Source organism: Flaviaesturariibacter aridisoli (assembly GCF_004343705.1).
GTDB lineage: Bacteria > Bacteroidota > Bacteroidia > Chitinophagales > Chitinophagaceae > Flavisolibacter > Flavisolibacter aridisoli.
In genome coordinates this window covers 56,565-114,235 of sequence record NZ_SKFH01000010.1, presented here as the reverse complement: position 1 = coordinate 114,235, position 57,671 = coordinate 56,565, and the positions used below count along the sequence as shown (strand labels likewise).

The following is a 57,671-nucleotide window of genomic DNA, read 5'->3' as shown; positions in this document are numbered from 1 at the left end:
CCGCGCCGAATGGATCAAACTGAAACGCACCGGCCTCTTCTGGATGGGCCTCGGCTCGGCGCTGTTCATCCCCGCCATTCAAACCATCGCCCAATTCTTCATCCACCCGTCACAGGGCGGCAATGTGTGGAACAGCTTCCTGGAACACTGCCTGACGGGATTTACCGCCTTCTTTTACCCGCTGTTCCTGTGCATTACGATGCTGCGCCTTGTGTACCTCGAGCACAAGGCCGACACCTGGAAAGTGCTCGAAACGCAGCCGGTATCGCGCCTTGCACTGTTCGGGGTGAAATACGAAGTGGCCCTGCTGGTGGCTGCGCTGAGCCTGCTGGCGTTGGTGGCTTGCGCCATCGGCGGCGGTGCGCTGGTGCAGGTGCTGCGGCCGGAGATGAATTTTCAAAAATCGACCATTCACTGGAGCCTGCTCGGCGGGGCACTGCTGCGTTTCTGGATTGCCTCTTTCGGCATCCTGGCGTTGCAATACTATTTGTCGCTGCTGATCAAAAACTTCGGCTGGCCCATGACCATCTCCCTCGTGGCGGTCATCGCCGGCGGCGTACCTGCCGGCTTTGGCATCTGGCCCTGGTTTCCCTGGTCGGCCACCAACCTCACGGGCGCCGCTTACAAGGGCAACCCGCGCGGTGGCCTGCTGCTGCCGCACGAGTGGCTGTCCCTGCTTTGGGCTGCCCTATTCCTGGTGCTCGGCTACCAGTTGCTCACGCAGCGCCGCTTTGCGGCGGCGCACGTCCGCGGGCGCCGCGGCCTGGCCACCGGCCTCGGCATTGTCGTGTTTGCCGTGGCTGTGTGGGCAATCAACCAGCCGCGCATTGCCGACCGCTACGACAGCACGGTACTGTCCGGGACCTTCCAGACCAAAAAGCCGCTCCGCACCGTGGCGTTTGTGCGGCAACCGTTCAATGATACCCAGGCTGTGGCCTTCCTGAACGGCGGCGCCTTTCGGCTACGCCTGCCCGATACGCTGCCCGTGGGCTTCTACGAACTTCAGGCCGGCAGCCACGCCATACGGATCTTCTTCGGTGGCCGCGACAGCCTGCACGTAGCGGTTGAGGAAAAGGAGCAAAGCGCCGACCTCAGCTTCGGGGGCACCCGCGTAGCCGAGAACGAATTCCTGCAGCGCAACACGCAACCAGACTTCTCGTACATCACGCAGTTTTTTGGCAATGCCGGCCCGGCAGCCTTCGGCTCGCAGCTGGCCAACGCCGTGGAAAGCGAGGAGCGTGACCTGGCGCAATTTCACACAGTGGACAATGTGGGCGTGGCGCCTGACTTCGTAACCGCCTACAGCCGCATCATCCGACTGGCGGCGCTGCAACTCACGGAGATCGAGTATCCGAAGTCTTTTGCCCTGTATCACCCCAACGAAACGCTGAAATACCCGAAGCGGATCGAAGAGCTGCGCAACAGCCTTTCCAATAACGACCCGGCCCTGCTGCCGGTGCCCGGCTACCTGTCCTACCTGGGCGAACTGCTCCGCCTGCGCAGTGCCCGTAGCGCCAACCGCGACAGTGCCTTCCGCGCCGAAAGCGCGCGGCTACTGCAGCGCCCCGAGCTGCGCGAGGCGCTTGCGCTGCAAGTTGCGCGCGAACGGATGCGTCGTATTCCCGACACGGCGGCGCGCGCCGCCTTTGTGCAAGCCGCCCTTGCCGACGTACAGGAACCCCGTTACCGCCGCCTGCTGCAGCAAGACCTGATGCAGCTTAACAGCCTCATGCGCGGCCGCCGCGCGCCCGACTTCGCCTCGGAGGGCAGCAACAACAGCGTCTTCTCGCTGGAGCAATTCCACGGACGCTACGTGGTGCTCGACGTGTGGGCCACCTGGTGCGGGCCCTGCCGGAAAGAGTCACCCTACTTTGAGGATATGGCCGAGCGCTATACCGACGAAAAGCTGCTGTTCGTGGCCGTGTCGGTGGATGAAGAAAAAGCCGCCTGGCAGCGCGAAGCGCGCTTCCGCTCCTCACGGGTGCTGCAGCTGCACGTGCCTGATGCAATGGAGCAGTTTCTGAAGCCCTACAGCATCGAGACGATCCCGCGCTTCCTGCTGATCGGCCCCGATGGGCGCATCCTCAACGCCTTTATGCCGCCGCCGTCGGATCCCGGGTTTGCGAGTATCTTGCAGCGCGAGATCCCCTTCGTCTCGCATTACTGATGGATATAGCCGAAATCGCGCGTCAATTCCGGGAGGGCCTGCGGGCCACCGGGCCACTGGAGTTCATCGCCGTACTCGCCGGCATCGCGAGCGTGTGGTTTTCCCGCAAGGAAAACATCTGGGTGTACCCGGTCGGCCTTATCAACACGGGCATCTACTGGTATATCTGCATCTCCAACCACCTTTTCGGCGAGGCACTGGTGAACCTCTATTACACCTACATGAGCATCTGGGGCTGGATCCTCTGGGCGCGCCGCAACGAACGCCACGAGGCGGTGCTGCACATTACGTACAGCACCCGCCGCGAATGGGTGCGGGAGCTCCTGTTCTTCGGGTTTTTCTTCGTCGCCATCTGGCTCGGCTACCAGGGCATCGCCCATGCGCAACACCTCCCCGCGCCGCAGCTGGGCACGGCGCCCGGCGTGTGGGACAACCTCGAGGCCGGCTTTATCGGCTACGCCCGCAGCATCCCCGACGGCAACCTCTACCCCGCCGCCGATGCTTTCGCCGCCGCCACGGCCTTTACCGGCATGTGGCTCATGGCCCGCAAAAAGGTGGAAAGCTGGTACTGGTGGATCGCTACCAACGCGGCATCCATCCCGCTCTATTTTATCAAGGGACTCGTATTCACCAGCGTGCTGTTTTTCATCCTGCTGCTCATGGCGTTTTGGGGGTTGACCGAGTGGAAAGCGCGCGCCAGGCAAGTCCCAACCGAACCGTCATTGCGAGCCTAGCGAAGCAATCTGCCGGCGCCCGGGTCTGCGGCCTGATGCGACTTCGGAGTCAACTTGAATGAGATTGCTTCGTCAGCCAGCGTTGCCCGCTGTCGGCCTCGCAATGACGCTAAAAATGTATCATTGAAAAAGATCGTCATCATCGGCCCGGAATCGACCGGCAAAAGCACCCTGAGCAAGCACCTCGCGGAACACTACGGCACGGCCTGGTGCCCCGAGTATGCGCGCACCTACCTCGAAGTGAACGGGGCGGATTATACGCCCGATGACCTGCTGCGCATCGCGCAGGGCCAGCTGGCGCTCGAAGCCTGGATGGAGGAAGAAGCGTCGGGCGATTATTATTTCGTAGACACCGATATGTACGTGATGAAGGTGTGGTATGAAGTAGTGTTCGGCAGCTGCCCGCCCTGGATCCTGAAGCAGTGCGCCGCGCAGCACTGCGACCTCTACCTGCTGTGCAACACCGACCTGCCCTGGATTGCCGACGGCCTCCGCGAATACCCCGACCTGGAGATGCGCGAGCGGCTGTTCAAAATGTACCTCGACCTGCTGGTGAACGACGGGCGGCCATTCGCGATCATTTCCGGCACCGAAGAAGAGCGGCTGCAGGCAGCGGTAGGTGCCGTGGAAGAGCATTTCGGCGGGGACGGGAAATAAGCGTTTTGAATCTCCCAGGCGTTCAAACCGGGGTTTTACCCGTTGGTTACTTTCACCCGCTTCCTTGAACCTACATTTTGCCCCGTCGATGGCTTCACCCGGCCTTTGGGGCGACCTTCCCGTCCCGGTTAAGTCGTTGAAGATGCGTTGGTAGCGACAGCCTCATAGCGTACCCCCTTCTTTACTTTTTTTCTTTGCGGTTCCGACCCTTCTTTCCTTCGTTCTCTTTTACTCCCGTTTCGGCTTTTTCCGTGCCCAGGCCGATCACCCGTTGCACATCCGGGTCGCGCTGGAGGAAGGCCATATTGGCCACAATCGACGAGGCGCGGCGCTGCACATAGCCGCCATTGGCGGGCTGACAGCGTTTGGGAGCGGGCAAACAGGCTGCAATCAGGGCCGCCTCGCGGCGCGAGAGCCCCGCCGCCGGCTTGCCAAAATAGTGCTGCGCCGCGGCCTCAACGCCGTACACACCGCGGCCCATTTCAATCACGTTGAGGTATACCTCCAGGATGCGTTCCTTGCCCCAGATCCATTCGATCATCTTGGTAAAATAGACCTCCAAACCCTTGCGCAGCCAGCTGCGGCCCTGCCAGAGAAACACGTTTTTGGCCGTTTGCTGCGAGATGGTGGAGGCGCCGTGCACCCGGCCGGGCTTGCGTTTGTTGTACGCCTGCGCCTTTTCGATGCTTTTCCAGTCGAATCCGCCGTGGTCGGGAAAGAGCTGGTCTTCGGAAGCAATAACGGCGAGCTTCATGTTGACCGGCACCTCCGAAATGTAATCGCGCTTCAGACCGTCGCCGCCGATGACTGCGCCGAGCTGCGTCAGCGTCAGGGGCGGGTCGACCCACTTGAGCAGCACGATGTAGGCGAGCTGCGCAATAAACAGGACGAGGATCGTGCGCTTCACGATGCGCCACAAGCGCGAGCCTTTCTTGCCGTTTCTGGACATGCCGCGCTTAGTGTTTGAAGAAGAGGTAATAGACCTGCAGGCCCACGCCGAAGCAGATGAGCAGGAAGCCGTTGAGGCGGCTGATGAACTGGATGTTGTGCGGGGTGAGGCGCTGGCGGATGCGATTGGCGCCGAGCACTTTGAGGATGTCGGTGCCGAGCACGAAGAGCAGCGCGATGCCGAAAATGAGCAGCCGCTCGTTGATGGTATGATCGGCAAGGGTGCTCGCGGCGCCGAGCCAGAAGATCCAGATGCCTGGGTTCAGGATATTCATCAGGAAACCCATGAGGAAGATCTTGAAGAGGTCGCGCTTGCGGAAGCGCTCGGGTGCCGCGCCTTCCTCCACCGCCTTGATCTTTTTGAAAAAGAGGAAGAAGATCCCGACGCCCACCAGGAAGAGGCCGCCGATGATCACCACGATGTCTTTGCCGTTGATAATGCGGTTGAACAGCTCCGTGAAGAAGTTGACGGCCAGCGCGAGCAGGATGTCGCTCAGCGATACGCCCGCCACAAACGCAAAGCCACCGCGCTTGCCGTTGTAGATGCTTTGCTTGATGGTGGTGAACAGCAACGCACTCACCGAAATGGAGAGCAGCAAGCCCAGTGACAATCCTTTTAGCAACGCATCCAACATACCGTGCTCACGAAGATAAATGAATGTGCTGATGGGGTAATGTGCCGATGGGGTAATCTTTGACGGGCCAGCGGGGCGGCATTCGTTCCTTACCCCATCACCCAATTATCCCCACTACCCCATTAGCCATTATCCCATCTTTCCTTTCATTTTGTCAAGAAATTGATTCCAGTCTTCGAGCATCTTGCCCTTGAGCACACGCGGGAATTTGTGCTGGCTGCCCAGCTTTCCTTTTGACTCCATGAAGTCGAGGAAGGCACGCTCGGGAAGCTTTTCGAGAAAGATGGCCTTCAGCGCCGATCCGCGCTCCACGGCATAGTCGTCGTTGAGGCCGCAGAGGTAGCCGTCGATCTTTTCGGCGAGCAGGCCCTGGTCGATGGGGGCATCGCAGGCGATGTACCACTTGTGCGCAAAAAATCCTTCGTAGGGAAAGCCCACGACGCTGTATTCGGGGATGGAGATGTTGAGTTCCTCGCTCACGAGCTGTATGGCCCGGTTCATATTCTCCACGCTGAGGTGCTCGCCTACGAGCGACAGGAAATGCTTCGTGCGTCCCGTGATCACCACCTCTGCGCGTTCTTTATTGACAAAGCGCAGCGTGTCGCCGATGAGGTAGCGCCAGGCGCCGGCGTTGGTGCTCATGAGCAGGGCGTATTCCTTGCCTTCCTCCACCTCGTGGATCATCAGCGCCTCCGGCTTTTCCACCATCTTGCCATCGGCGTCGAAGTTGGTATCGTTGAAGGGCACGAACTCCATGAAGATGTTGTTGTTCAGGATCAGCTGCATGCCCAGGGCATCCTGCCGCGCTTTATAGCCGATGAAGCCTTCGCTGGACAGGTAGTTCTCGATGTAAACGATGGGCTTGCCGAGCAGCTTTTCAAAACCTTTCTTATAGGGCTCGAAGGCCACGCCGCCGTGCACGAAGAAGCCGAGGTTGGGCCAGATGTCGTGAATGGTCTTCACGCCGTAGTGCTCTACGATCATTTCCATACACATCTGGCACCAGGCAGGCACGCCTACGATGTAGCCGATGTCCCATTCGCGGGCATGCTCTACGATCTCGTGGAGCTTTTCGTTCCAGTCTTTGATTTTGGCAATGCGGCCGCCGGGCTTGTAAAAGTTCTGGAACCAAAAGGGTTTATTCTTGGCCAGGATCCCCGAGAGGTCGCCGGCATACCAGCCGGCGGCGCCCTTTTGCAGGTCGGTGGCGCCGCCGAGCATGAGGAAGCCCTTCGTCACCGCATTACGCGGGAGGCCTTCGTAGCTCATGAGCGAGATCCACTGCCGCAGGTAGTTGACGCGGTTGGAGCGGAGCATCTCGCGGGTAACGGGAATGTATTTCGATGCCGATTCGGAAGTGCCCGAGCTCAGCGCGTAGAATTTGATCTTACCCGGCCAGGCCACGTCGGGCACGCCGTCGAGGGTCTTTTTCCACCAATCCTCATAGATCTTGTTGTAGTCGTGCACCGGCACGATATCCTGAAATTTCTTGCCCGCATGCTTGCTCAGCAGGATCTCGTCGAAGCGGTAGCGCTGGCCGAATTCGGTAAAGCGGGCTTTGCGCAGAAGCTTCTTAAGAACCCGCAGCTGCTGACGCCGGGGATCGTTTTGGGGAATGCGCAGGGCTGCCGCCAGGGCCTTCGGTAATTTCAGTTCGATTATTCTCGCCATTCGTTCGCAATAAAGGTAAGGGCTACGGCTATGCATCTGTTCATAAACCAAGCCAACGGTAATTCCGCAGCACGATTTTGAGATCTTCCGTCACGTCGTAGTCGCGGGCGTACCAGTAGTCGGCCTGCCGCAGCGTCTCTTCGGGGAGGGCGGCGGGCCCGTTGCGGCGACCGCCGGCGCTGAGCACGCCGGGCCGCAGGGCGGGCAGCGGCGCTGCTGCCGGAAGGCGGTAGCCCACCCATGTTTTGCGGCCCAGCAGCACTGCCAGCACGTTGGCCACAAAGCCGCCGGGGCGGCGCACCGCCAGCAGGTGCAGGGGCAGCGTTGCCACAAAGACCAGCGCCAGCAACACATCGGCCAGCCGTTTGCTGCGGCGGTGTGCGGGCTCGGCCAGGCGCAGCGGCGTTTGGAGCGACAAGGCTTCGCCGCTGCTGTCTTTGGAGTCGGAGCCGACCATACTACCCGATCCGGCACGGTGATAGCGCAGGCGCAGGTGCCTTGCCAGGCGGCCCGTGTGGGCAACGGCATCGACGAAGCGGAGGGTGCCGATGCAGAAGATGAGCTCCTGCGCGCCGAGGGCGCGGGCTGCTTCGGGGGCGCCGTCGAGGTCGGTAACGGTGCCGGGCTCGCCGGGCTGCAGGCCCACGCGCCCGATGATGTGGGCGGCGCGCCCGTTGCGCGCCAGCAGTTGCTGCACGCCCGCGTATTCTTCGGCCGTGGCGGCCACGAGGATGTAGGGTTTTTCTGCCTGCTCGGCCGGCCGAAGCAGCAGGCCCGCGCCCAGCAACAGGCGCCGCACGATACCGATGGCGGCAAAGCCCAGCACCGCGCCGCCCACGAGAATGGCCCGCGAAAAACGCAGGTTCTCGGGAAGCAGCGCATAGCCCGCAAGTAGCACGAGTGCGGCGATGGCCGAGGCCCGCAGCAGGTTGGCGCGGCGGTAGATCTTATCGTAAAGGCCCGCATAGTAGGCGGTGCCGATATATACAAGGGCGTAGGCCGGAAGCGATACGCGGATGAGCGATCCCGGCAGCACGATGTCGGGGCGCACGAGGCCGGTCCACAGTTCTTTGGCGAGCCAGAAGGCGAGCAGGATCAGCACGCCGTCGATGACAGGCAGGCCCACCCAGCGCAGCGCCTTGGCGCCGGCGGCGAGGGCCGCGCGCAGCCAGATGGCCACCTGGATCGACACGCGGAACATCCGCGCCCGCGCACCGCCGTAGTGCTTGCGCACGAAAATGTTCATGGCGCTGTAAAAAAGCCGTACATAGTTGAGCGAGCCGCGCTTCGTGCTTTCGCCTTTGAAATGGATGATCGTGGTGTCGGCGAGGTAATAGTTTTTATAGCCCGCCTCCTGGATGCGGTAGCTGAGGTCCACGTCTTCGCCGTACATAAAAAACGCTTCGTCGAAGGAGCCCACCTCGTCGAGCACGGCCCGTGGGATGAACATGAAGGCGCCCGCGAGCACATCTACCTCGTGGTTGGCGTGCTCGCTGAGGTGGCCGAGGTGGTAGCGGCCGAAAACGCGGGAGTTCGGAAAGAGCAGCGACAGGCCGAAGAGCTTGTACAGCGCCGTAAGCGGCGAGGGGAAGGAGCGTTTGGATTCTTTCAGGAAGGAGCCGGTGCCGTCGATCATCCGTACACCCAGCGCGCCGGCCCTGGGATGGGATTCGAAGAAGGCCAGGCAGCGCTCGAGGCTGTCTTCGGCCAGCAGCGTATCGGGGTTTAGAAAAAGAATGTAATGGCCGCCGGCGCGGGCGAGGCCCTGGTTGCAGGCGCGGGAAAAGCCCGCGTTTTCGGTATTGGCGACATAGACGAGCCCGGGAAAGCGCTCCTGCAGGTATTCCGCGCTGCCGTCGGTGCTGTTGTTGTCCACCACGATTACCTCGGTGTTTACTTCCCGCGATGCGGCTTGCACCGAATGGAGGCACTGCTCCAGGAAGTAGCGCACATTATAATTGACTATGATGACCGAAACCGTCAAGGGCAAGTATATAAGTCGGAAGTCTGAAGTGCGAAGTAAGTTGTTACGTCCGACTTCCGATGACACACTTCCGACTGAATAACTTCTTTAGCTGTTTTTGTTCTGGATCTTCCGGCGCACCTCTTCGGCGCAGTGGCTGATGAATTCATCGGTGATCTGCTCCATCTGCCGGTAGTGGAGGGGCTTGGTGATGAAGCCGGCCTTGTATTTTTCAGCGAAAGAGCGGTCGGTGGGCAGCGACGAAGTAGTGAAGAGCACCACCGGCACGTCGGCATAGCGGTCCATCGTGCGCAGCTCGCGGAGCACCTGCTTGCCGTCGACGATGGGCATGTTGACGTCGAGGATGATGAGGCAGGGGAGCGGGTCGAGGTCGTTCAGCCCCTGCAGGAAATGAAGGGCCTGGCCGCCATCGCTGACGGTCACCACCTCTACCTCGGAGGTAAATTCGGAAAATGCGTCCTGCACCAGTTGCAGGTCATCGGTATCATCATCGGCATAAAGCACGATGTTCTTCGGCGTGCTGGTCTTCGTCATATTCAGTTACGCTGGTTTTACCCTTCCGGGCCGGGGCCTCATATTACCCAATGTTCCACATCGATCAGCTCCAGGTATGGATCCAGCAGGGCCGTCGAGCGGAAGCAGTGAAGCTTTTCCGGTATCCGCCGGTATTGACGGTACAATACTTCCACGTAAAAACTCTCGAGCTGGTACAATACACAGGTCTGTGCCGCCACCTTGCGTTTGCCAATGAACGAGCCCTGCTCATACAGCAGGTCGAGCTGCTCCATCGCCGGCAGCAATTTGAAATCAAACAGCGTCATAATCTCAATCCTCCTGTACAGGGCGCCACAAAGACCGTGCGGGCCTGACGGCGGTAGGGAAGAATAGAGAAAGGAACCTGCATTTCTGTCTGATTTCGGGTGGTCTGCCAAAGGTAGGGCTTTGAACAAAAGAAAAACCAATTGCTTGCGTGGCTCAGGCTTCGCGTTCCCGCACCGCCCGCTCCACCACTTCGGCAAAATGCCGGTGTTCGAGTTCGTGCACGCGTGCGGCGAGCGATTCGGGGGTGTCGCCCGGGAGCACGGGGCAGCGCGCCTGGAACAGCTGATCGCCGTGGTCGTAGTGTTCGTCTACTATATGTATCGTGATGCCCGACTCCGATTCGCCCGCTGCCAGCACCGCGGCGTGCACGTGCTGCCCCCACATGCCCTTGCCGCCGTAGGCGGGCAGGAGCGCGGGGTGGATGTTGACGATGCGGCCCGGGTAGGCCTCCAGGAGGGGCGCCGGTACTTTCCAGAGAAAGCCCGCCAGTACGAGAAAGGTGATCCCCGCGGCTTCCAGCTCGGGCCGGTAAGCGTCGCCGCGAAAAAAGCGCTCGCGCTCGATCAGCAAGGTGGGTACGCCGAAAGCATCGGCCCGTGCCAGCACGCCGGCCCCGGGCTTGTTGCAAACAACCAACGCTATTATAATAGTAGGGTGATCGCGGAAATGCTCCATCAGCCGTTGCGCATTGGAGCCGTTGCCCGACGCGAAAATGGCGAGGCGGTGTTTTTTGCCGCCGGAGTCAGTAGAGGAAAAAGGGTTCACCCGCACGAAAGTAGCACCAAACTGTTGAAGCAAAATACCTGAGCAAAGTCATGTTTTTTCACATTGTTCCTTCGTAAATGCGTTTTTGTTTCATCAAAAAAAGGCGCTATGTTACGCGACTTTCACAGATAGCCTAATCGGCTGAAATGCAGGCCTGTAGCGCGTTAAAAAAAATTTAAGGCTTATGGGCATTTGTAAGAATCCTGTCATATTTTTGCCCCCGATTCGGAAATTTTCCACATTTAGATCAGTTGAATCTATGATTTTCCATAAGCCACGTGTAACGAAAATTGCGTTCTTCATTTTCTCACTGTTTCTTTCTTTCGCTACATATGCTCAAGGTAAAGCCGCTGAAGGCAAGCAATTGTTTCAGCAGAATTGCCAAACCTGCCACGCCCTCGACAAGGCCCTGACCGGCCCCGCCCTCCGCGGCTTCAAGCAGCGTGGTCCCTGGGGCGATCAGAAAGAGGTGTACAAGTGGATCCATAACCCCGCTGCCTACATTCCCACCAACCCCTATACCAAGGGGCTGCAGGCGCAGTACGGCGCCATCATGCAGTCGTTCCCCGCCTTCACCGAGGCGCAGATCGACGCCATCACCGAATACATCAGCACGGCCCCCGAAGCGGGCGCCGGCAAGAAAGAAGGCGGCGCAGCCGGCACGAACGGAGGCACCACCGAGGAAAGCGGCAACGGCCAGCTGATTTTCGGCATCGTGTCGATCATCCTGGCGATCATCGCGCTGATCCTGATGCAGGTGAACAACAACCTGAAGAAACTCTCCGACGACCGCGAAGGCATCACCCGACCCGACCCGGTGCCCTTCTGGCGTAATAAAATTTACATCGCCCTCCTCGCCCTCGTGCTCTTCGTGATCGGCGGCTACTTCGTGGCCAAAGGCGCCATCGGCCTGGGCCGCCAGCAAGGCTACCAGCCCGACCAGCCGATCTACTATTCGCACAAGGTGCACGCCGGTGTAAACCAGATCAACTGCCTGTACTGCCACGGCTCCGCGTGGGAATCGAAGCACGCCGGCATTCCTTCGCTCAACGTTTGTATGAACTGCCACAAGGCGATCTCCACCTACGAGAAAGGTCCGAAGCTGTTCGACGAAAACGGCAGCGAGATCAACGGTACCAACGAGATCCAGAAGCTGTATAAGGCTGCAGGCTTCACGCCCGGTAAACCCTGGGATCCGAGCAAGGCCACCTCGCCGGAGTGGGTGAAGATCCACAACCTGCCCGACCACGTGTACTTCAACCACGCCCAGCACGTGAACGCCGGCAAAGTAGCCTGCCAGACCTGCCACGGCAACATCCAGGAAATGGACAAAGTGAAGCAGGTGGCCGAACTGAGCATGGGCTGGTGTATCAATTGCCACCGCGAAACGAAGGTGCAGTTCAACACCGACAGCAGCACTGGTAACAAGTTTTACAGCATCTACGAGAAATTCCACAACGACCTCAAGTCCGGCAAAATGGACAGCGTTCGCGTGCAGGACATCGGTGGTCTCGAGTGCCAGAAGTGCCACTATTAACCGTGAGCCGTGAGCCGGGAAGCCGGCCGAAAACGGACAGAGTTCTTTCTTCTACCTAATCAGTCAAAAACAAACCCCGGCCGCCTCGCGTCGGGGGAGATAATAAATATGAGCACGAATAAGTATTGGCAAAGCTTCGCTGAACTGAACGACAAGGCCCGCCATGAGCAGCGCTCGCAGGACGAGTTTGGAGAGCAGCTGCCCTTTGAAGACCTTGACGACAAAGGCCTGCTCGATGCAAAGACCCCGCGTCGTGACTTTCTGAAATACCTTGGCTTCAGCACCGCTGCCGCCACCATCGCCGCTTCCTGTAAGATGCCGGTGCGCAAGGCGATGCCTTACGTGAACCGTCCCGAAACGGTGACGCCGGGTGTAGCAAAATATTACGCCACCACCTTCGTACAGGATGGTGAGGTGGTGCCCGCCATCGCCAAGGTGCGCGACGGCCGCCCCATCAAGCTCGAAGGCAACACGCTTTCCTCGCTGACAAAGGGCGGTACCAGCCCGCGGATGCAGGCTGCCGTGCTCGACCTGTACGATACCTTCCGCACTACCCACCCCAAGCACCTCAACGGCACGAAGTGGGACGAAATCCCCTCCTACGAGGAGTTTGACCGCATCGTGGGCCAGGCCATGGCCGGTATCGCCGGCAAGCAGGTCGTACTGCTTACCAGCACCATCAACTCGCCCTCTACCAAGCAGGTGATCACCGACTTCATCGGTCGCGTGCCCAACGCCCGCCACGTGCAGTACGACGCCGTTTCGTACAGCGGTATGCTGCTGGCCAACGAAGCCTCCTTCGGCCGCCGCGCCATCCCCGCTTATAACTTTGATCGCGCCGCCGTGATCGTTTCCCTCGGTGCCGACTTCCTCGGTACCTGGCTGAGCCCCGTTGAATTTGCCCGCCAGTATTCCTACGGCCGCAAGATCAACGAAGCCAACCCCAGCATGAGCAAGCACTACCAGCTGGAAAGCATCCTTTCCCTCACCGGCTCCAACGCCGATGAGCGCTACACGCACCGCCCTTCCGAAACGGGTGCCGTAGCCGTAGCCCTGCTCAATGCCCTCAACGGCACTGCTCCCAACGTGGGCGACGCCCGCCTCAAGCAAGGCATCGCCGAGATCGTGGCCGACCTCAAAGCCAACAACGGCAAGGCCGTGGTGGTTTGCGGTTCCAATGACCCCAACGTACAGCAGGTGGTCAACGCCATCAACAGCGCCATCGGCGCTTACGGCAACACCATCGACTGGGGTGCGCCGCTGATGACGAAAGCTGCCATCGACAAGGATATGGCCGACCTCGTGTCCGCTATGAACGCCGGCTCTGTAGGTGCCCTCCTGGTGTGGGACGCCAACCCGGCCTACGACTACTTCAACGCGAAGGACTTCAAGACCGGCATCGCCAAAGTGCCCGTGGCAGTTTCCTTCAATGCCAAGATGGACGAAACCACCGTGCTTTGCAAGTTCGTGGCGCCCGCCCCGCACTTCCTGGAAAGCTGGGGTGACGCCGAATCGCGCGCCGGACACATTTCCTTCATCCAGCCCACGATCTTCCCGCTGTTCAAAACCCGCCCCTTCCAGACTTCGCTGCTGAAGTGGAGCGGTAACAATACTGATTACGACAGCTACTTCCGCCAGTTCTGGAGCAGCCGCATCGGTGGCGAGCTCGCCTTCGACGCTGCCCTGCAGAACGGTATCTGGGAGAACGGCCGCAGCGCCGCCCCCGCTACCACCGGCGCACCGGCCACGATGGTTACGGATACCGTAAACAAAAACGGCACTACCACCACCTATACCCCGGCAACCACGGGTGGCAACGCCGGCTCCTTCAACGGCGGCGGTGTATCCGCAGCCACAGCGGCCATCGGCGGCGCTTCGGGCGCGGGTGATGAAGTGGTTCTGTACCAGAGCGTGATGATGGGCTCCGGCAAGCAGGGCGCCAACCCCTGGCTCCTCGAACTGCCCGACCCGATCACCAAAGCCAGCTGGGACAACTTCGCCATGATCTCCGTGTCGAAGGCCAAGGCCCTCGGCATCAAGCTCGACTCGGATTACGAATACTACCGCGAGAAGCCCTCCATCGAGCTGACCGTAGGCAACAGCAAAGTGACCCTTCCCGTGATCGTGGTGCCCGGCGTGGAAGCCAACACCATCGGTATCGCAGTGGGTTACGGACGCAATGCCGAACTGGGCAAAGCAGCTGAAGGCACCGGCGCCAACGTGTTCCCCTTCGCCCGCTTCAACGGCACGACGGTGGACTACTACAACAAAGTGACCGTTTCCGGCAAGCCGGTAGCGAACGATTATAAAGTGGCCCAGACGCAGGTGCACAACTCCTACGAGAACCGCCAGGAAGTGGTGAAAGAAACCACGATGGCCATGTTCCTGCGCGAGCCCAACCGCTACAAAGAGCAGCGCGAAGAGCTCACCAAAGACTACGCGAAGACCAGCGGCGACTACCGTCACGAAGCAACGCTCTACGCCACGCCCGACGGCAAAGGCGGCAACGTATACGACCACGGCTTCCCCGGTCCGAAATGGGGCATGGCCATCGACATGAACTCCTGTATCGGTTGCGGCGCCTGCGTGGTAGCCTGCCACCTGGAGAACAACGTGCCGGTAGTAGGTAAGAGCGAAGTGCTCCGTGCTCACGAAATGCACTGGCTGCGTATCGACCGCTACTTCGTGAGCGGCGAAAACAACCCCGACGAGCTGAAAGCCGTTGTGTTCCAGCCGATGCTGTGCCAGCACTGCGACAACGCGCCCTGCGAAAACGTTTGCCCGGTAGCCGCCACGATGCACAACTCCGAAGGTGTCAACCAGATGGCCTACAACCGTTGCATCGGTACCCGCTACTGCGCCAACAACTGCCCGTATAAAGTACGCCGCTTCAACTGGGGTGACTACACCGGTGCTTCCACGCACGGCGTGCTCGGACCTAACAGCGGCGTCGGTAAGCTCGACCCCGTGGTCGCTCAGATGAACGACGACCTGACCCGCATGGTGCTGAACCCCGACGTGGTGACGCGCTCGCGCGGTGTAATGGAAAAATGTACGTTCTGCGTACAGCGCACCCAGGAAGGCAAGCTGAAGGCGAAGCTGGAAAACCGCGCGCTGACCGGCGACGAGGTTCAGAGCGCCTGCGCCCAGGCCTGCCCCACGAACGCGATTGTTTTCGGCAACGCCAACGACAAGACCAGCGCCGTGGCCCAGATGCGTCAGAACAACCCCCAGCGTCTCTACCACGTGATCGAGCAGATCCACACCCTGCCCAACGTTAGCTACCTGGCCAAGGTGCGCAACAGCAAGGAGATCCTCGAGAACAAGGAAAACATGGGTGAGCATGCCCGCCAGGACGCCCACGAAGGCGCCGAGGTGACGCCGGGTGCACATCCCGCACCCACGGAGAAGTAAGTACGTCAACGCTGAGCCGCCCGCGGTTCACAAAGAATAAATAGTCACTAACTGGGCCCGAAGCGCAAGCTGCAGGCCGAACGATAAACAATATGGCATTACTTAAGTACGAATCGCAGGTAAGACCACCGATTGTAGAAGGCAACAAGGATTACCACCAGGTAACCGAGGACATCTGCCGCCCCGTAGAAACGAGCCCCAGTCTCCTCTGGTGGATCGGCTTCCTGATCTCCGTAGGCCTCCTCGGCTTCGGCGTCATCTCCGTTGGCCGCGAGGTTTGGTTCGGTACCGGACAATGGAACCTGAACCGCACCATCGGCTGGGGCTGGGACATCACCAACTTCGTGTGGTGGGTCGGTATCGGTCACGCCGGTACGCTCATCTCGGCGATCCTCCTGCTGTTCCGCCAGGGCTGGCGCACGGGCGTTAACCGCGCCGCGGAGGCCATGACCATCTTCGCGGTAATGTGCGCAGGCCAGTTCCCGATCTTCCACATGGGCCGCGTTTGGAACGCCTTCTTCACGCTGCCTTACCCCAACACACGCGGTCCGCTGTGGGTGAACTTCAACTCGCCGCTGCTGTGGGACGTATTCGCCATCTCTACCTACTTCACCGTATCGCTCCTCTTCTGGTACTCGGGCCTGCTGCCCGACCTGGCCACCCTGCGTGACCGGGCCAAGCTGAAGTGGCGCAAGGCTTTCTACGGCACCGCCGCCTTCGGCTGGACCGGCTCCACCAAGCACTGGCAGCGCCACGAGGCTCTGTCACTGGTACTCGCCGGCCTCTCCACCCCGCTGGTACTTTCGGTACACACCATCGTATCCTTCGACTTCGCCACCTCGGTAATCCCCGGCTGGCACACGACCATCTTCCCGCCCTACTTCGTGGCCGGCGCCGTTTTCTCCGGCTTCGCGATGGTACAAACCCTGCTCCTCATTACCCGCAAGGTGCTGAAGCTGGAAGACTATATCACCATCGAGCACATCGACGTGATGAACAAGGTGATCGTGCTCACCGGCTCGATCGTAGGTATCGCCTACCTCACCGAGCTGTTCATGGCCTGGTACTCGGGTGTGAAGTACGAATGGTTCGCCTTCGAGCAAAACCGTGTGAACCTCGCCTCGCCCTACGGCTGGAGCTACTGGCTGATGATGGGTTGCAACGTGATCTCGCCCCAGATCTTCTGGTTCCGCAAAATGCGCCGCAACATCCTCGTGACCTTCTTCATGTCGATCCTCGTAAACATCGGTATGTGGTTCGAGCGCTTCGTGATCATCGTTACCTCGCTCTACCGCGATTACCTGCCTTCGAGCTGGAGCCCTTACTACACCCCGACCATCTGGGAGATCGGCTTCTACATGGGTACGTTCGGTCTCTTCTTTACCTGTTACTTCCTGTTCTCGAAATACTTCCCGGTGATCGCCATCGCGGAGATCAAGCACATCCTGAAGAAGAGCGGCGATCGGTACAAAGAAGATATGACGCCGGTGGAACAGGAGTCCGTAGAACACTTTGTGCACGAACACGCACATCACTAAGAAATTAAGAACTTATGCCGATCAAGAAATTTGTTGTTGGTAACTTCTATGATGAGCAGGTGTTGTTTCCCGCAATCAAGGCGGTGCGCAAAGCCGGCTACAAGATCCACGACGTATATACCCCTTTCCCGATCCACGGCCTCGACACCGCCATGGGCCTGCGCGACACGAGCCTGCACACCGCCGGATTCGTATACGGCATCGCCGGCACCACTACGGCCTTCAGCTTCATTACCTGGACGCTGACGACCGACTGGCCCCTCAACATTGGTGGCAAGCCGCACTTTTCGCTGCCGGCCTGGATTCCCATCATGTTCGAGCTGACCGTACTCTTTGCGGCCGTGGGCATGGTACTGACCTTTTGCTACCTCTGCCAGCTGGCGCCTTTCGTAAAGAAAGACCACTTCAACCTCCGCTCCACCGACGATACGTTCACCATGGCCATCGAACTCAACGAGCGTTCGAACGAGCAGGAGATCGTGAGCTTCCTCCAGAGCATCGGCGGCCAGGGCGTGGAAGTGATGAACAAAGAGACCGGCTGGTGGCTCGGTCGCTACGACAAGGAACAAAAACTCTACAACAACGAAGTGGCTGTTGCCGGATAAAACAGGAACGATGAAAAAAGTATTGCTTCTCACAGGACTCATTGCAGGCGCGCTCAGCTTCACCGGCTGTGGCGGTGCCCACGGGAACGATCCCGGCGACGCCTACATGCCCGATATGTACTATAGCCGCGCCTACGAGGCCTACGGTTACAACAACCAGCCCGAAGACCACAACCTGAAGGCGCGTGGTGCCCAGTACAACGGGATGCCGGTGCCGGGCTCCATCGCCCGCGGCGACGCTTTTCCGTTTGCGCTCCCTGCAGGCGACACCGGCTACAACATGGCCATCAGCTATAAGAGCCCCGCACAGCCTGCTACCATCACGCCCGTCCAGCAGAAAGAAGCCCAGCGCCTCTACCAGGTGAACTGCGCCATCTGCCACGGCACCGGCCTCGATGGGAACGGTCCGCTTTGGAAAGGTGGCGACGGCCCCTTCCCGGCAGCCCCGCGTAACCTTATGGACGACTACACCAAGAAGTTGTCCGACGCCCAGATCTACCACGTGATCACCTACGGCAAAGGCCAGATGGGCTCTTACGCTTCGCAGGTGCACCCCGAGCAGCGCTGGTGGATCATTAACTACATCCGCAGCAAGCAAGGTCCCGCAGCCGCAGCCACCGCCGATACCAGCGCCGCCCCGGCCGCCAACACGGCTCCGGCCACTCCCGCCGCCAACGGCCCGGCAACGCCCGTGGTGAACAACGCAAAAAAATAAACTGACGACTTAACTAAGAGATAATGGCAGCTTTACGAGAGCAATTTGTAGTAACCAAACGATACAATACCCTCGCCATGGCACTCATGGGGATCGGTATCCTGTCGCTCATCATCTTATTTGTGACGCATGGAATGACTTCGGGCAACGATGAGCATGCCGTGCACGAGCGCGCCCGCTTCTGGGGCTCGCTGCTGCAGAACAGCGTTTACTTCCTGCTGGTAGTGAATGCGGTCATGTTCTTCATCTGCGCCACGACGCTCGCCTGGGGCGGCTTCCAGATGTCTTTCCGCCGCGTAACCGAGGCGATCTCCACCTGCGTACCGGTGCTGGGTGTCATTACCCTGCTGGTGCTGCTGGCCATCACCTACGGCGGCGACCACGCCCTTTACCACTGGACCGACAAGGAGCACGTGCAGCACGACGAGATCCTCAAGGGTAAGTCGGGCTTCCTCAACAGCACCTTCTTCACCGTTTGGACCATCATCACCATCGCCGGCTGGTGGTTCCTCGGCCGCCGGATGCGCCACCTGTCGCGCTCCATCGATGACCGCCCGCTCAACCCCGAAGAAGCAAAGGCTTACCAATGGACCAACACCGTCCGCGCCGCCCACTTCATCGTACTGTTCGCCCTGACCGTGCTCTCGAGCACGCCCTGGCTGTGGCTGATGTCGATCAACGCACACTGGTACTCCACCATGTTCAGCTGGTACACCTTCGCCTCCTCGTTCGTTGCCGGCCTGGCGCTGATTACCCTGTTTGTGGTTTACCTGAAAAACAGCGGCTACCTGGAACTCGTAACCAAGGAGCACTTGCACGATCTTGGCAAGTTCATGTTCGCCTTCTCGATCTTCTGGACCTACCTGTGGTACTCGCAGTTCATGCTGATCTGGTACGCCAACATCCCCGAGGAAACCGTTTACTTCAAGCCCCGCATCCATGGCGTGTACCGGGGTGTGTTTTTCCTGAACCTGATCATCAACTTCCTGGCCCCGCTGCTTATCCTGATGAAGCGCGGCTCGAAGCGCAACTACGGCACCATCTCGCTGATGGCCGTCCTGATCCTGTTCGGCCACTGGCTCGACTTCTACCAGATGGTATTCCCCGGCATCTCGGAAGACCATGTTCCGTTCATGCTGGCCGACTTCGGCATCGCCCTCGGCTTTGTGGGTCTGATCATGTTCGTGACTGCCAAGAGCCTCGCCCGGCACCCGCTCTACGCCCGGAACCACCCGTTCCTCAAGGAGAGCATCGTGCACCATACCTAAGGACCCGAAAGGTCCCGCAGGGACCCTTTTTCTTAGGTGTTTGTTAACCAAGAAAACGCGCCGCAAGGCAGCACTTATAACGAAATTTGCACATGCATTCCGAAAGGGGCATGGGCCGATAAGAACCCATCAAGATTAACGATATGTCGATTTCCTGGATTGTAATAGCGCTGATTTTGGGATTTGTGATCGTATTCCAGATCGCCAAGGCCAGCGAGTATGTCTCCATCCTGCGGGGTGAGGAGAAAACGCGAAAAGAAAACAACCGGATCAATGCCTTCCTCCTCCTGGCATTCCTGATCGCCGGCCTCATCGGCGTATGGTATTGCAACGAGCGCCTGAAAGGAAAGATCCTGGGTGAAGCCGCTTCCAACCATGGTGAGCGCATCGACTCCATGCTCTGGATCACGCTCGCCATCACCGGTATCGTATTCGTCATCACCCAGGTGCTGCTGTTCTGGTTCGCTTACAAGTACCAGGAAAAAGAAGGCCGCAAAGCCTTTTACTACCCGCACAACAACAAGCTGGAGCTTATCTGGACGGTCATTCCCGCCATCACGCTCACCATCCTCGTTGGCTTCGGTCTGTACTACTGGTTCCAGATTACCGGCGACGCTCCGAAAGACGCACAGGTGGTCGAAGTATGGGGCAAGCAGTTCAACTGGGAGTTCCGCTACCCCGGTAAGGACGGCCAGTTTGGTAAACGCTACTACAAGGAGATCAACGAAGCTACCGCCAACCCGCTCGGACAGATCTGGTCCGACCCGGCCAACCACGACGACATCTATACCACCGGTGAAGTACACATCGTAGTAGGCAAGCCGGTTAAGTTTGTGATCAATGCCAAAGACGTGATCCACGACGTGGGCCTGGTACACTTCCGGATGAAGATGGACGCTGTACCCGGTATCCCGACCACCATGTGGTTCACGCCGAAGTGGACGACGAAGCAAATGCGGGATAAGTATGGTCCTGATTTCAACTACGAGATCTCCTGCGACCAGATGTGCGGTAAAGGACACTTCTCCATGCGCGGCACCGTATTGGTTGAAACGCAGGAAGAGTTCAATGCCTGGATCGCCACGAAGCAGCCGCAGTACACTGCCTTTATGGATGGCGCTAAGCAATCTCCCGCCGCTGAGCCCGGTAAGATGAACAAAGTTGCCGGCGATACCGCTACAAAGGCCGTTGCCGACACCACGAAGCCGATCGCCTCTCTCAAACGATAATTTTTTCAGAATCCTCCTTTCTAAAGAGCTTACGATATGAACGAGCATACACACCACAACGTGCAGACAGGGGCTGATGCCGCGCATGGCGCACTCCATGCCGACCATCACCACGATGGCGACCACGGTCACCACCACCAGGAGACCTTCATTTCGAAGTACATCTTCAGCATGGACCACAAGACCATTGCCAAGCAGTTCCTGATCACAGGTATGCTCTGGGCAATCGTTGGCGGTCTGTTCTCGGTGCTGTTCCGCCTGCAGCTGGCTTATCCCGATGAAAGCTTTCCCATCCTGGAGACGTTCTTCGGCAACTGGGCCAAAGGCGGCCAGATCCAGCCCGAATTCTACTACGCCCTGATCACCATGCACGGTACCGTGCTCGTGTTCTTCGTTCTCACCGGCGGCCTGTCGGGAACCTTTGCGAACCTGCTTATTCCGCTGCAGGTAGGTGCCCGCGATATGGCGTCGCCTTTTATGAACATGCTGTCCTATTGGTTCTTCTTCCTGGCCAGCGTTATCATGTTCTCTTCGCTGTTTGTGCAGACCGGCCCCGCTTCCGGTGGCTGGACGGCCTACCCGCCGCTGTCGGCCCTCGCCCAGGCATCGATCGGTTCCAAGATCGGTATGGACCTCTGGATCGTCTCGATGGCCATGTTCGTGGTGAGCTCGTTGCTCGGTGGCCTGAACTATATCGCTACTATCCTGAACATGCGTACCAAGGGTATGAGCATGACGCGCCTGCCGCTGACCATCTGGGCGCTGTTCTTTACCGCGATCCTCGGCGTTCTCTCCTTCCCCGTACTGTTCTCGGGCTTCATCCTGCTCCTGTTCGACCGTCACCTCGGTACCTCGTTCTACCTGAGCGACATCGTAGTGGCCGGCCAGGTGCTGCCCAACGAAGGCGGTAGCGCGATCCTGTACCAGCACTTGTTCTGGTTCCTCGGTCACCCCGAAGTATACATCATCATCCTCCCCGCGATGGGACTGGTATCGGAAGTAATGTCGGTCAACGCCCGCAAGCCGATCTTCGGCTACATGGCCATGGTCGGTTCCATCTTCGCCATCACCATCCTGGCCTTCCTCGTGTGGGCGCACCACATGTTCGTTACGGGCCTCAACCCGTTCCTGGGCGCCTTCTTCGTTCTGCTCACGCTGCTGATCGCCATTCCGTCGGCTATCAAGGTGTTCAACTGGATCACCACCATCTGGCGCGGTAACCTGCGCTTCACGCCGGCGATGATGTTCGCCATCGGTTTCGTGAGCCTGTTCATCTCGGGTGGTCTTACCGGCATCTGGCTGGGTAACTCCACGCTCGACATGCACCTGCACGACACCTACTTCGTGATCGCCCACTTCCACATTGTAATGGGTGTATCGGCCTTCTTCGGCATGTTCGCCGGTGTTTACCACTGGTTTCCCAAGATGTTCGGCCGCTACCTTAACAATACGCTCGGCTACATCCACTTCTGGGTGACACTGGGCGGCGCTTACCTGATTTTCTGGCCGATGCACTATCAGGGCCTCGCCGGCGTACCCCGCCGCTACCTGGACCTGCGCCTCTGGACCTCGTTCAACCACTTCGGTGACCTGAACAAGATGATCACGGTGGTGTCGATCATTGTATTCGCCGTGCAGCTCATGTTCGTGTTCAACTTCTTCTATTCGATCTTCAAAGGCCGTAAAGTGCGCAGCCTGAACCCTTGGGGCGCTACGACCCTTGAGTGGACGACGCCGATCAACCCCGGCCACGGCAACTGGCCCGGCGAGATCCCGGAAGTACACCGCTGGGCGTACGACTACAGCAAAGACGGTCGCGAGTTTATCCCGCAGACCGAGACCATTGGTGCCCACGAAACAAAGCACTAATACCGTTGACGGGAAAAACCGTTGACACGTGTGAATGAAACTGTGTGATTAGTTATTTGAAATTGATCGTTTGCAAACCGCAACACTACAGATGGAAACAGGGGAGGCTTTGAAAAGTAACCGGCTGAAGGATTACCTGCAGCTGATGAAGCCTTCGCTGAGCATCATGGTGGTCTTTTCCAGCGTCGTGTCTTTCCTGCTCGTGCCCCGGGTGGGCGAGCTTTACGAAAGCCCCTGGTGGCGCAGCGTGTTGCTCTTCATCGGCGGAATGCTGGTGACGGGCGCCGCCAACGCGATCAACCAGGTGGTGGAAAAGGATACGGACGCCAAGATGAAGCGCACGGCCAAGCGGCCGGTCGCCTCGGGCCGGATGTCTGTGACGGAGGGCTGGGCCTTTGCGATCGTCACCGGAGCAATCGGTGTGGCGATCCTGGGCTGGTACTTCAACTGGTTATCGGCCGGCATTGCCGCCTTCAGCCTGTTCCTGTACGCCTTCATCTACACGCCGCTGAAAAAGGTGAATGCCATCTCGGTGTTTGTCGGTGCCTTCCCGGGTGCGTTGCCCTGCCTCATCGGCTGGGTCGCCGGCTCGGGCGTGTTCGCGCCTTTCGACACCTACACGGTGAACGGACACGTGGAGTCGAACGTGGGTGGCTGGGTGCTTTTCGCGATCCAGTTCCTGTGGCAGTTTCCCCACTTCTGGGCGATTGCCTGGGTGGCCCACCGCGACTACACGGCTGCCGGTTTCAAACTGCTGCCGAGCGCCGAAGGCCCCACGAAGTTCACCGCGCTGCAAACGATCATCTATTCGCTGCTGCTCATCCCGGTATGCGCGCTGCCTTACTACATCGGCCTCACCGGTACGGTAAGCCTCGTGATCGTAACGTTGATGAACCTCTTTCTCGTGTTCCAGTGCATCCGCCTGTACCGCGAGAATGATGCAAAAGCAGGACGTAGGGTGATGTTCAGCTCTTATGCCCATTTGCCCGTAGTGCTCCTGGCATTGCTGGCGGATAAGATAACAGGTTGATAAGTGTAGTTGATAAGTGAAGAGTGATATATAAACAGGTTGACGGGTTTGGCTTGCTGGTAGGTAACAGATTACCAATGAACCAATAGACCGATTAACCAATAAACAACCATGAAATGGTAACTGTGAGTACGACGCCGCAAAAACAAAAGATTCATCCGCACAAGTTTACCATGTGGGTGGCGATCGGGAGCATCCTGATGATGTTCGCCGGTTTGACCTCCGCCTACATCGTGAAGAGCAACCAGGCCAACTGGGTGGAGGTGCAGATGCCGAAGGCTTTTTGGGGCTCCACGGCCGCGATCCTGCTGAGCAGCCTCACCATGCACCTGGCGCTGCGTGCGTTCCGCGCCCGCGCGTTTGGCCGCTACCGCTCGCTCCTGGTGGCAACGCTGGTGCTCGGTGCTGCTTTCGTGGTGCTGCAGTGGGTAGGCTTCCAATGGCTCTGGAACCACGGCGTACAATTCAACGGCGCTGGTGCGGGACAGTTTCTCTACGCGATCGCCGGGCTGCACGCCGTGCACGTTATCGGCGGCATCGTAGCGCTGGCCGTTGTCTTTGGCCGGGCCTTCTTCGGAAGGACCAAAAGCTACAACGTGGTGCCGGTGGAAGTGATGGCAACGTATTGGCACTTTGTGGATATCCTCTGGCTCTACCTGCTGGTCTTCTTCGTGTGGATCGGCTAAAGAAAAGTTTAGAGTTTGTAGTTTGAAGTTTGTGGTTGCGCAAGCGCCATAGGCAACAAACGAAGGCTCCGCTAAAAAAAACTGAAACCGGTTTGTGTTTTGAACCAACTACAGACCACCAACTACAAACTACAAACAGAACATATGGCTCAAACTGCTGTCGTAACGGGAAAGCAATGGTGGGGGGGCGGACGAAGCCCTTTCAACCTCGAGTATGGCAAACTGATGATGTGGTACTTCCTGATGAGTGACGCCTTTACTTTCGGCGCGTTCCTGATCTCTTACGGTACCATCCGCTTCTCGCAAAACTTCTGGCCCGACCCGAACGTGGTGTTCAACGCCTTCCCCGGCGCAGGGCACACCAACCTGCCGCTGGCCTTCGTATCGGTGATGACCTTCATCCTCATCATCTCCTCGGTGACGATGGTGCTGGCCGTACATGCCGGTCATAACAACGACAAGAAAGGTGTGGCCAAGTGGCTCATCTGGACCATTATTGGTGGTCTCGCCTTCCTCGGCTGCCAGGCCTGGGAGTGGCATCACCTCATCACCGGCGAACATGCCGTGCTGACCAACGGCGTCCTCGACGTGGTAGGACAGACCACCAAGGTAAACCCCTGGGGCGCCGCCATCCACGACGGCAACGTGCTGACGCAGGCGCTGGCCAACACCTCGCACGAGGGCCTGGCCAACCTGGCGCACATGCACCACGAGAACATGAGCCACGAGCAGTTGCTGGCCCTCAGCGACACGCAGCTCCGCGGCATGATCGACCTCAACGAGCTCCACGTGCGTGCCACGGGCCCCGTTGCCTTCGGCGGCTTCTTCTACGGTATTACCGGCTTCCACGGTTTCCACGTATTCTCCGGTGTGATCATCAACATCGTAATGCTGCTCATGACGCAGAACAATGTCTTCGCGAAGCGCGGCCACTACCTCATGATCGAGAAAGCCGGCCTTTACTGGCACTTCGTAGACCTGGTATGGGTATTCGTATTCCTTTGCTTCTACCTGGTATAATCCGAAACCTTTTAAACTGTAATCATGGCACACAATACACATAGCAATACGCATAGCCCCGAGATCACTTTTCACCACGATCACGCCGACGAGGCGACGTTCCGCGCGCGGGTGAAAAAGACCACGATCCTGCTCTCCGTTATCACGATCATCGAGCTGGGCATCGGTCTGCTGCTCTACACCCTGCACAAAGGCGCCGAACCCAACCCGTTCCTGGTGCTGTTGTTCAAAGGCGTGGTGTGCATCCTGACACTGGCCAAAGCTTTCTACATCGTTTCGGTCTTTATGCACCTCGGCGACGAGATCCGCAACATGATCATGACCATCATCATGCCGCTGCTGCTCTTTGTCTGGTTCATCGCCGCATTCCTCTGGGACGGTAACTCGTACCGTTCCCTTCGCAACCGCTACGACAAGCGCTACCAGGAAACGACGCAGCACCACGAAGTGCACAACACCGATACAACGCATACAGGCCTGCAATAACGCAGCTTTCACATTCCGGAAAGCCATCGCCGCGCTACCTTTGCGGCGATGGCTTTTTTTATGGCCATTGCCCACCTCATTCGCTCATGCTCCAACCTCCACTACCGTGAATAAAACGGCTCTTCTCGGACTGCTTATGGCGCTGGCCCTGCCCCTGGTCGGCTACTTCCTCGTGAAGCAATACAGTAAGGACGTAACGCCCATGCCGCGCCGCTACATTTATGACAGCGTCAGCACCCGCATGGTCAACGGCAAGCAAAAGGAAGATACCCTGTGGCATCGCGTGCCCGACTTTCGCCTCACCAACCAGCTCGGGCAGGTCGTCACCTGGGATTCGCTCCGCGCACGCCTCAGCGACGACGACACGCTGCGCAACAAAGTGGTGGTGATCGACTTCTTCTTCACGCACTGCCCAACCATCTGCCCGCGGATGACGGAGAACATGAAGCGCCTGCAGGACGGCCTCAGCAGCGGTCAGCGCGTGGGCGACCAGCAGGCCAAATTCGTGCACCTGCTGTCCATTTCGGTAGATCCCGAGCGCGACAGCGTCGCGGCGCTGAAGCACTGGGCCGACCGTTTCGGCATCGACCCCGACCGCTGGTGGCTACTCACCGGCGACAAAAAGCAGATCTACGATCTTTCCATCAACCACCTCAAAGTGCTCGCGCAGGACGGCGAAGGGCAGGATACCAGCTTTATCCACTCCGACCGGATGATCCTGCTGGATAAGAACCGCAACATCCGCGGCTACTACCACGGCCTCGACACCGCCGACGTAGGCCGCCTTTCCCGCGACATCATCCTGGTGGCGCTCGAGAAAGACCCGAAGTCGAAAAGCGTGTTCGCAGGCAAGCTCGAGACCCTTGCGATCCTCGTATTTGCCGTTATCGGCGGACTGACCGCTCTGTTTTATTTCCTGAAAAAAGATAAGCAACGACATGGCCTTCACCCTAGGCAAAAATGACAAGCGCGCCCGAACGCTCATTTACCTCGTCTCCTTTGTCGTGTTCGCCGCCGTGGTGATCCTGGGCCGCGTGAAGCTCGATGTAAACCCTGGCTTTGACGTGCATGTATTCGCCAAAGTGAATGCGTTCATCAACGGCGTCGTGGCACTGCTGCTTCTTGCCGGTATCGTAACGGCCAAACAACGACGCTACGACCTCCATAAGCGGATTATGCTGACCGCCATGGTACTGTCGATCCTCTTTCTCGTTTCCTATATCGCGCACCACCTGCTGGCGGCCGAGACGAAGTTCGGTGGCACCGGTACCATCCGCTACGTGTATTATTTCATCCTCGGCACCCACATTGTGCTGGCAGCCGTTATCCTTCCCTTTATCCTGTTTACAGCGTACCGCGCCCTTATCGGCGAAAACGCGCGCCACCGGAAGCTGGCGAAGATCACCTGGCCCATCTGGTTTTACGTGGCCGTCACGGGCCCGGTTGTGTATTGGCTGATCAGCCCGTACTATACCTAGTAACGGAAAGGCACGCAGTTTACTCCGCTGCGGCCGCTCAATGGAATTTGCGTGCGATGCTGATTGCGCGCTTGAACACTTTTCTCCGCCCCTCCAGGTCGAACAACTCCGCGAAAAGCAGGTAGCTGCCCACCGCCAGGCGTTGTCCCTTGTCGTCCAGCCCGTCGAAGGTCCAACGGCCCGAACGGCCCAGTAATGCATTCTGTACGAGCCGCCGCTGCGGTTGGCCCAGGGCGTCGAACAGGGTCAGGCTGGCTACGTAGCCGCTCTCCTCCAACTCGTAGCTGATAATAGCCAGATCGTCGTAGCCGTCGTTGTCGGGCGATATCACCGCAGGCATCACGGTGAACAAGCCTTCGGCTTCGCCGCCGGGTACCTGTGAGTTGCGCGCCGTCGGGGTGCCGAAGCCGGCCGTTTGCGCAGCGGAATGCCAGTTGTGCGCATCTGCCCCGTTCCGCGTTGCATCGAGGCGCTCCAGGGCCACGCCGTGGGTGTCATCGAGCAGCGCGAATTGCCACTTGGGGCTGTAAGGCACCTCGTCGAGCACCACACCGCGGTCATTCAGGAGCACCAGCGTCGCCCCGTCGTCGGACAGCGCGGGCAGCCCGGCGACTTCGTGCAGGCAGGCGGCCCTTGCTACATGGTAGCGCCCGGCAACGTCAGCTGCTCCGCCTGTCAGCACGTGGAATTCGCCGGGGTAGAAGAACAGGGGCACCGCGCTCAGTTGTTTCGGCGTACGCAATGCTCCTGCCGCATCCCTTGTTGCGAGGTACAGGCCCGCGGCGTCAACGGTTTGGGTCAGCGCGAGGAGCTCCACGTATTCCGAACCGCCGGTGGCCGGCTGGTACAGCAATTCGTTGATCGCAACCGACGCGGGCAACGGGTCCTCTGCAAGGCCTACCGGTGTTTGATTAGACGTGCCCACGGTATTTCCGCTGCAGTCGGCAGCGCCCGAAACGGAGAGCATATACACCCGGCCCCGCTGCACCGGCGTTGCCAGTTGTAGTTCTACGGAATGAAACAACGGCGCCAGCGCGTGCGCTACCTGCACCGCGGGTCCGTCCTGGATGCTGAAGAGGGCATTCCGCAGTGCGCTGCTATCGAGTGGCTCGCTGAAGACAGCCACCAGGTGCAGGCTGTCGTTTGCGTATGCGCGCAGCAGCACGGGTTCATCGCCATCCGGGTGGTTGCCGGCCACGCTGTTTTGTCCACCGGGTGTGCCGCCACGCCCATCTTCCGAAGCCCGCCAGTTGTCTCCTCCCGCGCAGGGATTGTGTGGGTCGATCAGCTCGAGGCTCCAGCCGCCGTCGTCTTTAAAGGCGCTGCGGTACCAGCTCCGGTCGTAGGTAAGCGCGTGAATGCTGCGGCCGTCGGCGGAGCGCAGCTGTACCAGGCTGCCATCGTTATCCAGTGCCGGGAACCCGCTGAGGCCCACCGCTGTGCCGAAACTCCGGAGCGCGCCGGCACCCGCGGTCGACGTTAGCAGGAGGAAGCTGTCCGGCGCGAGCCACAGACGCGGAAAGGGCCCGCTCAGCGCCGTAGCGGTACCGACGCGCCAGCCCTGCAGGGCGATCGGGAAGGTGCTGCGGTTGTACACTTCCACGAATTCAAAAGGCGGAAGGCCGCGCGGCGGATCGGGGTCGGCGAGCAGCTCCGTAATAAGCAGGTCGTGCGGGCGCGGCGGGTGGTACCAAAACCGGTCGGTGTCCTGCAGCAACTCGTTGCCCCAGGCGTCGAGGATGTGGAGTACGGTGAGCAGCAGTGGCGTGTCGGCGGGCAACGTCGTGGCGAAGCGCAGGTACAGCAGCGCCCCGTCGGCGGGATCGGTCGTAGCGGAGCGGGGCGCGCCCATTCCCGCAAGGTGGAAGTTCGCCGCCACCGCGCAAGCCGGGTCGATGGGTTCGCTGAACCGTACTTCTACGGTCGAATCGTTGGGCGCGCCTATGTTTTCGAGCGCGGGTGGGGTGCTGTCGCGCACAAACGGCGCGATCTGCAGGTCGTCGAAGTAGTGTTTCCCGAAAAAAGAGGAAGTGCTCTGGCGCAGCAGCAGGGCAAAGAACCGGGTGCTTAAGTAGGTGGCGTCGGCAGCTTGCCCGTCGGCGACCGGCGCGCCGCCGTCGGGGATATGCCGCAGGTAAAAGGTGCCTCCCGAGCGCGCCAGCTGCAGGCGCAGGCGGTTGTCGCTGCCACCCGTGGCGCCATCGGGGCCGTCGATCAGCTTTACCGTCGCGGCCGGGTCTTTCCGGTAGAGGCAAATGTCGTCCTGGGCGCCGCCCACCCGGATGAAGTAGCCGGTATTGCCCGGCGCCTCCGGGATGCTGTCGCGGGAAAGCACCCAGATGTCGGCATAGTTGACCGACGAGGTGGCGAAGGCAAGGCGGAGCCAGAGCGTCCATTCGGCATCGGTGCCGAGGCTGTTGGGTGTGCTCAGGTAGCAACTGCTGTTGGGCATGCTGAAGCTGCTCTGGAGCTGCCGCTGCGCATTCACCAGCCAGGCGCCGCCGGTGCCCGTCCAGGGTGGGGCCGCGGTAAAGTTGCTGTCGGCAAAGGTTTCGCTCAGCTGGCCCTGGGCGGCGAAGGCGGCCAGCAGGAGTAAGGTTAACAACGGCAGTCGCATGGTGTTTCGGTTGCTGTAAAAGTGCGGCGGGCGGGAGGACAATAACAAGAGCTTTTCCACCGGAATTGATGGTATTTTCCTGAAGAAAAGCTGGTGGGAATAACAAGGTGGAGAAAGGAGAAAGCGTCGGAACCGCGAAGGAAAAAAGAGAATAAGGCGTTCCGCGAAGGGCCCCCTCTGGTCCGTCATTGCGAGGAGGCAGACGCTGAAAGCGGAAGCCTCCGAAGCAATCTGCCCCACCTTGCGGGCACTGCCCCCACCTGGTGCCTTTCCGGGCAGCAGGTCCGGGGATGAAGCAGATTGCTTCGTCGGTCAGCGCTTCACGCTGCCCTTCTCGCAATGACGGGACGGTGAGCAGCGCTCACGGCTGACGTCTCACCAATTCTTAGCAAACCGCTTCTTTTCTTCTTCACTTCGCAGCTTGTCCCGCCATGGCGGAGGGAAAAACCCTTTGTCACCCTGAGCCCGCCGAAGGATTAACTTTGCCTCCTTAACTCCCTGAAACATGAAGATCGCCGTGGTAGGCGCCACCGGGCTGGTAGGCACCAAGATGTTGCAAGTGCTGGAAGAGCGGAATTTTCCCGTAACCGAATTGCTGCCGGTGGCTTCCGAGCGCTCGATCGGCAAGGAGATCACCTTTAAAGGAAAGCCCTTCAAGGTAGTGTCGATGCAGGACGCGATCGACGCGCGCCCCCAGCTGGCGCTGTTTTCCGCCGGCGGTGATACCTCTAAGGAATGGGCGCCGCGCTTTGCGGAGGCCGGCATCACCGTCATCGACAACTCCTCGGCCTGGCGTATGGATCCCGCCCGCCCGCTGGTGGTGCCCGAGGTGAACGCCTCGGTGCTGAAGGCCGGCGACAAGATCATCGCCAACCCCAACTGCTCCACCATCCAGATGGTGGTGGCCCTGAAGCCGCTCCACGACAAATACCGCATCAAGCGCGTGGTGGTGAGCACCTACCAGAGCGTGACCGGCACCGGCAAGGCGGCCGTAGACCAGCTGATGAACGAGCGCGCCGGCAAGGAAGGCCCCATGGCGTACAAGTATCCCATCGACCTCAACGCGCTGCCGCAGATCGACGTCTTTATGGACAACGGCTACACGAAAGAGGAAATGAAGATGGTCAATGAAACGAAGAAGATCATGGGCGACGACTCCATCCGCGTGACGGCCACCACGGTCCGTATTCCTACGGTCGGCGGCCACAGCGAGAGCGTCAACATCGAGTTCGAGAACGAGTACGACCTTGTAGAACTACGGGACCTGCTTTCACAGGCGCCCGGCGTGGTGGTGCAGGACGATCCCGCGCAGCAGCTCTACCCGATGCCGCTGTGGGCGCATGAAAAAGACGAGGTCTTCGTGGGCCGCATCCGCCGCGATGAAACGCAGCCCAACACCGTCAATATGTGGATCGTATCCGACAACCTCCGGAAGGGCGCGGCCACCAACGCGGTGCAGATTGCGGAGTATCTTTTAGCGAACAACCTTCTTGGGAAAGGTTTTTAGGGTTTTTAGGGTTTTTAGGGTTTTGAAGGTTTTTGTGGAGGGCGGGGCGCAGGGTTACTTGAACCTGGGACCCCGCAGGTCGCTTCCGCTTAAATATTTGATCAGTTCGATGATCGCTTTTTTCGCGCGCCCGGCAAGTTGGTACAGGCGGTCGAATTCGTCCTTCTGGATATAATCTTTATCCAGTAAACGGTACAGCTGCGACTGTGTTTCTGCACCCGATGCGTGGGCGACTTCCAGGAATTGAATAAACTCTTTATTTCCGCCGCGGCCATGGCCTTCGGCAATATTATCCATGATTGACCCTGAAGATGCGTTAATCTGGTCGCGCAATTTGAAATCCCTGCAAAGCCCGGTCTCTTGGCTGATGCGGTATATTTCCTTACAAAGCTCCCTGGCCAATTGCCAGGCAATGATCTCTTCAAAACGTTTGAAAGTAGGCATCGTCAAATCTATTCAAGCTCGTACGATCGCCAACTTGATCCAACATGGGATTTTTCCCGCCCCTGTCTGTTTTTTTCACCGGAAATTCCGAAGGTTCCCACAACCCGAAGAACCCTAAAAACCTTAAGAACCTTAAGAACCTTCCCCGAACACTGCTTTCTTCGCCAGGCCCTCATTGGCTTCGAGGTCCTGTTGCACGGATCGGAGCTTCGCCTTGATGACGTCGATGGGATGCTTGCCCAGGGGTAGACGCAGGGGGGTGTTGCCGTTGTGTACATAATCGACGAGGATGCGGGCGGCCTTCACCGGGTCGCCTTCCTGCCGCCCGTTGACGTGCTGGATGTAGTGGTACATCTGGGCTACCGGCGTGGTCTTGTATTCGTCGAGGCGCGTTTGGGCCAGCTGCACGGAGGTGCCGGCAAACCGGGTGCGGAAGGGGCCCGGCTCCACGATGACGACGCGGATGCCGAAGGGCGCCACTTCCTGCGCCAGGGCCTCACTGAAGCCCTCGAGCGCGAACTTGCTGGCATTGTATATCCCGAAGCCGGCCGTGGCCTTGATGCCGGCCGCCGACGACAGCTGCAGGATGTGGCCGCTCCCCTGCCGGCGCAGCAGCGGCAGCACTTCTTTCGTCAGGGCCACCATACCGAAAAAGTTGGTCTCGAACTGCGCGCGGATCTCTTCCATGGTGAATTCCTCGATGGCACCGATGCTGCCGTAGCCGGCATTGTTCACCAGCACGTCGATGTGCCCGAAGTGATCGATGGCTTCCTGTACCGCGGCGGGAATGGAGGCTTGGTCGTTCAGGTCGAGCAGCACGCCGGCCGTGCGCCCCGGCTCCTGCCGCGTAAAGGCTTCGGCCTGCGCCGGCTTGCGGAAGGTGGCGACCACCGCATCGCCGCGTTCGAGCACAGCGGCAGCCAGGGCGGCACCCAACCCGCTGGAGGCGCCGGTGATGAACCAGACTTTAGACATAGCGTTCGTTTGTAGATAGGGAAACAAACGGCGTGCAAAAGAGTTGAATGGGGTTCAGGCCGCGCAGGCGCGAGGGCGGTTTCACGCGGCGGCGCGGCGAAAGGCGACGCGGCGAGGTCTTTCATGGTGGGAGACGCTGTGCTGTCTTTATAGATTGTTGGCGATGCGGCGGATGCCGTCTTTTAGATAGGGAGCGTTGAAGTTGATCAGTAAGCCCAGTTTCAGCTGGCTCAGGCGCAGGTAGGTCATGACCACTTTGTAGTAATCCTTGGGTAGTTCGGCGACTGACTTCAATTCCACCAGCACCGTATGATTTACGATCAGGTCAGCCCGGTAGGCGCGCGGGATGAACAATTCTTCCCAGCGGAGCCCAACCTGCTTTTGTCGCTCCACGAACAAACCCTGTTTCCTCAGCTCATAGGCCAGGATCTCTTCATAAACGCTTTCTAAAAGACCGGGACCTAACTGCCGATGGATCTTAAACGAACAGTCCAGGATGATGTCAACCAGTTCGTTTTCAGTAAGTGGCTTCGTCATTGTTTTTTGCTGCAAACTGCAACCAACTGCCGACGCGCCAAGGTGAAAACCAACACGTTTTTCTGTTGTTTTTCCCATCATAAAAAAATGTGTCAAGCCGCTGCGTCGCCTTTCGCCGCGTGAACGCCTCGCCTGCTCTGGCCGACGGGGTGCGATTAACAGGCCGGATGGTACGCTGCGCACAGCCTGCCAAGCCGCCGCGTCGCCCGCCGCCGCGCCGCCGCGTGAAACCCCCGGCCGCTTGCGGCTTACTCCAGCCCTCTATTGATAAAATCCAGCAGCGGCTTCAGCGCAACAAAAGCCTCCACGGTCTTCTTGTGCAGCGATGCTTTGGTCAGCTCTTCATCCGTCACGGTCGTTTCGGCGATGAAGCTTTTGAGCTTCAGGTACGTAGCCGCGGGGTTGTCTTTTTCATACCCCTTGGGCATCGTGCTGAGCCGCTGGTCGTTGCCCTGGTAGAGGTCGGTAAAGGTCTTTTTGAACGGCCTGGCGGCGAGGATCCCAGCAAACTCGCTCCAGTTGTAATCGATCTCCTGGCGCATCGCCTTGAGCCGCGGCGCTTCGGGCATCCAGAGGCCGCCGCCGATGAAAGAGTGGTTGCCGGGCTCGAGGTGAAAGTAGTAGCCCGCGAAGCCGCTCTTGCGGCCACCCCGCTTGATGGAAGCCCCGAAGTTGCTCTTGTAGGGGGTCTTGTCGTGCGAAAAGCGGATGTCGCGGTTGATGCGGAACAGGCAGCCCCGCGCCGACTGCCCCGTGATGGCCGGATCGTGCTTGGCCAGCGCGTCGATCACGAGCTGGATGAAATTGGAAAAGTCGATCCGCGCCGCCTCGTAGGCCGTGCGGTGCGTATCGAACCATTCCTTGTTGTTGTTCTTTTTGAGGGCGCTTAAGTACTTTAGGGTTTGGGGTTCCAGCATTGAAAATCTGTTTGATACGGATTAAGCGATCGCTGAAATCGTTTGAAGAGAGTATGATTGCAAATCTTTTTGTTCAATCAATTGGACATGTTTAGGCTCCTCTAATAATTTGATGGAAGCATCGAATATTTTAAAAAGCGCTTTATCAGAGGGCGGTGCAATCAAAAGGTCAAACTGGTAATTGTTTCTATCAGCAATATGCTCCAAACCAGTGAACTGTCCAAAATACTGTAATGCCTTCGCCTGCACGCTTTCTCGGCTGTTTAAATCGAAACTTAAAGGCTTTACCAAGTGAAAGTCGTCTTTGTGCCAACCGACGTCAAAACGAAATTTGAAACTATCGTTTGCAGGTATAACAACGTCGAATTTCAACTTGTCGGTTTCAGAAACTCCTAACTCACTTTCAATATTTTTAAGAAGCTGCTTGTATTGGCGTAACAAATATTGATCGTCGAGCCTCTGTTTGCTTTGAACTTTATCAGAAAAGAATATGAAGTATAGGTTATAAAGTTGAGTTAGTATTTTTTCAGGTGATCCAGAATAAAAGAGACCAGTTCTGTAAGCGCCAAATTGCAAAGAACTTGCGTCCTCTGGCAATAATTGCGTTTTAATGAAAGCATCTAAATTATCCGCTTTTATTTCGAATAAGTCCACCGACTTGTTATATCGTTCTATAACTGCATTAAATTTCTGGAAGTACGCTCGGATCGTTTTTTCCGGAACATCTAAGTATGCCAAGCGTAAGCGTGCAAGACGATCTGGATGGAGAAAATGTAATTTGTTCGAAACTGGGAAATAAACAAGTAAACCTACGTTCAAAACCTCGCCAAGAGCTTGAGAGTGGCGGTATTGCAATAGGCTATATGTGTAGATATTTGTTGTCATGATATCGTTCCCAATAACAGTTTTCCGAACTGATGACTTTCTCTTTTCAATGCGCTAAGATATTCAAACAGCAATTTCTGTTCCCCAACAGCTATCCCAAGTACTCCCAAAGCACGGCATGCCTCTTGGATTTTTGCTAGGTCCAAAATATTAAGATAGACTATAAACTCATCAAAAGGGTTGCTCCGCTGGCTTTTTCGCATCCCTTTCAGATACGGGTAAAATAGGTGCCTTTGAAAGGGAAAGATGATTTCACCATTGTTTAGTTTGTCTAATACACGTCGAAAAAATGGGAAGTTACCTTGGTTTATGAAAGGAAGACAGAGTTCATGGTCAATTAATAGGAAATCTTCGTCATTGATCAGGAGGTTTTGTTTTCCATCAAAGGTCCGATCTACGTTATAGATCATTACATCGAAAGCATAGACCTTCGCCATATCGTAATCCTTCAAAAAGCGGGTTGGCAATCCGGCCGTAGCTAAGGGGCGGCCACTAGCCATTCTCGAAGCGAACTTCAATCCTTTCGCCTTCGAGTTCAATTCTTTTCTCAATCCTTCGCTCAAGCCATGCCGAATAAACTCTAGGGTAAAATCGGCGAATCCGAATTCAGGGACGGGCAAATCGAACTCCCGGGCCAAAATACTTCCGATGGCTTCTTTGCCAATCGCATGGGTCTGGTCTACATGCCGCTGCGTGAACATCTTTACCACATAAGCTATCTGTTCACCTGATGCATCTTCAAGGCGCATTTGCCAAGGCTTAGTGGATCCGCCTCCGGCCATATAGTCTTCAAAAACTGCAGTTTTCAATACATTCAACGCCGCTCATTTTGACTAAGGTACCGTATTGAAGATGAACGCACTTACGGAAGAATACCGGCAGACCGTGACCCAGCGCGCGGCCCGCGCGAAAGCCGCCAGCGGCACGTCCGCTACCGGCGCATAAGCGTAAAAGAATCAAAAGAAAAGAGGCCTTCGGGCCTCTTTTCTTTTTGGGTTCTTAAGGTTTTGAAGGTTCTTAGGGTTCTTAGGGTTTTGAAGGTTCTTAGGGTTCTTGTGGTTGACGTTGCTTGCGCGACGGCCCGGAGGCCGTCCTTGCGAGTGAATAGCCTGCCCCGCGCCAAGCGGGGAAGCAAACTCCACAACCTGAGAGCTAGTCCCTCCTTGCGACAACTTCCATTCGAACTCTTTCAACGCGGGAGCAGCTTGCGTAACGGAGGAGTTTGCTTCCCCGCTTGGCGCGGGGCAGGCTATTCACTCGCAATGACGCTTCGCGTCGCTCCCTCGAAACCTACTAACCCCCTAAACCTCCTGAACCGTCTACCTTAAGAACCCTCAAAACCATCAAAACCCTAAGAACCCTAAAAACCTTTCTAAAAACCCTTCCTCAACTTCTCCGCATACGCCCCGGGCAACGGGCTTTCTTCGATGGCTTGCGCCGCCTTCTCCACGTCGTATTCGAAGCGGATGAATTCCACCTGCACCGTAGAAGTACGGTCGATCGTCAGCAGCACGAAGCAGCCGCGCGGGTCGCCGTCCTTGGGTTTGCCCACCGAGCCGGTATTGACGGCGTGGCGGGGGCGGCCTGCCGCGTCGTGCAGCACGCGGTGGTACGGCTGGTGCGTGTGGCCGAAGCAGAGGATGTCGGCGCCGGCTTCTTCGATGAGGTGCAGGAGGCTCTTTTCGGGCCGGTTTTCAAACAGGTATTCGTTGATGCGCCGCGGCGAGCCGTGCACGAGCAACAGCATCAGCGGCTGGCCGTCGATGCGGAACTCCACGCGGATGTGGGCCGGCAGCGTGCGGAGGTACGCGCGCGACGCCTCCGTCACCACGGAGTTCGTATAGGCGATCGACACCTGCCCCATCGCTTTTTCAGCGTCCGTTTTGTAGGCGCAGCCGCAGTCGTTGCTGCCCGTACCGATGCCCTGGTCGTAGTTGCCCATGATCGCCGGAATGCCGCGGCGGCGGATGGCGTCGATCACTTCGTTGGGCCAGACATTGTAGCCTACGAGGTCGCCGAGGCAATACACGGCGTCGGGTTGTTGGGCGTCGATGGCGGCGAGGCAGGCCCCGAGGGCCGGGAGGTTGGCGTGGATGTCGGAGAAGAGGGCGATGCGCATGGGATCAGCTTTTCAAGTTTAAAAAACGCCCTAGCGGAACCGCGGTGCCGGCTCCGAGGAAAGGCGCGGTAAGGTAAATCCATAAGTGCTCCGTATGACCCGATACGAGCGCAGGCGCCAGGGAGCGGGCCGGGTTCATGCTGGCGCCGCATATGGGGCCGGCAAACAGCGCCTCCAGCATCACGGTGGCACCGATGGCCAGGCCGGCCTGTGTGCCGCGCTCTTTGGGCCCGGTGGCAACGCTCTCGATCACGAGCACCAGGATCAGCGTCAGCACCAACTCCAGCACGAAGCTCTGCGCGGCGCTTCCCGCGGGCAGCGTTGCGCCCAAATGCCCGTTGGCGGGGAAGAGGCAGCGAAGCAGCCCGCTGGCCCCGAAGGCTCCCGCCAGCTGGCTCAGGATATAGGGGGGCAGCTGCCGTAGCGGGAAGCGCCGGGCCACCGTAAATGCCACCGTGACCGGGGGGTTCAGGTGCGCCCCCGATACGTCGCCGAGCGTGTAGATCATCGCGAGGACGATCAGTCCGAAGGTCATCGCCACTCCTACGTGCGTGACCGCCCCTCCCGTCTCCTGGTTGATGACGATAGCGCCTGTTCCGCAAAACACCAGGGCGAACGTACCCAAGGCTTCTGCCAGCCATTTGTTCCTCATTTCCTATATTTTTCCGTGACGGTTTTTACAGTACGCATCGTTGCGGATGCCGGAAAATCCTTTGCCCTCACCGCGCGCAGCGGGGTCGCTGGCGCAAGCGAAGCAACCCTCAAAACCCTCAAAACCCTCAAAACCCTCAAAACCCTCAAAACCTCCAAAACCTTCAAAACCCTTTTTAGTTCCCGCAGCAGCCCGGTGCGCAGCAAGCCGCTGCCTGGGGCCGCTCGGCGTATACGGTGATGCTGAGGATGCCCGTGCCCGAGGCGCGGAACGCGGCGATGGCTTCGTCCGACAGGTAGCGGCGGAGGATGTCGTCGGGCACGTGGATGGTCTTTTCTTTTTGCAGCTGCAGGCCGGTGAACCCGGCGGCGCTAATGCCGTTGAGGTATTCCTCTTTCTGGATGGCGCCCGATACGCAGCCGGCGTAGAGCTCGGCGGCTTCGCGGATGGCGGGCGGCAGCGTGCCGAGCAGCACGATGTCGGATATGGAGAAATGGCCGCCGGGTTTGAGCACGCGGAAGATCTCGCGGAACACGCCCGCTTTGTTGGGCACCAGGTTGAGCACGCAGTTGCTTACGACAACGTCGGCCGTGGCGTCGGGGAGGGGCATCTGCTCGATGTCGCCCTGCAAAAATTCCACGTTGGCGAAGCCGCGGGCGGCGGCGTTGCGGCGGGCTTTTTCGATCATGGCGGGGGTAAAGTCGATGCCGATCACGCGGCCGCTGTCGCCGGTCTCGTGGCGGGCGATGAAGGCGTCGTTGCCGGCGCCGCTGCCGAGGTCTACCACTACGTCGCCGGCCTTGATACGCGCAAAAGCGGTGGGCAGGCCGCAGCCGAGGCCCAGGTCGGCGTCGGGGTGGTAACCTTCGAGCTTCGTATAGTCGTCGGCCATGATGTTGTACACTTCGGTGGAGCAGCCCCCCGCCCCACAGCAGGAGGCGGCGTTGGTTTCCTTGTCCTGCAGGGCGATCTCCGCGTATTTGCGGCGAACGAGGTCTTTTACATCTTGCGGTTCCATGGTATTTGTTTTATGGTTATCGTAATATCACGATGAGTTGGGTCAAAAAAAATCAGCAGCAGCTGCTGCCGCCTTTCCACGTATCGAACAGTTCGTTGAGGAAGGCCTGTGCGGCTTTCCATTCTTTGGGGTTGATGCAATAGCAGGTGCGCGGCCCGTCGATCTCGCCCTGCACGAGGCCCGCTTCCTTCAGTTCCTTGAGGTGTTGCGATACGGTGCTTTGCGACAGGGGCAGCTCGTCTACGATGTCGCCGCATACGCAGGTTTGTTTGGTCGCCAGCAGCTGCAGGATGGCCACGCGCGCCGGGTGGCCGAGTGCTTTGGCGTAGCGCGCCAGCCGGTTTTCTTTCGCGGTGAATTCGTATGACTTGGTGGCTCCCATATCTATCGCAATATTACGATAGGTTCTTTTTGCGGACAAAATATTTTTCCTGAAGGGCACACACGCGTTCGGGTAAGGCTGGAAGTGGGAAGTGGGAGCGGCGCGATGGCACCGGGTAGACAGGTGGAAGTGACAAACGTTACGTCGCGCCGTTGCGCCTGAGCGCCGTCGCGATGAGCGGCTGCCTGCGGCCGCTGCGTAAAAAAGCCGGCTTCGGTGCCGGCGGCAAGCTTCAGGAATGGGGATGCAGAGCGCGTCGGAAAAAACATAAGGGTTTTCCCGGAGGGAACGGCTGGCGTTCCAGGGCGATGCGGGCAGTCAGGGTCAGACTTTGACCAGCTCGTGCTTCACGGCGTAAAGCGCGATGCCGACGAGGTTGCGGGCCTTCACCTTCTTCTGGATGGTGCCCCGGTATTCCTCGACGGTGCGAAAGCTCAGTCCGAGTTTATCGGCCATTTCCTTGGCCGTGTACTGCTTGCAGATCATTTTGATGATAGCCAGTTCCGTTTTGTTGAATTCAATCACCTTCATGTAGTTCTAAAGTACTGTTTCACGGCAAATTTTACGAACAAATCACCGTTTATCGATGCAAAAACGGTTAAAGTGGCCAAACCACTGGCTTCAGCGGGTCATTTTTTCGGGAGAATGCGTAGAACTACGTGTGTCCAACCGTAAAAATGCGGTGCTCAGGCCCCGGCTTCGCCGGTTGGTGCGCCCGGCTGCTGGTTGGGAGCGGAGCGGCCTGAATTGGCGGCGGGGTGCGTGCGCCGGCTACGGCGCCGCTGGATGGCGATGGACAGCTCCGTGACCAGCTCCCGCTGGTCTTGCACCTCTTGCCAGGTAGCGCCGTTGAGCAGCGCCGCCTGCAGGCGGAAGGAGGCCGTCTGGTGCATGCGCACCAGGCTCTCCAGGTCAATATGGTGGAGTTCTTGATTCATAGTGTCAGCTTCACAGATCAGCAACGGCAATTCTTCCTAGAGATTTCAAATACCCTTCCATTTTTCTATCGCGGCGCTTTGAGCGCCCGGGGCCCGATTTTGTGTAGCCTTCGGTACATTTTGTTGCCGCCGTGCGACAGACGGCGGTTCCCGCCGGCAAAAGCCGTATCTTAACCAACCCAAAAAGGCCGCTGCATGCCCCGTTCGCTGCCCCGCTTTTTCGTGCTCCTCGTCTTCGGGCCCCTGCTTGCCGGCGCCCAGGAGCCTTCGCGCCCCGGGCTGGCCCGCCGCATCGACTCGATGTGGGCCGCGGCACGCGGCCCGGAGGCGCCGCCACGGCTGGCAGCGCTTTCCACCCACCAGGCCCGCCATGCCGCCCTCCGCGGCCTCCTCGACCGCGAAGGCTACCCCGGCCTGCGCGAGGTAGGCCCCGATGCCTGCGAGCACTTCTGGAACCTGCTGCAGGCCGCCGACGGCGACCCCGCCCTGCAGCGGCGCGCCCTCGGCCTGTTGAAAGAGCAGGTGGCCCGCCAGAATGCCCCCGCCCGCCACCTCGCCTGGCTGCAGGACCGCGTGCTGGTCAACGGCGGGCAGCCGCAGTGGTACGGCACACAGGTACGCCTCAACGCCGACAGCACTTCTTTCGAGCCCCGCCCCGTGGAAGATCCCGCACAGCTCGACAACCGTCGCGCCGCGCTCGGCCTCGGCCCCATTTCGGAGTATATTGAATTGATGAACAGGCGGTACGCGGAATACCTGAAGCCGAAGGCGTGAGGCCCCCTGTCCCCCGAAGGGGGCACTTAGGTGGAAGATGTTTTCCTCCCTGAAACCATCCTAAAGTTGTTCATACGAAAGCCCCGCTTTAGCGGGGCTTTCTACATTAAATTTTCAACTATCGAACAAGACCGAAAGAACAGTCCCAATCTAAGTGCCCCCTTCGGGGGACAGGGGGCTTACACCCTCGACCAGTTTTCCCCGCTCTTGATGCGGTACAGCGTCATTTCGCTGACGTCGTACTTCTCGGCCAGCTGGCGGATCGTCAGCTTGCGCCGTTCGCTGTTGAGCTGCTCCTTGATCTTGCGCACCTGCGCGGCCGTGAGCTTGAGGCCCACGGTGCGGTTCGCCTGCTTTTCCTTGTAGGCAAGCTTGGCTGGCGAGCCCTGTTGGTGCTCGATCATTTCCTCGAGGGTGGCCCACTTCAGGTTCTTGATGTTGTTGTCGAGTTTGTCGTGGTTCTTGTGGATCACGTAGGCATACTTCGGCCCGTTTCGCTTCAGGTACAGCTTGGCCAGCTCGCGGTGAATGTAGAGCGTGCCTTTGCTGTCGGGGCGGTGCAGGTTGAGTGTGCGGTAGCCCGTGGTCACCGAACCGTTGAGGAGCTTGCCGTCCGCGAGCGGGTCTTCGCGGTAGGACGCAATGCGTCCGTGGCTCGAGAGGGCGTATCGGTTACGGAGTTGTTTATATCCGGTAAACGTCAGGGGCTTCCAGGTTTCACCCGCCAGTTTCTTGATCATAAGTCAACGTTTTTGATCCTTTTGTACGTGACCGGTAAAGGGTTGCGAGGCAACCTTATTAACCCGCAAAAGGCTCGCCAACCAGTATCAGGAACTGGTCTTCCGTCAAAATTTTAATAGAAGCGATCTTTTTCGCCTTCTCCAGCTTGGAGCCTGCGTCGTCGCCCACCACCAGGTAGTGGAGTTTGCTGCTGACGCCGGAGGCGATGGAGCCGCCCTGCGCCTCTACCATCGCTTCGGCCGCGCTTCGCTTGAGGCGGTTCAGCGTGCCGGTAAACAGGAAGCTCTTCCCCTCGAGCGAGCCGCCGGCGGCGGGCTTCGGCCCGGCGGTCACGTTGAGGCCCAGGGCTTCGAGCGTCTGCAGCAATTCGATCGAATCGTTGTTGCGGAAGAAGGCGTGCACGCTGGCGGCGACCTTCGGTCCCACGTCTTCCAGCGCCATCAGTTGCTCCTCGTCCAGGTCTTTGAGCTCCAGCACGTGGTGCACGGCGTTGGCGAGCGTCTTCGCCATCGTTTCGCCCACGTGGCGGATGCCGAGGGCAAATACGAGGCGGTGCAGGGGCTGCTTTTTGGAGGCTTCGATGGCGGCGCGCAGCTTGTCGATCGACTTGGTGCCGAAGCCTTCGAGTTGACCGATCGCTTCGAAGTCGAGCCCGTAGATCTGCGGGATCGAAGTAAGCAGGCCAAGGCGGTGAAACTTCTCGATGTTGGCTTCACCAAGCCCGCGGATGTCCATCGCGTCTTTCGATACGAAATGGTACAGGCGCTCGAGTTGCTGCGCGGGGCAGGCGATGTTGATGCAGCGCCAGGCGGCCTCTTCTTCGGGGCGAAACAGCGGGTCGCCGCAGGAGGGGCAGTGCGTGGGAAATTGAATCGGTTGTTCGGAGCCGTCCCGTAGTTCTACAAGGGGCTTCACGATGTAGGGAATGACATCGCCGGCGCGCTCTACGAGCACGGTGTCGCCGATGCGGATGTCTTTTTCGCGGATCACGTCTTCGTTGAACAACGACACCGAGCTCACCACCACGCCGCCGATGCCTACGGGCTCCACCTTGGCCACGGGCCCGATGTTGCCGGTGCGGCCCACCTGGTATTCCACGCGAAGCAGCTTGGAGGTCGCTTGCCTTGCCTTGAACTTATACGCGATGGCCCAGCGCGGGTGGTGGGTGGTCATGCCCAGTTTATCCTGCAGCGCGAAGTCATTCACCTTGATCACCATGCCGTCGATCTCGTAGGGCAGGTCGTCGCGGCCGGCCTCGTAGTTGTTGCAGTAGTCGATCACGGCCTGGATGCCTTTGAATACTTTCTTCTCCTTGTGCGGGCTGCGGAAGCCCAGGTCCCAGAGCAGGTCGAGGGTCTGGGAGTGGCTGTGCACCTCTTCCTCCTGCCCGGGGAGCAGCGTATGGTAGCCGAGGTGATACACGAAGGCTTCGAGCTTGCGGCGCCCGACTTCGAGCGGGTCTTTGATGCGGAGGGTGCCGGCGGCGGCGTTGCGGGGGTTGGCGAGGGGCTGTGCGCCACTTTCCACGAGGGCCTCATTGAAGGCTTTGAAGTTGTTCTTGTTGATCAGTACTTCGCCCCGTATTTCTGCGGTAGCGATACCATGTGCCGAAAAGGCCGCCGTGAGCGGGATGGTGCGGATCTGTCGGATGTTGGGGGTGATGTCGTCGCCGTACATGCCGTCGCCGCGGGTGGCGCCGCGTACCAGTTTGTCGCCTTCATACACCAGCGAGATGGAAGCCCCGTCGAACTTGGGCTCCACGCAATACTCGATATCATCGTGGCCGGCGCCTTCGCGCACGCGCTTGTCGAAGTGCAGCAGGTCTTCGGCGTTGTAGGAGTTGTCGAGCGAGAGCATCGGCACCAGGTGCTGCACCGTGGGAAATTCTTTCGTCAGGCCCTTGCCCACGCGCTGCGTCGGCGAGTCGGGCACCACGAGGTCGGGGTTTTCGGTCTCCAGCGCCTCGAGGCTTTTGAAGAGTGTGTCGTATTCGAAGTCCGACACGAGCGGGTCGTTCTGGATGTAGTAGCGGTATTCGTGGAAGCGCAGCACGGCGCGCAGGGTGTCGATATCGGCGGAAGTGATGGATTTTTCAGATGCTTTTTTCAGCAACGAAGTCGTTTGCTGCTGCAGGCGCTGGAGATCGGTCATGCGGCAAATATAGCCCCCCGACCCAGCCCCCTGTCCCCCCAAGGGGGCACTTAGGTGGACCTGTCCTTACCATGCCGACATTAATGTAGGTCATCGGTTAACAAAAAGCCCGGATCACAAAGTGATTCGGGCTTTTCTATTCCCCTTCCTCTTGGGAAGGGGCTAGGGGATGGGCTGTGCCCCCTTTGGGGGTCAGGGGGCTTCCCGGATCCAGATCGTGACCTGGTGCGGTGCCGCCTCATCGCCCCCGAAATACGGGAACAGCTGGTAGCCCTTTCCCGAGGGTGTGGTGGCGGTTCGGGCCAGCGAGTCTTTGTGGTTGTTGAAGGTGAACACGTACCAGGACGGCTTCACTTCGATGCGGCACTGGGCCTCGGTATTCAGGGCGAGGGTGCCCAATTCTTTTTCCGAAAAAACGCCGCGGTTGTGCACGAAGCCGAAGAGGCGCAGGGCGCCGTCGCTCCAGCGCCAGCCGAAGCGCGCGCTGGATTGCAGCGGGTCGGTGCCGCCGTTGTCGGTGAAGCCCCAGAGCTTGTTGATGTCGTATTGGTTTTCCGGGTCGCTGCTGCGGTAGACGGCCGACGAGTCGAAGCGGACGGTAAAGGCCTGCTCCTTCAGTTCCACGGCGCGTATGCCGTTCTGTGAGCAGTAGTGGGCGCCGGCGGGAATGGTGTAGGCTACGGTGCCCGTTGCGGGCTGAACGGACACGGCTTCGGTGACTTTCTGTTCGAGGGCGTCGACGGCTTTGGAACAGCCGGCAAGGAGGAGGGTTGTCCCGGCAGCGAGGGACAGGATATGGATGGTTTTCATAGTCGGATTGCGGCAGCAAAACTAGCGCGGCTGTTGCTGTGGCGGAGGTTTCTTTCGGTGAACCGTCCCCGGCTGGCGCCGGATGAGAGAAAGAACCCCGCTGTGGCGGGGCAGGCTGCAGATCTTTATGATTCTTATGTTTCGCGCAGATCCATGTTTTAAATCCGCGTTTATCCTAATCATCCGCGTTATCCGCGTTCTTTCTCTCCGCCGCTTGCGGCGCCAATGCTCAATCTTTTAGCACCGAAGCCGTAATTTCGTTGCAAAGAGAGAGAACTGTGGCTGATAGAATTCAATTGCTCCCCGATCATATTGCGAACCAGATCGCGGCCGGCGAGGTGATCCAACGACCCGCCTCCGCGGTGAAAGAGTTGCTCGAGAACGCCGTCGACGCCGGTGCTACGCGCATCCAGCTCCTGGTAAACGACGCCGGCAAGGCGCTGGTGCAGGTGATCGACAACGGCTCGGGGATGAGCGCCACCGACGCCCGCCGCTGCTTCGAGCGACACGCCACCTCCAAGATCCGCCAGATCGACGACCTTTTCTCCATCCGCACCATGGGCTTCCGGGGCGAAGCCCTCGCCTCCATCGCTGCCGTGGCGCAGGTAGAGCTCCGCACCCGCCGCGCCGAAGACGAGCTGGGCACCTGCATCGAGCTGGCCCACTCGCAGGTGACGAAGCAGGAACCCGTGGCCGCCCCCGTAGGTACCTCCATCGCCATGAAGAACCTGTTCTTCAACGTGCCTGCCCGCCGCAACTTTCTCAAAAGCAATACCTCCGAGCTGCGCCACATCGTGGACGAATTCATCCGCGTGGCCCTCGCCTTTCCCGAGATCTTCTTTTCGCTCGCTCATAACGGACAGGGCATCTTCCACCTCGAGGCCGGCTCGCTGAAGGCGCGCGTCGTGCAGATCCTCGGCAACCCCTACGCCAGCAAGCTCGTGGCCGTGGCGGAAGACACCGATTACCTCAACGTGCGGGGCTTCGTGGGCAAACCCGAAACCGCCAAGAAGACCCGCGGCGACCAGTACTTCTTCGTCAACAACCGCTACATCCGCTCGGCTTACCTCAATCACGCCGTGGCCAATGCCTTCCAGGACCTGATCGGCCCCGACGCCTTCCCGAGCTACGTGCTCTTCATCGAGCTCGACCCGGCGCAGGTGGACGTGAATGTTCATCCCACCAAGCAAGAGATCAAGTTCGAGGACGAAAAGATCGTGTATGCCTTCGTGCAGGCCGCGGTGAAGCACGCCCTGGCGCAGTTTTCCATCACCCCCACGCTCGACTTCGGCCTCGACGCCTCCATCCAGGGCCTCGAGTCGGTGCAGCGCCCTTTTACGGAGGCGCAGCAGCAAAGCGCTCGCGGTTCGAACCTGTACCAGGGATTCACGCAGGCCCACCAGGCGCATGCCATCGAGGCTTCGCGTGCCTTCCAGGCACCTTCGTCCAGGGCTGCGGCGTCCGGGGAGCGCTCCTTTCCGGCCATGCCATCCTTTGAAGGCGAGCGCACGATCTCGCCCGACGGTGAGCTCCTGCCCGGCGAGCCCGCCGGCGACATCGGATTCACCCCGCTGCTCGACGTGTTCCGCTCCAACGAGCCGGCCTCGGTGCAGCAGTTGTTTGGTACCTATATTCTTGCTGCCGAAGAAGAGCGCTTCCTGCTCATTCACCAGCAGTCGGCGCACGAGCGCATCCTCTACGAGCGCGCCGCCACCGCCATGCAGGGCAAGGCCATCGCCACGCAGCGCTCGCTCTTCCCGGCCACCATCGCGCTGGCCCCGCCCGACGCGGTGCTGCTCACCGAGCTCCTGCCCGACCTGCAGCAGGTGGGCTACTCCATCGAGCCCTTCGGCGGCTCGGACTTCCTCATCCAGGGTACCCCCGCCGACGTGGAATCGGGCAACGAAAAAGCCATCCTCGAGCGCATCCTCGAACAGGTGAAACACTTCAGCGAGGTAAAGCTCCCGCGCCGCGAAACGCTGCTCCGCTCCGTGGCCCTGCAGCAAAGCATCAAGCCCGGCACCAGCCTCGGCGAGCGCGAAATGCAGCGCCTCGTAGCCGACCTTTTCAAATGCCGCATCCCCAACGCCACACCTTCGGGAAAGCCCACCTACGTGGAGTTTGAAAAGGGCGCACTGGATAAGATGTTCGGGCGCTAAGATTTTTAAATCGGAAGTGGGAAGTGCTCCTTCGGGTGGAGACGCACATCGTGCGTATGCGCCCCCGAAGGGATTACAGGGAACATACGTTTACGCCGTAACCCCGAACAGACCCTTCACCAGTTCCTGCCGCCCGGCGAGCAGCTCCTGGAACGTATGTTCTACCTCCATCCAATCAGCAAAGCGGTATTTGAAGTCGCGGGCGCCCTGCTCGAGAATAAGGAAGCCGCTGCGGTCGCCGTGCACTTCCAGCACGAGGTCTTCGTCGTCGCTGGCATACCAGAACGCGGCGTGCTCCTCGTCGTTGTCGCGGACGTCGGCAAGGACCTGGAGGAGGTCGTCCAGTGTCGGGTTTTCGATGCTGTCGGTGGGGGTTGCTAAATAGGCCATGATGATCCAAGGTAACGGGCGGGGTCAGAATCCATTACGGGACGGTTTTTATTGTGGATAGCCTTTGCCTTTACTTCCCCTGGTAGTAAGCAAACTGGTAACCGCGATGTGTGCCGGCGGCATCCGGCACCGTTCCCTGCGCGTTGAGCAGGAAGCCGGGCGGATCCTTTTCGTTGTCCGTCGTTTTGCGGTACAACCCGGCAAAGCCTTTCAGCGGGCCGCTGGCAAACAGGATGGTCTTGCTGCGGGCATTGTACCCGCACTTGCCCGGCTTTCCATTGAGCGTATACGAGGTGTACGATTTCAGGTAAAACGTATACTGGAAGTTGAAGCCCGAGCCGTTGTCCTGGTACACGTTGTACTGGCCCAGCGGTGCATGGTCGGGCGCCGTGCTTTGTTTGACCGGCGCTTGCGCGTTGGCAAAAGAGCAGTTGCTGAGGAAGAGCGCGTCGCTCACCGGCGCGCGCACCGTTCCGGTGACGGTTATATAATCGCCCACCTTGTAGCGCTGGAGCGTTGCGGAGTCTTGGTAGGGCAGCTCGCACACGACAAAGTTTTCGTAGCCTGTGGCCGTCAGGTGGATGCGGTGCGCGTCTTTCCAGTAGTCGCTCGAGCGGCTGATGCTGCGGATCTTGCCGCTGACGGTGATGGTCTGGTTGCCGTACCTGCCCTGGAAAGCAGCCTTGTTTTGCCGGTATTCGTCGTAGAGCCCCTTGACGGTTTTGGTCTGGGCAAGCGTGGGCAGTGTGAGCAGGAGCAGCAGCCAGAGGGCAATGGATCGGATCATGGCAGGGTTTTGTGTCAGGTGTGCGGTAATTTACGCAGATCGCGTGGGAAAAAGCAGCGCGGGGTAGTGCTGTCCATGAAGTTGCCGAGTGCCGGACTGTTCAGGAAACATGGCGCAATTACCTTCCGGGCTGCTGCCTTCGTTCCTTTCGCAGTGCCTTTCGTTCGCTAACGCATCTATCGCCCTTATAAATAAGCAGCATGCGCTGGGTACCTACGTTTAGCGCCGCTAAAGGCCGCCCGTTTAGCTTTCCCCCAGCAACCGCTGCAGTTCCTCGAAATACCGGCTCACGTGCAACCCGTCTACGAGGCCATGGTGGGCTTCCACCGACACGGGCATCCGCTTGCGTCCGGCTTCCTCTCGGAAGGCGCCGAAGGTAATGCGCGGCACCGCGTCGTTGGGGTTGTGGTTGGAGGGATGCAGGATGGCGGAGAAGTGCAGCCACGGAAGGGTGGAGTAGCGCACGAGGTCGTGCTTGACGTTGTCGCCGTTCAGCCGCAGGCCGGTCGACGAGCGTACGGCATCGAGCTCCTCGTTGAGGCTGGCGTTGAACGTGGCAAAGTCGTCGGCGTGGGGAACGAAGATGAAGGCGAAGGTGCCGTCGCCGCGGCTGACGGCCGCGCCGGCGTGGATGACGTCGAGCGCCCACACGGCGCCGTCGATGATGCGCAGGCGCAGCTCCGGTACGCTGTTCACCGCCCGCATCGACGCGTGCAGGTACGTGGCGAAAAACGAGCGTCCGCGTGCCTTACTCTCCGCGTAGGCTGCCGTGCAGTCCACGTCCGCCGTGATCCCGAAGGTGGGACTCTTGAGGCTGGAGAAGAATTCGTAATGCTCCTTGCGGTTCCAGCTTTCGATGTCGATGCGTTTCATCGGTCGGGTTTGCGCAAAGCTAGGACGGGGCCGCTCCGCTAATTGCCATGGCGCTCCTCCAGCTTTTTGAGCCGGAAGCACCAGGCGAGCCCCAGGGCATGCGGCGCTATGCGGTCGAAGGGTTCTTTCGACAGGCGGATGTTCATCGCGTAGGTGAGCTTCAGGCGGTCGAAGCCGAGACCCGCCTCGGGCTGCAGCACCCAACAGGTGGCGCCGAAGTCGGTGTATGCGATTCCATTAAGACCCAGCGCAAAGGGCAGCACCGCCACCCAGCCGCCGATTTTCGGGCCCAGCACCGGCTTGCCGGCCACGTGCAGTTCACTCGAAAAATACCAGGCGGCCGATACTGCATGGCGACCTCCGTAGGCCATGCTGTTCTTCGAGAGCCCGAGCTCCACGTAGGGGTAGCGGCTGACACCGGCGCCGGTAAGCAGGCCGATGCTTTGCGAGGCGCCGCTTTGCGCGGAGGCGGTGCCGGCACAGAGAAGAAGCAGGAACAAGAGCAGCTTTTGCATGCGGTGTGCGGAAGATACCACAGTCGGATGACGGGGCGCACTTCGTTTTTCCAACGCGGAGAAAAGGAGAAAAAGCCCTTTGGCCGCGAAGTTGGCGGGAGGGCTCCAGGAATTCCCTTTAGAGGGAGCGCGCTGCACCTGTGTTCACCCATCCGTTGACGGATCATCGTAGGTGAAGCGTTTCGCTGCGCGAAACATGCGCGGAGAGCTCCCTAACGGCACTGGTATTTCATTCAACTTGTTAGTGCCTGTAAGTCGCCTACGCCCATCGGTGAAAAGAAAGGACCGACACCTTTGGTACGGCCTTCGCGCCTGTCCCGCGCAGCGGGACGCTCGAACTACGACGGGCCGTGGCTTCGCCACCGATCGGTCTGTATGCATCATCGGGCAGGAACGCTGCGCCCTTTTGCGCCCCCTGCGTACCGTTTCTCCCTCCGTTTCTCCGCGTTCAAAAACATCGTCGATAAAGGGCAAAGAAAAAGGACGCCTCGCGGCGTCCTTCGTATCGGGGATTGGTTGCTGCTTATTTGCGCTTCTTCGACTGCCATACGCGGAAACGCAGTGTCGCTTCGAAGGCTTCGTTCGACACATCGCTGACGGTGCCGTCGGGCTGCGTGTAGCGGAGGAAGGGCTGCAGGTCGCTGCGGTAGCGGAGGCCAAGGCCCCAGCGGCGCCAGCCTACTTCGGTCTGGAGCACCAGCTGCCACTGCGACCGGTACAGGAACGAGTCGCGGTAGCCGGGCACCTGGAAGGGCATGCGCGACTCGCTGGTCTGCGTGCTGCTGATGTCGCGGCGCAGCGTGATGCGGTCGCCGGCGGCGCGGTACAGCACGCTCCATTGGGCGCCGGCGCCGATGCTCCATCGGGGCAGCACGTTGTAGTTGAGCGTCAGCGGGAACTGGTGGTACCAGGCCTTGCGCAACTGCTGGCGGTCGGTTTGCACGGCGTGGGCGCCGGTGTCCCAGCGCGTTTTCTGCGAAAAGGCGAAGGCGGGCACGAGCTGCGGGGCGTTGAAGCGGGCCTCGCCCTGCAGGAACCAGCGGCCCTGCTGGGCGCGGAGCCAAAGCGCGGGCACGTGCTCGCTCAGCGGGTTGAAGCGGCCGCGGTAGTTGGCGCCGGAGCCTTGCTGGCCGCCGATGGGCACGGCCTGGCTGATGCCCACGCCGGCCGAGAACCAGGGCGCGCGGCGGGCCTTCTTCTTCGCGGCTTCGGCAGCAACGGCAGCCAGGGCGCTGTCGCCGGTGGCGGTTGGTGTAAGGGTCGCGGTTTTCGCGGCCGAATCGGGCGCTTGCAGGGCCGATGCGGGGACGATGCTGCCCGGCTCCTGGTACCGGCGGCGCTTCAGCTCGCTGTTGGTGGCCAGGAAGGCCGAATCGGTAACGGTGGGGCGCAGCCCGGGCTTGCGTGCCGGGTCAACGGCCGTAGCGGCACCGGACGTGTCTTTTCGCGCACCCGCCAAGGGGTACTGGACGCCGCCGCTGCCGGCGGTGCTGTTGTCGCTGCGGCGCACGCGCGGCTTTTGGGGCGTGCCGGTGTGCGCCACCGGGAGCGTCCGGTTACGGTTGTTGCGGCGGGCAGTGCCGCTACCGTGGGTGGGTGCGGGATCCGGGAATTGGGTGCGGGGTTTGGTGGACCCACCGGCGTTGCCGGCGGGGTTCGGGATGGTAGCAACGGCATCGGAACCGTGTGTGGAGGGCTTGCCGGCGGGAACCGGTACGTCGGTGCGGCGTGAGCCGGCTGCCTGCTCAGGCGGCGTAGCTGCGGCAGGCGTGGAGGCGGTGTGGTTGGGGCCGTTCGCGCGCGCCGGGCCGGGCGGCGGGGCGACGGCAGTGCCATTCGGGTCACCATCCGCTTCGCGTTCGGGGCGGGTAGCGATGGGTTGTGCCTGATTGCCGGTTGACGACGGGGTGGCGGCGTGGGTAACGCCTTGCTCCCTGGCGGGGAACAGCTGGCGCCAGTAGATACCGACCGCGCTGCCGGCGAGCACCAGCAGCAGGAGGGCCCAGCCGGTGCATCCCGACAGGAAAGCCGGAAGGAGGGGCGGGCCTTTGCGGTCGCGCTCGTCCTTATCCAGCAGGGCATTCATGTCCTTCCACGCCGCGTCGGCGTCGGGCAGGGGCACGTCGCTCCAGTGCTGGTCTGTTTCTTCAAAGGGTCGCTTACTCATGGTAGTGCATATTCTCCTGTTGAATGAATTGCTGTAATTGCTTCCGGGCGGCGTTGAGGTGCCATTTGCTGGTACCCTCGCTGATGCCCAGGAGGCCGGCGATCTCCTTGTGCGTGCATCCATCGAGCACGTAGAGGTTGAAAACGGCTGCCGTGGCGGGCTGCAGCCGGCGTACGAGCGCCAGCAGCTCCGCGGCCTGCAGGCGGCTGATGGCCTCCGCCGGTATGTGGGCCTCGGCGGCGTCTTCGAGCTCCCCCGGCGCCTCGCCCCGCTGCCGGCTTTTGATATAGTCCAGGCAGCTATGCAGCACGATGGTCCGGATCCAGGTGTAGAGGCTTCCCTGCGCGGCATTGTAGCGGGCGATGTTGCGAAACACCTTGAGGAAACCGTTGTTCAACGCTTCTACCGCATCCGCTTCGTTCCGGGTATACCGAAGGCACAGGGCCGCCATCGACCGGTAGTAGTCCCGGTAGAGTCGTTCCTGTGCCTTGCGGTTGCCGGCGCGGCAGCCTTCGATCAATTCGGTATCGGGAGCGGTACTTGTCAAAAAAAGGGCTGTCGCGATTGGTTTGCGGAGGTGGAAAATAATGGTGTTTTTCGAAAGGTGACCTTATCTGTATCTGTCAGAACATTCGTCGCAGCCGGTAGCTACCCGATACGGAATGGGAAGTGCCGCTGACTACGTAGGTTCCGCTGAAAGTGCCTTCGATATAATCGCCCAGGGCGGCGGGCCAGGTCGTCACCGTGCTAGTGATGGCCGAGGAGCTGTTTTGCTGGCCGTCCACGTAAAAGCTGGTCACGTTGAAGGTGCCCGGGGCGGCGGGGCCGCTGAAGTTGAAGGAGATGATGTGGTTGGTGGTCGTGCCCGGGAGCGTCATGCCGCTGATGTAGGTGTTCCAGTTGGTGGAGCCCTGTACCTGCGACGCATAGTAGCTCAGCGAGTCCGTTGCGCCCATCGATACCTGCGCGCCGTTGTCGATGCTGTAGTTGATGAATTCGGCAGCCGACTGCGTACACACCGTGATGGTGCCGGCGCTGGTGCTGCCCGGGGCGAAGGTCACCATGCTCACAGAGCTCTGGGTGTTGGTGCTGTTGTCGATACCGAGCACCTGGATGCTGCCACCGCCGCTGCAATTCAGCATGTTCACCGAGAACTGGCCGCTGCTGTTCACCGAAGCGTAGTGCACCATGTGGTTCAATACCAGGATGGCGTAGCCGCTGGTAACGGGGCTGTTGCTGCAGTTGACGAGGGTGCCGCTGACCGTCGAGTAGGCGGTGCCCGAGAAGTTGGCCGTGAGGGCGGGCAGCGTGGTGTTGCTGGTGAAGGGACCCACGTTCTGGGTGTATACCGGCGCCCAGCAAGGGTCGAGGAGCTGGAGCACCAGTTGCTCGTTGGCGGGCACGAGGCCGCTGACCTGACCGAGCGAGTCGGTCCAGCCGTAGGTGCTGCTGAACCAGCCTGCGCCCTGCGGGCGGGTAAGACGAACCGCCGTGTTGGGAAGCGGCTGGCCGTTGGGGCCTTTGACCGTAAGCGTAAGCGTAATGGCGTCCATCGGCACGTCGCAGTTCCAGAAGGAGAAGTGCGGCACGTTGCCCACGTAGGTGTTGCCTACTTTGGTGGCGGAGCCTTCTTCTTTCCAGACGCCGGTGGTTTCATCCACGTACCACATCGGGATGGTAGCAGGCGCCGATGCCTGGGCGGCATTGGGGATGGCGGTGGTGAGCGTGGCGTTGGAGCCGCTCTTGATCTGCAGCTTCTGGCCGGCGGCGCCCTCGAGCTCCACGGCGAGCATGCCGAAGGAGTTCAGCAGCACGCGTTTGCCGGTCCGGTCGTTGGCCATAAAGGAGCCGGGAACCGTCTGTCCGATGTCGGAGGCGGAAGGATCGATATAGGTGGCATAAACGCTCACCTGGCCGGTGTAGGCAGCGCCGGTGGCGGCGTCTACCACGCCGCCGGCGGGCAGCGTAACTTTAGAGCCGTTGCTCAGCGCGGCGTCGCCACCCGAGGCCCCCGATACGGTGCCGGCGAGGTTGCGCTTCACCAGCTTGATCACTACCTGGTTGGTGCCCGAAGTGGCGGCGAAGGTGCGGTAGGCCTTGAAGTAGCCGCTCTTGGTGGCGGTCACAACGGATTGATTCTTGTCGAGCGAGGCGCCATTGATGCGGAAGTAGCCCTGGTTGTCGGTGGTAACGGTTTCGCTGCCCACTTTCACGGTAGCGCCAACGGCGGGCTGGCCGTTTTCATCAAACACGTTGCCTTGCAGGCCGGCGGTCACGGGGTTGGGCAGGACCGGCTGCACGTCGGGGGTGCCGGCATAATCCACCTGCTTCTGGCAGGAGCCCAGTACGAGCGCCGCCAGGGCGATGAAGGTTAGTCTGGAAAAAATACGCATGATTGGTTGTTTGTAAGGCATATACTGCCGGGCGAAGAAAAGGGTTGGGTGGAAGGGGAAAAGTTTTGCCGCCGTCGCTGGCGCTACCGCGGCCGGGGCGCGTTTTGTCGTGCAAGACAAAGCCCGCTGGGTGAGAGCGGGCTTGTTGACGCAAGCGTCGATTGATGCGAATCTTTTAGTTGACCCTTTTCAGGCGGAAGTTGGCTGTGAACGAGTGGGGTGTTCCTGTGGAGGTAAAGGTTCCCGAGAGGGTTCCTACCAGGTACTCACCGGTTGAAAACGGCCAGTTTGTAAACGTAAAGTTGACGACATCGTTGGTCACCGTGAAGCCCGGAATGGAAAGCCCTTGCGCTATACCGCTGGTAGAACCGTTCGCGGGCAGGGCAAACGTGTTGAAGTAGAAGGCCTGGTTGTTACCGCCGTTGCGCGGCACAGCCCACAAGATCAACTGCCAGTCGGGCGAGTTCGGGCCGGTGCCGTTGGGATACATTTCATACTGTATCGAGTCCTGGGGGGCGCTGTACGTTCGCGGAGCGCCTCCATCGATAGTCCAGGTGATGAATTGAGCAACAGAGTTGCCGCAGGCGGTGACGTTGCCTACGTTCACGGTGCCCGAAGCGCCGGGAACCGAGGTGGCGGTGCTTTGTACCGCACCTGCATGGTCAATACCGACCACGCTGACGGCAGCGCCGGGGCAGCTGAGCAGCGATACGCTGAATTGTCCGTTTGCGTTCACCGCTCCATAATGACCCACATTGTTTCCGGTGATGATCACATAACCGTTTGTGACGGGGCTGCCATTACAATTTTGCAGGGTACCCGTAATGGTCATTGCGTTGGCAGCCGGCACATTTATCGTAATCGGGGGAACCGTGGTAGTGCTGCTGAACGGACCTACGTTTTGTGTGTAGATGGAAGTGCCGCACATCGTGATCACCGAGAGCGTGAGCGGCACGTTTACCGGCACCATGCCACTTACCTGTCCCAGCGAGTCGGTCCAGCCATAAGCGGGCGAGTTCCATCCGCCCGAGCTCCGCGTCAGCTGCACCGTGGTTCCTACCAGGGGCTGGCCGTTTTGGTTTACCAATGTAAAATGTACATAAGCGCCCGACTCCGGCACATCGCAGTTCCAGAAAGAAAAGTGCGACACCGTACCTACGTAGGTATTGCCCGTTTTGACGGCACTTCCCTGCTCTTTCCAGAGCCCGGAAGTTTCGTCTACATACCAAAGCGGGATCGTGGCGGGCGCGGAAGCCTGGGCTGCCGCCGGGATGGCAAAGGTGAGGCTTGCGGTGCTGCCCGGCTTGATCTGCAGCTTTTGCCCCGCCGATCCTTCAAGCTCCACGGCCAGCATGCCGAAGGAGTTGAGCACGACCCGGCCGCCATTCTTGTCGTCTGCCAGCAGCGAGCCGGGAACGGTCTGGCCAAAGTCTGGTGCCGAAGGGTCGATATATTGCGCATACACCTTTACCGCGCCGGTGTAGGCCGCGCCGTTCGAAGCATCAACCACCCCGGCTGCCGGGAGCGTAACCCTGGAGCCGTTGGCCAGGGTAGCCGATCCGCCGGTTGCCGCATCTACCGTGCCGGTAACCATGCGTTTTGCCAGCTTGATCACCACCTCGTTGGCGCCGGCCGTAGCCGCAAAGGTTCGGTACGCCTTGAAGTAACCGGTTTTCGTTGCCGTCAGCACGGCCTGGTTTTTATCCAGCGCGGCGCCGGTGATCCGGAAGAAGCCGCGTGCGTCGGTGCTGGCCGTTTGCGCACCAACCTGCACGGTCACATTGCCGGCCGGCGCGCCGGTTTCGTCCAGCACGGTGCCGTTCAGTGTTGCCGTTATCGGGTCGGGCAGTACCGGCTGGCTGGGCGCGGTGCCGGGATCATCCGGGGCGTACGTATCGTGCTTCAGGCAGCTGCCCAGCGATAGGGCGAGCACAGCGAAGGCTGCAAGTGTGGAGCGAAAACGCATGTAATTCAGTTTTTGTTTGGTTATAAAAGGTGCCGCCGCGCGGAAGCCGCTGCTTCCCGGGCCCGTTACGGCTGCAGAAAGATACGATCCGGTTACCCAGCATTCCACGGCCTCCCCCTTTTTCGGTAGGCTGTCCGGGCGCTTCCGGGGCGCTGCCTCACCCGGAGCCAAACTCCAACCCCCCAAACTCCAAATTATAAACTCCAAACCCCCTCTTATCTTCGCGCCGAAACCCTCTACACTTATGCTCCCCAAATACAAACGCATCCTGCTCAAGCTTTCCGGTGAATCACTGATGGGCGACAAAAGCTTCGGCTTCGATACCTCGGTGCTGACGCAATACGCCCTCGACATCAAAACGATCGTGGATCTGGGTGTGCAGGTGGCCATCGTGATCGGCGGCGGTAATATCTACCGCGGCATGAACGAGGCCGAGACCGGCATCGAGCGTGCCCACGGCGATTATATGGGTATGCTGGCCACGGTCATCAACGGGATGGCCCTGCAGGCCGCCCTCGAAAAGCAGGGGGTGTATACGCGCCTTCAAAGCGCCATCAAGATGGAGCAAATCGCCGAGCCCTACATCCGCCGCCGCGCCATCCGCCACCTCGAAAAAGGCCGCGTGGTGATCTTCGGCGCCGGCACGGGCAACCCCTACTTCACCACCGATACCGCCGGCTCGCTGCGCGCTATCGAGATCAAGGCCGACGTCATCATGAAAGGCACCCGCGTGGACGGCATCTATACCGCCGACCCCGAGAAGGATCCTACCGCCACCCGCTACGGCACCATCACCTACCAGGAATGCATTACGCAGAAGCTCAACGTGATGGATATGACGGCTTTTACGCTGTGCATGGAGAACACGCTGCCCATCGTGGTGTTCGACATGAACCGGAAGGACAACCTCCGCCGCGTCGTAACCGGCGAGAAAGTAGGCACACTCGTCAACGGCGGCTAAGCCGTTTCCGGAAATCCTTGTAGCTTGGTGGCGCCAAACAAATGCTGTCCATGCTCACCGTATTCCTACTGATCTGCCTCGTCGCCGGCGCCTTCCTCGCCTGGCGGTTCCGGGCGTTCCTGCCCCTGCCCGCGAGTGGCCCGCTGCCCCTGCGCGCCGGCCGGCACCGGGCGGCACCCGTCGAACCCACGGTTACTGCCCGCACGGAAGACGGCGCTGTGCCTTCCTTCCTGCCCCCCGGCCTGGAGGCCGACGAGCTGGAAGCCGACGACATCCAATGGCTGCTGGAACGCCGCCGCGCCAGCCTGCAAAAGGAAGAAACCGCCCACCTCCAACGCGAAAGCGCCGCCCGCTTCGAGGAACTGGCCCTGCAACTCGACGCCCTGGCCCTGCGCCTGGCGGCCCTGCAGGAACGCATGGCGGCCTGGAAAGGCGCCCTGCTGGAGCGGGAAGCCTTGCAATTGGCCTACGAGCAGCTGCGCAGCGAGCACCTCGACCAGCAATACGGCCTCGACGCCCTCCGCTCCGAAAACGAGCGCCTCCAGGCCGAACTGGCCGAAGCCCGCAAGGAATCCCTCCTCGACTACGAAGAGAACGAGCGCCTTAAAAAACAACTGGCCCTGCTCCGGAGCCTTACAAGGGAGGGTTTTTAAGGTTTTGAGGAGTTCTTAAGGGGACCAGGCTGTTCCCCAATCAGATAAACGAGTTTACGGGCTGATAGAATTGGTTCCCGTC

General features: G+C 59.7%; 53 protein-coding genes (1 of these 53 only partly in view). 22 read left to right on the top strand and 31 right to left on the bottom strand.

The genetic code is table 11. The annotated features are described in order from the left end of the window. From E0486_RS08585 to E0486_RS08575, 3 genes are all read left to right on the top strand, one after another. Window positions 1-2,167: the 3' portion of an ABC transporter permease gene (locus E0486_RS08585; protein ID WP_131851748.1), read on the top strand. 35 nt of this gene lie to the left of the window's left edge; only the last 2,167 of its 2,202 coding nucleotides appear in the window; its start codon lies off the left edge, out of view; its stop codon occupies window positions 2,165-2,167. After that, window positions 2,167-2,901, top strand: a complete 735-nt coding sequence (pnuC, locus tag E0486_RS08580) for a nicotinamide riboside transporter PnuC (RefSeq protein ID WP_131851747.1) — start codon at window positions 2,167-2,169, stop codon at window positions 2,899-2,901. The genes E0486_RS08585 and pnuC overlap by 1 nt, the downstream gene beginning before the upstream one ends. 123 nt (window positions 2,902-3,024) lie before the next feature. Then, entirely contained in the window at window positions 3,025-3,558 is a 534-nt protein-coding gene (locus E0486_RS08575; protein WP_131851746.1) for an AAA family ATPase, read from the top strand. 181 nt (window positions 3,559-3,739) lie between these two features. Here E0486_RS08575 and mtgA read toward each other — a convergent pair whose 3' ends face one another. The 7 genes from mtgA to purN all read right to left on the bottom strand — a co-directional run bounded on the left by mtgA (window position 3,740) and on the right by purN (window position 10,383). Beyond that, window positions 3,740-4,507: a monofunctional biosynthetic peptidoglycan transglycosylase gene (mtgA, locus tag E0486_RS08570; RefSeq protein WP_165917251.1), complete on the bottom strand. Its 768-nt coding sequence runs from the start codon at window positions 4,505-4,507 to the stop codon at window positions 3,740-3,742. A gap of 7 nt (window positions 4,508-4,514) precedes the next feature. Next, window positions 4,515-5,141: a LysE family translocator gene (locus tag E0486_RS08565; protein WP_131851745.1), complete on the bottom strand. Its 627-nt coding sequence runs from the start codon at window positions 5,139-5,141 to the stop codon at window positions 4,515-4,517. Between the two features lie 129 nt (window positions 5,142-5,270). Continuing rightward, entirely contained in the window at window positions 5,271-6,812 is a 1,542-nt protein-coding gene (locus E0486_RS08560; RefSeq protein WP_131851744.1) for a GH3 family acyl-acid amido synthetase, read from the bottom strand. Between the two features lie 40 nt (window positions 6,813-6,852). Beyond that, on the bottom strand, window positions 6,853-8,802 hold the full coding sequence (locus E0486_RS08555) for a glycosyltransferase family 2 protein (RefSeq protein ID WP_165917250.1): 1,950 nt from the start codon (window positions 8,800-8,802) through the stop codon (window positions 6,853-6,855). Between the two features lie 81 nt (window positions 8,803-8,883). Next, window positions 8,884-9,330: a response regulator gene (locus tag E0486_RS08550; RefSeq protein ID WP_131851742.1), complete on the bottom strand. Its 447-nt coding sequence runs from the start codon at window positions 9,328-9,330 to the stop codon at window positions 8,884-8,886. A gap of 38 nt (window positions 9,331-9,368) precedes the next feature. After that, window positions 9,369-9,617 (bottom strand): hypothetical protein, encoded by a 249-nt coding sequence (locus E0486_RS08545; RefSeq protein WP_131851741.1) that lies wholly within the window; start codon window positions 9,615-9,617, stop codon window positions 9,369-9,371. A gap of 154 nt (window positions 9,618-9,771) precedes the next feature. After that, window positions 9,772-10,383 (bottom strand): phosphoribosylglycinamide formyltransferase, encoded by a 612-nt coding sequence (gene purN, locus E0486_RS08540; RefSeq protein WP_131851740.1) that lies wholly within the window; start codon window positions 10,381-10,383, stop codon window positions 9,772-9,774. Window positions 10,384-10,642: 259 nt separating this feature from the next. On the opposite strand from purN, the gene E0486_RS08535 reads away from it, so the two are divergent. The 14 genes from E0486_RS08535 to E0486_RS08470 all read left to right on the top strand — a co-directional run bounded on the left by E0486_RS08535 (window position 10,643) and on the right by E0486_RS08470 (window position 27,258). Continuing rightward, a complete protein-coding gene (locus E0486_RS08535; protein ID WP_131851739.1) occupies window positions 10,643-11,920 on the top strand; it encodes a c-type cytochrome in 1,278 nt (425 codons plus the stop codon). A gap of 108 nt (window positions 11,921-12,028) precedes the next feature. Then, window positions 12,029-15,334: a TAT-variant-translocated molybdopterin oxidoreductase gene (locus E0486_RS08530; RefSeq protein ID WP_131851738.1), complete on the top strand. Its 3,306-nt coding sequence runs from the start codon at window positions 12,029-12,031 to the stop codon at window positions 15,332-15,334. 92 nt (window positions 15,335-15,426) lie between these two features. Continuing rightward, the gene (gene nrfD, locus E0486_RS08525; protein ID WP_131851737.1) at window positions 15,427-16,872 is read left to right on the top strand and encodes an NrfD/PsrC family molybdoenzyme membrane anchor subunit; all 1,446 of its coding nucleotides are present in this window, start codon (window positions 15,427-15,429) and stop codon (window positions 16,870-16,872) included. 14 nt (window positions 16,873-16,886) lie between these two features. Beyond that, entirely contained in the window at window positions 16,887-17,477 is a 591-nt protein-coding gene (locus tag E0486_RS08520; protein WP_131851736.1) for a DUF3341 domain-containing protein, read from the top strand. A 10-nt stretch (window positions 17,478-17,487) separates the two neighbouring features. Continuing rightward, window positions 17,488-18,192, top strand: coding sequence for a c-type cytochrome (locus tag E0486_RS08515; RefSeq protein WP_131851735.1), 705 nt, complete (start codon window positions 17,488-17,490; stop codon window positions 18,190-18,192). 23 nt (window positions 18,193-18,215) lie between these two features. Next, window positions 18,216-19,460, top strand: coding sequence for a quinol:cytochrome C oxidoreductase (locus E0486_RS08510; protein WP_243697406.1), 1,245 nt, complete (start codon window positions 18,216-18,218; stop codon window positions 19,458-19,460). A 143-nt stretch (window positions 19,461-19,603) separates the two neighbouring features. After that, the gene (locus tag E0486_RS08505; protein WP_131851734.1) at window positions 19,604-20,689 is read left to right on the top strand and encodes a cytochrome c oxidase subunit II; all 1,086 of its coding nucleotides are present in this window, start codon (window positions 19,604-19,606) and stop codon (window positions 20,687-20,689) included. A 36-nt stretch (window positions 20,690-20,725) separates the two neighbouring features. Continuing rightward, window positions 20,726-22,558, top strand: a complete 1,833-nt coding sequence (locus tag E0486_RS08500; RefSeq protein ID WP_131851733.1) for a cytochrome c oxidase subunit I — start codon at window positions 20,726-20,728, stop codon at window positions 22,556-22,558. 109 nt (window positions 22,559-22,667) lie between these two features. Then, the gene (gene cyoE, locus E0486_RS08495; protein WP_243697405.1) at window positions 22,668-23,588 is read left to right on the top strand and encodes a heme o synthase; all 921 of its coding nucleotides are present in this window, start codon (window positions 22,668-22,670) and stop codon (window positions 23,586-23,588) included. A 116-nt stretch (window positions 23,589-23,704) separates the two neighbouring features. Then, window positions 23,705-24,274, top strand: coding sequence for a cytochrome c oxidase subunit 3 (locus tag E0486_RS08490; RefSeq protein WP_243697404.1), 570 nt, complete (start codon window positions 23,705-23,707; stop codon window positions 24,272-24,274). Between the two features lie 144 nt (window positions 24,275-24,418). Next, window positions 24,419-25,294, top strand: coding sequence for a cytochrome c oxidase subunit 3 (locus E0486_RS08485; protein WP_207906220.1), 876 nt, complete (start codon window positions 24,419-24,421; stop codon window positions 25,292-25,294). 24 nt (window positions 25,295-25,318) lie between these two features. Further along, on the top strand, window positions 25,319-25,780 hold the full coding sequence (locus E0486_RS08480; protein ID WP_131851731.1) for a cytochrome C oxidase subunit IV family protein: 462 nt from the start codon (window positions 25,319-25,321) through the stop codon (window positions 25,778-25,780). A gap of 106 nt (window positions 25,781-25,886) precedes the next feature. Then, entirely contained in the window at window positions 25,887-26,744 is an 858-nt protein-coding gene (locus E0486_RS08475) for an SCO family protein (RefSeq protein WP_131851730.1), read from the top strand. Then, window positions 26,719-27,258, top strand: a complete 540-nt coding sequence (locus tag E0486_RS08470) for a DUF420 domain-containing protein (protein ID WP_131851729.1) — start codon at window positions 26,719-26,721, stop codon at window positions 27,256-27,258. Before E0486_RS08475 ends, E0486_RS08470 begins: the two co-directional genes overlap by 26 nt. A 37-nt stretch (window positions 27,259-27,295) precedes the next feature. Here the strand turns inward: E0486_RS08470 and E0486_RS08465 are convergent, their stop codons facing one another. Then, window positions 27,296-29,875 carry a lamin tail domain-containing protein gene (locus tag E0486_RS08465; protein WP_165917249.1) on the bottom strand — a complete coding sequence of 860 codons (2,580 nt, stop codon included), beginning with the start codon at window positions 29,873-29,875 and terminating at the stop codon, window positions 27,296-27,298. 505 nt (window positions 29,876-30,380) lie between these two features. On the opposite strand from E0486_RS08465, the gene E0486_RS08460 reads away from it, so the two are divergent. Beyond that, window positions 30,381-31,382: an aspartate-semialdehyde dehydrogenase gene (locus E0486_RS08460; protein ID WP_131851727.1), complete on the top strand. Its 1,002-nt coding sequence runs from the start codon at window positions 30,381-30,383 to the stop codon at window positions 31,380-31,382. 54 nt (window positions 31,383-31,436) lie between these two features. Here the strand turns inward: E0486_RS08460 and E0486_RS08455 are convergent, their stop codons facing one another. From E0486_RS08455 to E0486_RS08400, 12 genes are all read right to left on the bottom strand, one after another. Next, complete coding sequence (locus E0486_RS08455; protein WP_131851726.1) at window positions 31,437-31,826, bottom strand: four helix bundle protein; 390 nt, start codon at window positions 31,824-31,826, stop codon at window positions 31,437-31,439. Window positions 31,827-31,958: 132 nt separating this feature from the next. Continuing rightward, window positions 31,959-32,801 carry an oxidoreductase gene (locus E0486_RS08450; RefSeq protein ID WP_131851725.1) on the bottom strand — a complete coding sequence of 281 codons (843 nt, stop codon included), beginning with the start codon at window positions 32,799-32,801 and terminating at the stop codon, window positions 31,959-31,961. Window positions 32,802-32,948: 147 nt separating this feature from the next. Then, window positions 32,949-33,338, bottom strand: a complete 390-nt coding sequence (locus E0486_RS08445) for a GxxExxY protein (RefSeq protein ID WP_131851724.1) — start codon at window positions 33,336-33,338, stop codon at window positions 32,949-32,951. A gap of 248 nt (window positions 33,339-33,586) precedes the next feature. Further along, on the bottom strand, window positions 33,587-34,255 hold the full coding sequence (locus tag E0486_RS08440; protein WP_131851723.1) for a DUF2461 domain-containing protein: 669 nt from the start codon (window positions 34,253-34,255) through the stop codon (window positions 33,587-33,589). A gap of 21 nt (window positions 34,256-34,276) precedes the next feature. After that, window positions 34,277-35,140, bottom strand: a complete 864-nt coding sequence (locus E0486_RS08435; protein WP_131851722.1) for a DUF3037 domain-containing protein — start codon at window positions 35,138-35,140, stop codon at window positions 34,277-34,279. Continuing rightward, entirely contained in the window at window positions 35,137-35,958 is an 822-nt protein-coding gene (locus tag E0486_RS08430; protein ID WP_131851721.1) for a HipA family kinase, read from the bottom strand. The genes E0486_RS08435 and E0486_RS08430 overlap by 4 nt, the downstream gene beginning before the upstream one ends. A 554-nt stretch (window positions 35,959-36,512) precedes the next feature. Further along, window positions 36,513-37,259, bottom strand: coding sequence for a metallophosphoesterase family protein (locus tag E0486_RS08425; protein WP_131851720.1), 747 nt, complete (start codon window positions 37,257-37,259; stop codon window positions 36,513-36,515). A 4-nt stretch (window positions 37,260-37,263) separates the two neighbouring features. Continuing rightward, the gene (locus tag E0486_RS08420) at window positions 37,264-37,911 is read right to left on the bottom strand and encodes an aquaporin (protein WP_131851719.1); all 648 of its coding nucleotides are present in this window, start codon (window positions 37,909-37,911) and stop codon (window positions 37,264-37,266) included. Window positions 37,912-38,086: 175 nt separating this feature from the next. Continuing rightward, on the bottom strand, window positions 38,087-38,929 hold the full coding sequence (locus E0486_RS08415; protein WP_131851718.1) for an arsenite methyltransferase: 843 nt from the start codon (window positions 38,927-38,929) through the stop codon (window positions 38,087-38,089). A 52-nt stretch (window positions 38,930-38,981) separates the two neighbouring features. Then, on the bottom strand, window positions 38,982-39,311 hold the full coding sequence (locus E0486_RS08410) for an ArsR/SmtB family transcription factor (RefSeq protein WP_131851717.1): 330 nt from the start codon (window positions 39,309-39,311) through the stop codon (window positions 38,982-38,984). Between the two features lie 324 nt (window positions 39,312-39,635). Next, complete coding sequence (locus tag E0486_RS08405; protein ID WP_131851716.1) at window positions 39,636-39,842, bottom strand: response regulator transcription factor; 207 nt, start codon at window positions 39,840-39,842, stop codon at window positions 39,636-39,638. A gap of 155 nt (window positions 39,843-39,997) precedes the next feature. Beyond that, window positions 39,998-40,249, bottom strand: coding sequence for a hypothetical protein (locus E0486_RS08400; protein WP_131851715.1), 252 nt, complete (start codon window positions 40,247-40,249; stop codon window positions 39,998-40,000). 195 nt (window positions 40,250-40,444) lie between these two features. Here E0486_RS08400 and E0486_RS08395 point away from each other — a divergent pair, with 195 nt between their 5' ends. Beyond that, complete coding sequence (locus E0486_RS08395) at window positions 40,445-41,023, top strand: DUF6624 domain-containing protein (protein WP_131851714.1); 579 nt, start codon at window positions 40,445-40,447, stop codon at window positions 41,021-41,023. Window positions 41,024-41,202: 179 nt separating this feature from the next. On the opposite strand, the gene E0486_RS08390 is transcribed toward E0486_RS08395, so the two are convergent. The 3 genes from E0486_RS08390 to E0486_RS08380 form a co-directional block, all read right to left on the bottom strand. Next, window positions 41,203-41,763 (bottom strand): NUMOD4 domain-containing protein, encoded by a 561-nt coding sequence (locus E0486_RS08390; protein WP_131851713.1) that lies wholly within the window; start codon window positions 41,761-41,763, stop codon window positions 41,203-41,205. 58 nt (window positions 41,764-41,821) lie between these two features. Next, window positions 41,822-43,915 (bottom strand): NAD-dependent DNA ligase LigA, encoded by a 2,094-nt coding sequence (ligA, locus tag E0486_RS08385; protein ID WP_131851712.1) that lies wholly within the window; start codon window positions 43,913-43,915, stop codon window positions 41,822-41,824. Window positions 43,916-44,107: 192 nt separating this feature from the next. Then, window positions 44,108-44,725: a hypothetical protein gene (locus E0486_RS08380; protein WP_131851711.1), complete on the bottom strand. Its 618-nt coding sequence runs from the start codon at window positions 44,723-44,725 to the stop codon at window positions 44,108-44,110. 278 nt (window positions 44,726-45,003) lie between these two features. On the opposite strand from E0486_RS08380, the gene mutL reads away from it, so the two are divergent. Next, window positions 45,004-46,884, top strand: a complete 1,881-nt coding sequence (gene mutL / locus E0486_RS08375; protein ID WP_131851710.1) for a DNA mismatch repair endonuclease MutL — start codon at window positions 45,004-45,006, stop codon at window positions 46,882-46,884. 90 nt (window positions 46,885-46,974) lie between these two features. Here the strand turns inward: mutL and E0486_RS08370 are convergent, their stop codons facing one another. From E0486_RS08370 to E0486_RS08335, 8 genes are all read right to left on the bottom strand, one after another. Beyond that, on the bottom strand, window positions 46,975-47,274 hold the full coding sequence (locus E0486_RS08370) for a hypothetical protein (RefSeq protein WP_131851709.1): 300 nt from the start codon (window positions 47,272-47,274) through the stop codon (window positions 46,975-46,977). A 70-nt stretch (window positions 47,275-47,344) separates the two neighbouring features. Then, window positions 47,345-48,061: a hypothetical protein gene (locus E0486_RS08365; RefSeq protein ID WP_131851708.1), complete on the bottom strand. Its 717-nt coding sequence runs from the start codon at window positions 48,059-48,061 to the stop codon at window positions 47,345-47,347. Between the two features lie 243 nt (window positions 48,062-48,304). Continuing rightward, on the bottom strand, window positions 48,305-48,934 hold the full coding sequence (locus E0486_RS08360; protein WP_131851707.1) for a chloramphenicol acetyltransferase: 630 nt from the start codon (window positions 48,932-48,934) through the stop codon (window positions 48,305-48,307). A gap of 38 nt (window positions 48,935-48,972) precedes the next feature. Beyond that, window positions 48,973-49,449, bottom strand: a complete 477-nt coding sequence (locus tag E0486_RS08355; protein WP_131851706.1) for a hypothetical protein — start codon at window positions 49,447-49,449, stop codon at window positions 48,973-48,975. 523 nt (window positions 49,450-49,972) lie between these two features. Beyond that, window positions 49,973-51,616, bottom strand: coding sequence for a hypothetical protein (locus E0486_RS08350; protein WP_131851705.1), 1,644 nt, complete (start codon window positions 51,614-51,616; stop codon window positions 49,973-49,975). Next, on the bottom strand, window positions 51,609-52,163 hold the full coding sequence (locus tag E0486_RS08345; protein ID WP_131851704.1) for an RNA polymerase sigma factor: 555 nt from the start codon (window positions 52,161-52,163) through the stop codon (window positions 51,609-51,611). Before E0486_RS08345 ends, E0486_RS08350 begins: the two co-directional genes overlap by 8 nt. Window positions 52,164-52,239: 76 nt before the next feature. Then, window positions 52,240-54,009, bottom strand: coding sequence for a carboxypeptidase regulatory-like domain-containing protein (locus E0486_RS08340; RefSeq protein ID WP_165917248.1), 1,770 nt, complete (start codon window positions 54,007-54,009; stop codon window positions 52,240-52,242). A 175-nt stretch (window positions 54,010-54,184) separates the two neighbouring features. Continuing rightward, a complete protein-coding gene (locus E0486_RS08335) occupies window positions 54,185-55,975 on the bottom strand; it encodes a carboxypeptidase-like regulatory domain-containing protein (protein ID WP_165917247.1) in 1,791 nt (596 codons plus the stop codon). A 244-nt stretch (window positions 55,976-56,219) separates the two neighbouring features. Between E0486_RS08335 and pyrH the strand changes: the two genes are divergently transcribed. Both pyrH and E0486_RS08325 read left to right on the top strand, forming a co-directional pair. Continuing rightward, on the top strand, window positions 56,220-56,936 hold the full coding sequence (pyrH, locus tag E0486_RS08330; protein WP_131851701.1) for a UMP kinase: 717 nt from the start codon (window positions 56,220-56,222) through the stop codon (window positions 56,934-56,936). Window positions 56,937-56,986: 50 nt separating this feature from the next. Then, window positions 56,987-57,589: a hypothetical protein gene (locus E0486_RS08325; protein WP_131851700.1), complete on the top strand. Its 603-nt coding sequence runs from the start codon at window positions 56,987-56,989 to the stop codon at window positions 57,587-57,589. The last annotated feature ends 82 nt before the right edge of the window (window positions 57,590-57,671 follow it).

Coding starts and splice junctions, on each gene's coding strand:
- E0486_RS08470 (WP_131851729.1), top strand. CDS start 26,719: ATGGCCTTCACCCTAGGCAAAAATGACAAGCGCGCCCGAACGCTCATT.
- E0486_RS08400 (WP_131851715.1), bottom strand. CDS start 40,249: ATGAATCAAGAACTCCACCATATTGACCTGGAGAGCCTGGTGCGCATG.
- E0486_RS08360 (WP_131851707.1), bottom strand. CDS start 48,934: ATGAAACGCATCGACATCGAAAGCTGGAACCGCAAGGAGCATTACGAA.
- pyrH (WP_131851701.1), top strand. CDS start 56,220: ATGCTCCCCAAATACAAACGCATCCTGCTCAAGCTTTCCGGTGAATCA.
- E0486_RS08410 (WP_131851717.1), bottom strand. CDS start 39,311: ATGGGAGCCACCAAGTCATACGAATTCACCGCGAAAGAAAACCGGCTG.
- E0486_RS08530 (WP_131851738.1), top strand. CDS start 12,029: ATGAGCACGAATAAGTATTGGCAAAGCTTCGCTGAACTGAACGACAAG.
- E0486_RS08545 (WP_131851741.1), bottom strand. CDS start 9,617: ATGACGCTGTTTGATTTCAAATTGCTGCCGGCGATGGAGCAGCTCGAC.
- E0486_RS08425 (WP_131851720.1), bottom strand. CDS start 37,259: ATGCGCATCGCCCTCTTCTCCGACATCCACGCCAACCTCCCGGCCCTC.
- E0486_RS08455 (WP_131851726.1), bottom strand. CDS start 31,826: ATGCCTACTTTCAAACGTTTTGAAGAGATCATTGCCTGGCAATTGGCC.
- E0486_RS08340 (WP_165917248.1), bottom strand. CDS start 54,009: ATGCGTATTTTTTCCAGACTAACCTTCATCGCCCTGGCGGCGCTCGTA.
- E0486_RS08350 (WP_131851705.1), bottom strand. CDS start 51,616: ATGAGTAAGCGACCCTTTGAAGAAACAGACCAGCACTGGAGCGACGTG.
- E0486_RS08450 (WP_131851725.1), bottom strand. CDS start 32,801: ATGTCTAAAGTCTGGTTCATCACCGGCGCCTCCAGCGGGTTGGGTGCC.
- E0486_RS08505 (WP_131851734.1), top strand. CDS start 19,604: ATGTCGATTTCCTGGATTGTAATAGCGCTGATTTTGGGATTTGTGATC.
- nrfD (WP_131851737.1), top strand. CDS start 15,427: ATGGCATTACTTAAGTACGAATCGCAGGTAAGACCACCGATTGTAGAA.
- E0486_RS08465 (WP_165917249.1), bottom strand. CDS start 29,875: ATGCGACTGCCGTTGTTAACCTTACTCCTGCTGGCCGCCTTCGCCGCC.
- ligA (WP_131851712.1), bottom strand. CDS start 43,915: ATGACCGATCTCCAGCGCCTGCAGCAGCAAACGACTTCGTTGCTGAAA.
- E0486_RS08550 (WP_131851742.1), bottom strand. CDS start 9,330: ATGACGAAGACCAGCACGCCGAAGAACATCGTGCTTTATGCCGATGAT.
- E0486_RS08460 (WP_131851727.1), top strand. CDS start 30,381: ATGAAGATCGCCGTGGTAGGCGCCACCGGGCTGGTAGGCACCAAGATG.
- E0486_RS08535 (WP_131851739.1), top strand. CDS start 10,643: ATGATTTTCCATAAGCCACGTGTAACGAAAATTGCGTTCTTCATTTTC.
- E0486_RS08405 (WP_131851716.1), bottom strand. CDS start 39,842: ATGAAGGTGATTGAATTCAACAAAACGGAACTGGCTATCATCAAAATG.
- E0486_RS08515 (WP_131851735.1), top strand. CDS start 17,488: ATGAAAAAAGTATTGCTTCTCACAGGACTCATTGCAGGCGCGCTCAGC.
- E0486_RS08415 (WP_131851718.1), bottom strand. CDS start 38,929: ATGGAACCGCAAGATGTAAAAGACCTCGTTCGCCGCAAATACGCGGAG.
- E0486_RS08365 (WP_131851708.1), bottom strand. CDS start 48,061: ATGATCCGATCCATTGCCCTCTGGCTGCTGCTCCTGCTCACACTGCCC.
- E0486_RS08485 (WP_207906220.1), top strand. CDS start 24,419: ATGGCTCAAACTGCTGTCGTAACGGGAAAGCAATGGTGGGGGGGCGGA.
- E0486_RS08435 (WP_131851722.1), bottom strand. CDS start 35,140: ATGACAACAAATATCTACACATATAGCCTATTGCAATACCGCCACTCT.
- E0486_RS08490 (WP_243697404.1), top strand. CDS start 23,705: ATGGTAACTGTGAGTACGACGCCGCAAAAACAAAAGATTCATCCGCAC.
- E0486_RS08390 (WP_131851713.1), bottom strand. CDS start 41,763: ATGATCAAGAAACTGGCGGGTGAAACCTGGAAGCCCCTGACGTTTACC.
- E0486_RS08560 (WP_131851744.1), bottom strand. CDS start 6,812: ATGGCGAGAATAATCGAACTGAAATTACCGAAGGCCCTGGCGGCAGCC.
- E0486_RS08395 (WP_131851714.1), top strand. CDS start 40,445: ATGCCCCGTTCGCTGCCCCGCTTTTTCGTGCTCCTCGTCTTCGGGCCC.
- E0486_RS08355 (WP_131851706.1), bottom strand. CDS start 49,449: ATGCAAAAGCTGCTCTTGTTCCTGCTTCTTCTCTGTGCCGGCACCGCC.
- E0486_RS08440 (WP_131851723.1), bottom strand. CDS start 34,255: ATGCTGGAACCCCAAACCCTAAAGTACTTAAGCGCCCTCAAAAAGAAC.
- E0486_RS08510 (WP_243697406.1), top strand. CDS start 18,216: ATGGCAGCTTTACGAGAGCAATTTGTAGTAACCAAACGATACAATACC.
- E0486_RS08325 (WP_131851700.1), top strand. CDS start 56,987: ATGCTCACCGTATTCCTACTGATCTGCCTCGTCGCCGGCGCCTTCCTC.
- E0486_RS08565 (WP_131851745.1), bottom strand. CDS start 5,141: ATGTTGGATGCGTTGCTAAAAGGATTGTCACTGGGCTTGCTGCTCTCC.
- E0486_RS08370 (WP_131851709.1), bottom strand. CDS start 47,274: ATGGCCTATTTAGCAACCCCCACCGACAGCATCGAAAACCCGACACTG.
- E0486_RS08335 (WP_165917247.1), bottom strand. CDS start 55,975: ATGCGTTTTCGCTCCACACTTGCAGCCTTCGCTGTGCTCGCCCTATCG.
- E0486_RS08420 (WP_131851719.1), bottom strand. CDS start 37,911: ATGAGGAACAAATGGCTGGCAGAAGCCTTGGGTACGTTCGCCCTGGTG.
- E0486_RS08380 (WP_131851711.1), bottom strand. CDS start 44,725: ATGAAAACCATCCATATCCTGTCCCTCGCTGCCGGGACAACCCTCCTC.
- E0486_RS08500 (WP_131851733.1), top strand. CDS start 20,726: ATGAACGAGCATACACACCACAACGTGCAGACAGGGGCTGATGCCGCG.
- E0486_RS08445 (WP_131851724.1), bottom strand. CDS start 33,338: ATGACGAAGCCACTTACTGAAAACGAACTGGTTGACATCATCCTGGAC.
- pnuC (WP_131851747.1), top strand. CDS start 2,167: ATGGATATAGCCGAAATCGCGCGTCAATTCCGGGAGGGCCTGCGGGCC.
- E0486_RS08480 (WP_131851731.1), top strand. CDS start 25,319: ATGGCACACAATACACATAGCAATACGCATAGCCCCGAGATCACTTTT.
- E0486_RS08520 (WP_131851736.1), top strand. CDS start 16,887: ATGCCGATCAAGAAATTTGTTGTTGGTAACTTCTATGATGAGCAGGTG.
- mtgA (WP_165917251.1), bottom strand. CDS start 4,507: ATGTCCAGAAACGGCAAGAAAGGCTCGCGCTTGTGGCGCATCGTGAAG.